This window comes from Veillonella infantium (assembly GCF_002959895.1).
In the GTDB taxonomy this organism is placed as follows: domain Bacteria; phylum Bacillota; class Negativicutes; order Veillonellales; family Veillonellaceae; genus Veillonella; species Veillonella infantium.
Map to the genome: position 1 here is coordinate 1 of NZ_PPDD01000015.1, position 57671 is coordinate 57671.

The following is a 57671-nucleotide window of genomic DNA, read 5'->3' on the forward strand; positions in this document are numbered from 1 at the left end:
CTATCACTAGGAGGTTCTTTCCTTTTCTCTAAGAATTTTTACCGACCCCCAGTTTAACTGGGGGTTTAGTCATGCCTATTCGGCGTACAATCAAAAACCCCTTATCTGAGATTAGATAAGGGGTCATGTTTAGTCCTATTATTTTTTAAGACGGCTAATTACTTCATTAGTAATATTTTCGATTTTGCTGTTAGCATCAGCTGCACGGATTGTGTATGGATCATCCAATACTACATCCATTTTTTTCTCAACACGAATGCTTTCAACTGCATTGTGAATTGCTTGCATCATAGGTTGAGCAATTTTGTTGATTTCTTCGTTTTCTTTTTGAAGCAATGGAGCTACAGATTTATTGAATTCAGCTTCTGCTTGAGTTTGATCTTGAATTTTTTCAATTTCTTGTACTTTTTTCTCAATTTGTGGACGGTATTGAGCGTCTACTTGTTGCATTTTCATATCTAATGCACCATAGCCAGGGTAGCTATTTACTACTTGGCTCATATTTACTAAGCCAATGTTAGCAGCACTTGCCACTGCAGCAGTAGCAGACATAGCACCAACGATAGCTAAGGTAGTTAATTTTTTAGATAATTTCATCTGAAATCCTCCTCGAAATAAAAGTGTCACTATACAATCCAATAGTGTACTATTTTTACTATAACAAATCTCGCTAACTTTCACAAGACTATGTTACATAGCATAATAAAGCCCTATGAAATGCTTATGAAAGTCTATAGAAGTTAAAATAATACCCACACGCATGCCCTGAAGCTAAAATTGCAGTCGCTACGGACATATTCAGAGCACACATGTGGGTATTACGGCTTTCACCTATTATTTATAATTCGGTAACGAATTATTGTTCATCGTTAATATAGATGTATTTATCGGATTTCAATTTAGACACGAGGTCAGGCACCAAACCAATGAGACGATCGAAGCTGCTGCTGTAAGGGTTGCCTTTAATGTTGAACAACTCGATGCGTTCACCTTTAATAACGAGGATAGCGCTTGGTTCCATTTTAGCACCACCGCCACCGCCGCCACATTCGTGGTTTTTGTTCGCAGTGTTGTGGTTTGTACCAGTACCAAAACCAAATGTTACGTCTACGAATGGAACAAGTGTAGTATCGCCGATTTGCACAGCTTCGCCTACTACGGTTTCCACTTTGATCATATTTCTGAATTTCTCGAATAGGACTTCCAAATTCTCTTTTACATTACTGTTCTCCATCACAGTACCTCCGCTTTTTATGAAAGTATCTTTGCTATACATACAATACTTAGGTTTATATACTATGTATTTACCTTTATAAGGTACATACATTATTTGTAGACATCCTATATATTGTCTTAATATAGTTTATTTACTTAGTTGACTTAATATATCCTTACGCTGTTTGACCTTGTTCGGCTTTCAGCTTTTCTAACTGCTTAGCTTCCTTCCGTTTAACCCAGAAGACGCGAGCGCTTTCACCCAATAGGGAACGCATTGGTTTAGATAACAAGAATCTTGTACCATGCCAAGCCATGACCGCTAAAATGATGCGCCCTTTAATATGACCACTACCTTCACCGACCCAATTTACATAATCGAGCTCGATGTTCTCAGCTTGCTCAGGCCAAATACTGTACAGCATAGATGCGATAATTCCCATACGATATGGGTCACCGATACCAAATCGACCTTCTATGGCCACATCGCGTGGTTTAGAGTGGTCATAGCATCGCTTCGAAACAAGGAATAGCTGGTGCCATAATTCTGTATTTTGTACATGTTTCATGAACCAGAATGTAGGAATTTTAGATTTAAATGATGCCACCGGATCATTTGGGTCTGGTTTTTCAAAACGATGTTTAACCGTCGTTTTGAGGTCTTTCACCTTTGTAAATACCTTTTCCTTGATAGAACCGTCACTGTTGAAAGTAACACGGCTCACTGTTTCGTCATCGCTTTTAATATGGGATGTTGGATCTTGCTGAATGGAGTCATACCGATCAGCTCGAGCCTGTGCATCCATATCCTTAGAAGTTTGTTCAGGACGTTCAATGCGTTCATTTGGATTTTCAGATCTACCAGCCCCTGGTGATTCTTCATCACCAAAGGTTGCGTTAGAACGTTGAGAGCTCTTCAAATCTTCAAAGCTAGTGCCACTAGAGCTTGCAGAAGGGCCTTGTCCACCCCCTTGCATCGCCTTAGCAAAGGCTTCAGCTTGTGACATATCATCGTCTTCATCCACAACTTTTTGGTATTCTTCGTCTACACGATTTTCAAGCCATTCTTCATAGTCTTTCACAGGACCAATCTTGAGCATACCCAAAATATATAATTCCTTAAAAAATGGTTTGTCCTGCAAATACGCTAGATGCAGTGAAAATACACGCCACAGCCATTTGACACGCACCTCGCCACGATAGGGCGAGCGTCCGTCAACTTCGATGCTATATGTGATTGGTGTCAGTAGGATAATCAAGATGAGTGCTGCAATGATGGCCACAATAACGAGGGCCACAATAGCCACTGTACTCAACCACATCACCTCCTTAGGTGTACCTATGATTAGTTTTCAATACCTTTTCGAGCCATTACGCCTTGAAGGTAGTAGTGTTTAACCTCTTTCATTTCCGTTACAAGGTCTGCCTCGTCGATTAATTCTTGAGGAGCCCCTCGGCCCGTGAATACGAGTTCCGTTTCTGGATGACGAGCATCGAGCAAAGCCTTTGTTTTATCCCATGTAATGAGTTCAAAGAAGAGCGCCATGTTATATTCATCAAGAACGACAAGATCGTACTCTCCACTGCTGATAGCAGCCAGTGCGCGTTCGTAGCCTTTTTCGATGAGTGCTACATAGTCTTTTGGCGGATTACCAGATTCAAAGACAACGACTTCATCGCCCCATTTAGCGAGTTCATCCTTGCTTTTCATCCCTTCTTTGATGATAAAGAATGGCTTGCCCACGGTTTCTAAGGTTAAATTCTGTAAGGTAGGTAAAATAGTATGTTCACTATATACTTTAGATTTCATAAATTGCAAAAAGAGGACTTTCTTGCCAGCACCGATGGCACGGATAGCTAGACCGATAGCAGCTGTCGTTTTGCCCTTGCCTTCGCCGGTATAAACTTGTACATAGGCCTTCATAGATATACCTCCGTTCATATACTTTTATTTTACAATATATATATGCAAAAATAAAGAAAAAGAACTTGTTATTAGTGCATTTGCACGCATAACAAGTTCTTTTTGTATGACTTATATTGAGTTTTTATGTGTCTAATTGCTAATTGGCAAGAAGATCATAGGATCTGTAGGAGATCCATTGAGGCGTACCTCGTAGTGAACGTGAGCACCTGTACTTTTACCAGTACTGCCCATCAAGGCAATTGTTTGACCTTGTTTTACGCTCATACCTACAGTTACAAGTACAGCACTATTATGGCCATAACGCGTTACAAAGCCGTTACCATGATCAATCTCAACGAGATTTCCGTATCCACCATCTGTATACCCTGCAAAGGTTACAATACCTGCAGCAGTAGCCACAACTGGTGTACCATAATCATCCGCAATATCTACCCCTTCATGGAAGGCACCAATAGCACCTGTTACAGGGTCCACACGACTACCAAATGGAGAGGTAATAACGCCCTTGCTCGGCCAGATACTTGGTGTAGTGTTATTCGTAACACCACCAGAGCCAGCTGAGAAGTTAATGGATTGCATAGCCATAAGGTCTTGCGCTCCACCATCACGAAGGATATTACGCATTGTATAGAAGCTAACTAGCAATTTTTGTGCGTCCTTGTCCATTTTGGACAGACGAGCTGATAATTGTGCCGCTGTTAGCGTCTTTACTTCGCTTTCATCAGCGGCTGGCTGCTTTGGGTCGCTACCGTCCCCGCCACCTTGAGATGGTGTGCCAGATTCAGCGCCCTTCAGCATTTGCTTGTTTTCTTCACTAATTTGATTTAAGTTTTGAATTTTCTTATCTAAAACATCTGTCTTTTGTTGTAACAATTTCAGCTGTTCAGATTGTAATTGTGTCTGTTGACGTAATTGCACCACCTCAGCTTGGCGCACGATGCCCCAAATGCCGAGAACCAATGCGGCGATAATTATGATAGAGCTTACAATAGCTGCTATCTTCGCTTGCTTGGTTGTTAATGTCAATATGCAGTTGTCACCATTTCTTTCAACTTTATTTGAAATAAATGCCGGTACTTTCAATACAAACCTTCCTTATTTAGAAACGATGGCGCTCGTTAACGCTTCCTCATTGGTGCGCTCGCCCAACGCTTCGTTCAAACTCTCTAATTCTTCTTGTGAAAGACTTACGAGACTTTTACCTTTCACAATAGGTTTACTAAAAATACGGGATTCGCTACGACCGTAAATACTGGAGATACAGATACCGTTATTGTTGCCATCAAGTAATGTTAGCGCAAAAGACAAATCATTACCGATATTTTCAAAGGCATTATATTTAACAAAGCCAATTTTTTGTATCGTATTGCTTTGAATATTGCGGATCGCCGCTTGTTCGGTCATCATAGTCTCAAGACCCTTAGCAGCATCGCGAATTTCGCTAACCTCTACAGATAATTTACGTTCTAGGCTCGCACCATTGTCCCCTTGCATAAAGAAATCATATTTCTTTTTAAGGCTCCCTAAGCGAATGTGCAAGATTACACAATACACTAACAACGCTATTACAAGGACGATGGTCGCCATGCCAATCCACGGTTGAATCGATTCGAACATGTATATTCCTTCCTATACAATCATTCAAACTCCAACACTTAATTATACCATTCTTATTGTGAAAGTTAAATGACTGCATGCAATTTAATTTAATATGTGTAATGATAGATTAATTATACCTACCCTTTTATTTCGTCAATAAATGGGCTTATCGCTCGTTCTAGTATACCATGTAGAGCCGCTATGAGTACACCGTAATTTACGATTGGTGTGCCTTGTACAACGGCACATTCAATGCGTCGTAACACCTCGCGGCGTGTGAGCATACAAGCACCACAATGGATGATTAAATCATACTGGGATACATCTTTTGGGAACGCTCCCCCACTAGTGAATTCTAGCTGTAAATCTGTATGACCTTGCTTCTTAAGAAGGTTAGGAATCTTTACAGTACCAATATCATCACATTGGCGGCGATGTGTACAGCCTTCACTGATAAGCACCTTAGAGCCTGGTTTTAAATTCTTAATCGCTTCTACACCAGCTACTAAGTCTTGTAATTTGCCCTTAAAACGGGCCATCAAAATAGAGAATGATGTCAGCGAAATTGTATCAGGTGTCAATTCATCAACGCGATCAAAAGCTTGCGAGTCACAGATAACCATCTTAGGTGGATATTTAAGAGAGTTAATCATAGCAGGTAATTCTTCTGTTTGGCATACTAACGCTAAGCCTTTATAATCCAATATTTCACGAATAGTTTGTACTTGTGGCAAAATAAGGCGGCCCTTTGGTGCTGCACTGTCGATAGGACATACAAGAATTATAGTATCCCCCTCTTCTACTAGGCCTTGTAATAGAGTTTGATCCCCTTCTACATCAAGTGGTGTTAACCCACCCAAGAGATCAAGTAATTCTAAACGTTTAGCTTTAGATGTAAAATCAGCTGAACCAATAACAGTAACTAATTCAGATAATCCCTTATGAGTTTCTACATAAGTAGATGCATCTGTTTTATTTTCTATGTTATTTACTTTATTATTTTCTTTGTCAATTTCTGCATTGATTTCATTTATAAATAATGCAATAGGCACATTATTTTGTTTTAATAGGCCTAACCAATGTATATCATCAGTAGTTGGTTCTTCATCGGTACGAAGCACATAAACAGCGAGATTAATCTTTTTCACAACCTCTTCTGTTTTCTCTATCCGCAATGTACCTAATTCAGTTGTATCGTCTATACCAGCTGTATCGGTAATCACCACAGGTCCTAATGGCAAAATCTCCATGGATTTGCTCACTGGGTCTGTTGTTGTTCCTGCCACCTCCGACACAAGAGATACAGGTTGATCTGTTAACATATTAATCAATGTAGACTTACCAGCGTTACAACGGCCAAAAAAGCCTATATGAGCGCGGTTTGCTTTAGGTGTTTGTTCCATAGTCTATCCTTGTTACTTAACGTTTATATTTATTACAAAATATAGTTAATCATCTTACAACAACATGTATTATGATCTACTAAGTTATCTTACAATATTATTATAACTCAATAAAATACCTTATATACAGTAAAAGCGCAGTCCGTAGACTACGCTTTCACCGTGGATTGTAAATTGTATTTATATTATACAGAATTGTTATCTATTTGTCATTACTAAATTCACATAATTCGATTCGAATTTAAGTATATCAATTATACTCTAAATTCTACGGTTTCAGTATCATCTGTGTTATCTTGACCATCCATAAAGGCAATAAGACGTTCTAATTCTGCTTCAGAGGAGAAGGCAATTTCAATCTTACCTTGAACCTTTTTACTAGCACGGAATTTAATATTTACAGGAGACCCTAAGCTTAGTTTTAAACGGTCCATAAGAGCACGTACCTCTGCAGTACTTTGCGGCTTAGCAGCCTTCGCTTTAGGTGTCTTATTTTGCATAGACTTCACAAGGGCCTCTGCTTGACGAGCACTTAAGTCGCCCTCTTTAATACGTTCAGCAGCTTCAATTTGTTGCGCTGCACTACGCAATGCCAACAATGGACGCGCTTGACCTACTGTTAAGTCACCTTCGATGAGATCTTTTTGTACAGAATCACATAATTTTAACAAACGAACCATATTTGCAATATAAGAACGACTGCGACCTAGGCGAGCAGAAATCATTTCTTGGGTTTGTTTATACGTATCCATTAAACCTTGGTATGCCAAAGCTTCTTCAATTGGATCCAAGCCTTCACGTTGTAGATTTTCAACGAGGGCCACTTCTGTCATCTCTTCTGTATTATATTTTTTTACAATAACTGGTACAGTCTCAAGGCCTGCAATGATAGCAGCACGGTAACGACGTTCACCAGCTACGATTTGATATTTATTCTTTTGTTTACGTACTACAATTGGTTGAAAAATACCAAGATTTTTAATAGATTCAGCTAATGTTACTAAACTATCTTCATCAAAACTTTTACGTGGTTGATCTGCATTAGGAACTAACTCGGAGATTGGTAGTTCATGAATCTCCTTTTCAGGCAATACAGACTCTACCGTATCTACCTTCATTAAATTTCCAAGGCCCTTCCCCAAGCCGGATGATTTACTTTTCTTACTTTTTACTTCTCTAGGCATAACTAACCTCTCTCACCTTACATATGTGACTATATATCAATTTGTAACACCCAATTATTTAATAGCCAAGGTATTAGTCTAGTCATTTTAACTATTTAACTAAACAACTAGCTATCTATTTAACGAAACAATTGGCTATCTATTGAACTATTGAACTATTTATTTATTTTTTGAAGCTTTAATCACTTCTTTAGCTAGTTTAGTATATACGTCTGCCCCTTTAGATTTTGGATCATATACGATAATAGGTTCACCATAACTTGGAGCTTCGCTAAGACGTACATTACGTGGAATAATAGTCTTATATACTTTATTGCCAAAGAATTTTTTCACTTCATCAGCAACTTGAATAGATAAATTTGTACGACCATCAAACATAGTTAACAAAACGCCTTCAATTTCAAGATTTTTATTAGATGTTTGTTGCACAATTGTTATAGTTTTTACTAATTGACTAACCCCTTCTAATGCGTAGAATTCACTTTGAATCGGAATTAGTACGCTATCTGCTGCTGTAAAGGCATTTAATGTTAGCAAGCCAAGGGATGGCGGACAATCAATAATGACAAAATCGTATTCGTCACGTACTGGTGCCAATGCTTTTTTTAACATTGTTTCACGTGAAACAACTGAAACGAGTTCCACTTCTGCTCCAGCTAATTGAATTGTTGCAGGCGCTACAAATAGCTTTTTAAGCATTGTAGGCTGAACAATATCAGCAATAGGTTCACCATCGATAAGAACATCGTGTACACAGAGTTCTAAATCATCTTTTTCAATACCTAAACCAGAGCTAGCATTACCTTGTGGATCTAAATCAACAAGCAATACTTTTTTACCAGCATCAGCCAAACAAGCGCTCAAATTCACGGATGTTGTTGTTTTACCAACACCGCCTTTTTGATTAGTAATAGCTATAACTTTGCCCACTTAATTCACCTCACATGTTCGTTTAAAATATTTCGTTTTAATTATAACATAAAACAACGATAATTACGGTAATTACAAATCAAATTCCATAAAAATTATCTATATTTTTCTACTAACTACATTCTTTAATAATACGCATATTTACATATTAACAAATAATATGATTAAATCTTATTTTTAAACCTCATTTTGTATTTCTAAAAAGCTACTATAAGAATTTTAATTGTTTCACGTGAAACAAATTACCTTTACTTCTTCATAGCAAAATTTTGATTTAAAACATATTTGTAAATGTTTCACGTGAAACATTTATGATTAATAAAAATAAATACTAATAATTTACTCTCTTAACATATAATTTTAATAAAAAAATTTATATTGGAAAAATAATTTTGGTATATAAACATATACCAATCATTCAAATTTACACAAAAAAATTTAAATCCAAAATTTATCTAAAAACAATTAATTAAAAATCAAAATTTGGCCAATGAAAATAATTTAGTCAGAAAAAATAAATCATTTAGAAAAAACAATTCATTACAAAGCATTATTAAGATTACAATTATTAATCAAAATTTACTACTAAAATAAAATTTAATATATTGAGCAAAATTTATAGACAAAGTATTAAGACTGTTTCACGTGAAACAATTTAATATAAATATAAAACAGTAAAATTATTAAGTTAATATAATGAGCTAAAACATTTAGAATATCACTAATAATAACTTTTAAGATTAAAATATATTCTGATATAGCTTTAAGTTATATCAATACACCACTAAATTATATGAGAATACAGGCCCTATATGCTTTGACAGGCTTTCATCATATCTATATACTATTAACTAGATAGTAATTAGATTGATTATCTTTAATATAGTTAAATTGATTATATTACATGATCTAAATATATAAATTATAGTAAGCACACACGCTCTACGGATACGCAGAGCTTTTTATTTTTGAAGAGGAGGCGTTTCCATGCCCATCTATAACGGAATGCTTCCTGCCATCGATAAAGCAGAAGTAAAACGATACGCAGGACTTCGTCACGCTGAGGATTTCCCACAACAATATGTAGACGAAGCATGTAAGGAAATCCAATTATTAGCTACACCTAAAGGTGTATATCAAGAATATGATTATGATGCAGAGACAAAAACAATTTTAAGCAATCCACCGCTTAAAATTGAAGGTTCAATCATCGAAAAACACTTAGAAAAATCTACAAAGGTCTATGTATTAGGCGTAACAGTAGGTGAAGATGTAGAAATTCGCAGTGAACAGCTTTTTAAACAAGGTAATTACACTGTAGGTTTATTGCTTGATGCAGCTGCTACAACAGCAGTAGAGCAGGTAGCTGATCAAGTAAATGAAGTTATTAATACAATCGCTAAAAAACAAGGTTATAAACCAACATGGCGATTTAGTCCTGGTTACGGTAACTGGCCACTAGAAATTCAGCCACAATTAGCTAAAATTATTAAAACAGAGATGATTGGTTTGCAAGTAACGGAGAACTATTTATTGTTTCCACGTAAATCTGTGACAGCTATTATTGGATTAATGCCAGCTGACCAGGATATCAATACAAAGCGTGGTTGTACATCTTGTTCCCAAAAGGATTGTGCATCTCGTAAATTACCAGAAAAGGCATCTGTAACCACTAATAATAAAGGAGAAGAGAGCTGTAGTAAAACGACAGCTGAAGCCTCTGGTATCGCTATGAAAGGCCAACCAACAGAATAATGTTTCACGTGAAACATTTTAAAATTTAGGATGATAAAGGAAGATTTTTATGTATATATTTGACGGTGCTATGGGCACAATGCTTCAAGCTGCAGGCTTGGAAGAGGGCTATTGTCCAGAATTATTTAATCTAGAAAAACCAGAAGTAGTAAAGAATATTCACGCTCAATACCTACAACATGGCAGTGATGTTATTACTACCAACACATTCGGTGCTTGTGGTCTTAAGTTAGAAGATTACGACTTACAAGATCGCGTAAGAGAAATTAATATTGCAGCTGTAAAGGTAGCAAAAGAAGCTATTGCAGAGGTTAAACCATCTGCCCGTGTAGCTGGTTCTATGGGGCCTACAGGTCGTTTCTTACAACCATTAGGCAATATGAGCTTTGATTCTATTTATGACACGTACCGTGAACAAGCAGATGCATTGATTGAAGGTGGCGTAGATTTCATTATCATTGAAACTATCATTGACGTACAAGAAATGCGTGCCGCTTTATTAGCATCTCTTGACGCTCGTGAAGCAGCAGGGAAGACAAAAGAAGATGTACAAATCATCTGTCAGTTTTCTTTCAGTGAAGACGGCCGTACTATTACAGGTACACCGCCAGCAGTTGCAACTACTATTGTAGAATCAATGGGTGCAGATATCATCGGCATTAACTGTTCCCTTGGACCTGAACAAATTACACCACTTATTGAGGAAATCGCTAGCGTTACCAACTTGCCAATTAGCTGTCAACCAAATGCAGGCATGCCTCAATTAATTAACAAACAAACTGTATTCCCACTTACAGCAGAAGAAATGGGTCCATTGATGCTTCCAATCGTAGATGCAGGTGCAAGCTATGTAGGTGGTTGCTGTGGTACAACACCAGCTCATATCCAATCTATTTCCGACGCTGTAAAAGCACATACACCTAAAGAACGTGCTCATATTGAACCTAAAACAATCATTACGAGCCGTACTAAATTGTTAGAATTAGGTCATCATACAAAACCGCTTATCATCGGTGAACGTATCAATCCTACAGGCCGTAAAGTGCTTGCTCAAGAATTACGCGATGGCTCTTTCATCCGTGTAAAACGTGATGCGTTAGACCAAGTAGAAGCAGGTGCCGATATCCTCGACGTAAACATGGGCGTAGCAGGCATGGACCAAACTCCATTGATGGAGCGTGCTATCTTCGAATTATCCATGCTTGTTGAAACTCCATTATCTATCGATACATTGGATCCAGCAGCTATGGAAGTAGCCCTTAAAAACTACCCAGGTCGTGCTCTTATCAACTCTGTAAATGGGGAAGAAGAGTCCATCACACACGTTATGCCATTGGCTAAGCGTTATGGTGCAGCATTGCTTTGCTTGCCAATCTGCAGTGGTGACTTACCTGAAAAAGCAGAGGACCGCGTTGCGTTAGCTGAAAGCATCGTAAATCGCGCTTATGGATATGGTCTTCAACCACATGACCTATTACTTGACCCATTGGTATTAACACTTGCTAGCGGTGAAGATAGTGCACGTCAAACATTGCGTACATTACAGCTATATAAAGAGAAATTTGGCTTCCCAACAGTAATGGGCTTGTCCAACATTTCATTCGGTATGCCACAACGTCCATACTTGAATGGTCAATTCTTAACAATGGCCCTTGCATGCGGTTTGACAACACCAATCATGAACCCATTAAACTATCCAGCTAAAAAAGCTTTTGTATCTAGTACAACATTATTAGGCTGGGATCCAGGTTCTGCTCAATTCATTAAAGAATACGGCTACGAAGACGAAACAAGTGCTCCTGGTAACGCTGCTCCAAAAGGTCCTGAAAAGAAATCCTTCGACAGTAATGATCCACTCGCTAATATCCGTGCTTGCGTAGAGCAAGGGGAAAAAGAGGCGATTATAGATCTTGTAAAAAAAGCATTAGCCGATGGCATTGATCCATTGGATCTTACGAAAAAAGGCTTATCGGAAGCGATGAATGTAGTAGGGGACAAGTTCGGTTCTGGTAAATTATTCTTGCCACAAGTAATGCTTGCTGCCGAAACAATGCAGGCTGCTTTCAACACCATTAAAGAAATTATTCCTGCTAGTGAAAGTTTAGATAAAGGTACGGTCGTTGTAGCAACAGTTAAAGGCGACATCCACGATTTAGGTAAAAATATCGTAGCAGCCTTGCTTGAAAACAATGGTTACAAAATCGTTGACCTTGGTAAAGACGTTGATCCAGAAGACATCGTTCAAGCTATTAAGGACAACAAGGCGGCTCTCGTTGGTATCTGTTCCTTGATGACTACAACAATGCCTCAAATCGACAATACTGTGGCTGCTATCCGCGCTGCAGGCCTTAATACTAAGGTCATGGTTGGTGGTGCCGTAGTATCTCAAGAATACGCAGATCAAGCGGGCGCAGATATCTACGCTAAAGACGGCATCGCTGCAGTTAACCATGCCAACGATTTCTTTGAAACTTTAGAGAAATAATTTGTAATAAAGAGGTACATGATGACATTAAGAGAGAAACATCAACAAGGGAAATTCACCATTACTGTTGAATTAGACCCACCAAAGAGCAGTTCTGCTCAAAAGGTATTTGACCAAGCAGCTCGTTTGAAAGGAAAAGTAGATGCTATTAACATCGCTGACAGCCCTATGTCCAAGATGCGTATGAGCCCAATTTCCTTGTCCTATTTGTTACAACATAATAAAGACATCGAAACTATCTTCCACCTTACATGCCGCGACCGTAACATCATAGGCTTACAATCCGAATTACTAGGCGCTGCAGCACTTGGCGTAAATAACATCTTAACCCTTACTGGTGACAAACCAGATAATGGGGACCACCCATTTGCACAATCCGTATTTGAAGTAGACTGTATGGGCTTGCTCAATATCGCTAAAACATTAAATGCTGGTAAGGACTTGGCAGGTAATGATTTAGATGAGCCTACAAACTTCTACATCGGTGCTACTGGCAATCCTGGTGCGCCAGATTTAGAGATCGAGCGTCAAAAATTGGCTGCTAAAATCCAAAATGGTGCTCACTTCGTACAAACACAACCTATTTACGATTTAGAACAAGCAAAACGCTACATCGATAAAATGTCTGAATTCGATGTGCCTATTATGCTTGGCTTAATTCCACTTAAAAGCTTCAAAATGGCTACATATTTACATGAAAAAGTGCCTGGGATCAATATTACACAAGAAATCCTAGACCGTGTAGAAAAAGGCGGTAAAGAAGCGGGTACAGAAATCGCTATCGAAACCTTGGAACAAATCAAAAAAATCGCTGCAGGCGTACATATTATGCCTTTAAACGATATTGATACAACATTACATATCATTGACCACGTATAGGTCATTGTAAAATTATCATATGATAAGAAAAGAGAAAGAGGATGCAAATCTATGATTTGCATCCTCTTGTTGTTTATATTGTGCTTACAAGCAACTATATGCCCCTTTAAAGATTACACTAACGGTTTATCTTTAATTTCTTTTGGCTTACGTGGGTATTGTTTTGGTGTTTTACCTGTTTTTTTGATGTACAGGATAGCTCGTTTATCATCTAAGGTTGGCAGAGTAACAGTACGAACCTCTTCAATCTTCGCTTTTAGTGTACTGAGGGCTTTATTAGATTCTCCCACTTCTTCTTCGTATATAGCGCCTTTTAAAGCAATTACGTAACCACCTTCTTTAACATAAGGAACAGTCCATTCCAAAAGAATAGGTAAACGTGCCACTGCACGACTCGTAGCAATATCGAAGCTTTCACGGTAATCTTGATGACTAAGATCCTCTGCACGGCCATGCAAGGTCGTACAATTCGTCAATTTTAGCTCATCCATAACGGATTCAAGGAAGGTAAGACGTTTTTTCAAAGAATCAAATAGCGTAACCTTGAGGCTACGGTCATATATAGCCAACGGAATACCTGGGAAACCAGCGCCTGTACCAACATCGATGATAGACATGCCGGATTTAATGATATTTGGGTCATAGCAGGAGAGGGAGTCGATCATGTGCTTAACTACAACCTCTTTCATATCTGTAATACCAGTGAGGTTGAGATATTTATTTGTTTCAATCATGCGCGCATAATACACATAAAAGTCCTTCGCTTGCTCTTCCGTACAAGGCAAACCAAATTGGCTCATTTGCTCCATCATGTATGAAACAAATTCAGACTCCGGTGCTATAGGCACATCGTATTTTTCTTTCATAAGCACTCCTAATAAATTATTCAATATTTATATAAAAGTAAAAGCTATCCACAATTATTCAATACAACTCATGTCATATAGCTCATCATATAAATAAATCTATGTAATTAACAATATATGAGATAGTGAAATAGTATTTCTAATTTCAAATGCTATAAAACTCAAAAATTTAAGCTCTACCGCTTATTTGATCAATTTTATATAGTTTATATACAAAAACTAATAAAATGACCATATAAGCGAAATATTTAAGTATTATTTCTTTATATTATAGCATATTCTCAATGTATTCTCATTTATAAACAAAAACATAGGGTCTTCGTCAAACAAAAGCTATGACCTGCGCAAAACAAAATAGGGTAGGGGTAGGGATAGAGATGTTACACCTGTATTATCATTTAAATAATTAATTGAGAAATCGGTCCATCTTTTTGACCTGTATTTTCAATCTTTTATCAAGTTTTCAGATTCTTCTTCTATTTCAATTTCATCATTCATCTTTTTATCAACCAAATTTCACAATTTATTTCTAATTTATCACCATGAACTTTTCTTCACATATAGATTATTTTGTCTATTCTGAATGTACATCTAATGTATTTCTCTAGTGTACATATTTTAACCATAGAATAATATGTGTTTTATAAATATACATATAAATATACACAGAAATTCCATTATGATATGTATACAAAATTATACCTTGTTAAAATATATATCAAGGTATATACTTTTATTAACAAGGAGGTGATATGTATGACCACAGCAAAGCTATTCGAAAATGGCCGCAGCCAGGCTGTACGATTACCAAAAGAATTTCGGTTTAATGGTGATGAAGTAATCATCAACAAAATTGGAAATGTAGTTTTACTTATGCCAAAAGATGATGAGTGGGCAGGATTTGTAGCTGGTTTATCATTATTTACAGATGATTTTATGTGTAACGGACGGGAAGATATCGATCATCAGGAGCGTGAAGCCTTATGAAGTATATGTTAGATACAAATATATGTATTTATGCCATTAAGCAAGAGCCAGAAGTTGTACTACAAAAAATTTTAAAGCATCGTCCTTCAGATATATGTATATCATCAATTACATATGCTGAGTTAATGCATGGTGTAGAAAAAAGCCAATCAAAAGATAAAAATAGATTAGCTTTAACACTTTTATTATCGCCTATCCAAATTGTTGATTTTGACAGCCACGCTGCTGAGGAATATGGAAAAATAAAAGCAGATTTACAATCACAAGGAAAAATTATTGGTCCTATGGATCTGCTCATTGCAAGCCACGCAAAGTCAAAGGGTCTTACCATTGTTACTAATAATACAAAAGAGTTTGAAAGAGTAAGGCAATTAGAAGTTGAAGATTGGTCCAAACCATTAAGCTAATTAAAACTATAAATAGTTACTAAAAAAGCTAGCTAAATCAAATTAGCTAGCTTTTTTCTATGCAATCACATATTTTATTTGCTTCGATTGTATTGTTCTAGTTGAATCAACAAAACAGATACGTCCGCCGGGGATACGCCAGAGATACGGCTTGCTTGGCCAATGGAGTGAGGGCGGATTTTATTGAGCTTTTGTTGAGCTTCAAGGGAGATGCCCTTAATTTGTGTGTAATCCCATTCTTTTGGAAGAATTTTTTCTTCTAATTTGCGAACCTTGTCGACTTGGTCCATTTGCTTTTTAATATAACCTTCGTACGTAATGGAGATATCAACAGCTTCTTCTATGTCAGGTGTATAGCGTTTCAAACCAAATGCATCGGCTACGATAGCATAAGAAAGTTCGTTACGTTTCACCAAATCGTAGGCGTGAATGCCCGTTCTAATCGGTGCTGTACCTAAGCTTTCAAGTAAGGCTTGTGTTTCCTTAGATGGATTAACAGGTGTATTTCGCAACATATCCATCGCTTCTTCGATAGCAGCTTTCTTAGCTGTAAATTTAGCCCAACGATCGTCTTTTACAAGACCGATAGCACGGCCTTTTTCAGTAAGACGCATATCTGCATTATCTTGACGAAGCAATAGACGATATTCGCTACGGCTTGTCATCATACGGTACGGTTCATTCGTACCTTTTGTTACGAGATCATCGATGAGAACACCGATATAGGCTTCAGAGCGAGCAAGGATAAACGGTTCTTTACCTTCAAGCCATAAAGCAGCATTAATACCAGCCATTAGACCTTGTGCAGCGGCTTCTTCATAGCCAGATGTACCATTTGCTTGACCAGCAGAGTAGAGGCCTTCAATATGTTTCACTTGAAGGGCTGGTGTTAATTGTGTTGGGTTCAAACAATCGTATTCAATGGCATAGGCAGGGCGCATGATTTCTACATTTTCAAGGCCTGGAATGGTGCGAAGGAATGCATATTGTACGTCCATTGGAAGAGACGTACTCATGCCTTGCACGTACATTTCGTTTGTGCTAGTACCTTCTGGTTCTACGAATAATTGATGACGTTCTTTATCGGCAAAGCGCACTACTTTATCTTCGATGGAAGGGCAGTAACGAGGGCCTACGCCTTCAATTTTACCACTGTACATTGGAGCGCGGTGAATATTGCTCGTAATGATTTCATGCGTTTCTTTGTTAGTATAGGTCAACCAACATACGTCTTCATTGCGGTTAATCCATTCATCCATGAAAGAGAAAGAGTGATGATGTGTATCGCCTTCTTGAACCTCCATGTTTTCGAGGTTAAGCGTGCGTTTATCTACGCGAGCTGGCGTACCAGTCTTAAAGCGCATCAACTCAATGCCATTATCTAGCAAGGATTGAGAGAAATGTTCTGCTACACGTTGACCATTTGGACCACCTACATAATCGATATCGCCGATGAGGATTTTACCTTTCAAGTAGGTACCTGTACAAAGAATAACAGCCTTAGCACCATAGAATTCGCCAAGTTCTGTTACAATACCTGTTACCTTGCCATCCTCAACCTTAAGCTCAGTTACCATGATTTGCTTAACATTGAGATTCTCTGTATTTTCAATGGTTTGTTTCATCAAATGTTGGTATTTGATTTTATCAGATTGGCAGCGCAAGGAATGCACTGCAGGGCCTTTACCCATGTTGAGCATACGCATTTGGATAGCCGTAGCGTCAGCGTTGATACCCATTTGACCGCCTAAGGCATCAAGCTCATAAACAAGATGACTTTTACCAGGACCGCCAACGGCAGGATTACATGGCATAAGCGCAATATTATCTAAACTGATGGTCGCCATCAACGTGCGATGACCCATGCGGGCAGCGGCGAGGGCCGCCTCACAACCAGCATGACCACCACCGATGACGATGACATCATAATTATCTACTGTGTACATATCAATTGAATTCCTTATATTTGTTACTTATCTTATTGTGAAAGTTTATTTTACTCAAAACTGCAAGGCAAAATATCCTAGAGTCCGGATCCTCACTGTAAAAGTTTTTAAAGTGATGCTTTGGTTTGACCCAGAGTCCAGTTCCTCACTGTGAATTTTCTTTAGGCTACGTTGTAGCCTAGAAAATTTTACGTTCGGAACAAAGTGATGCTTGGGTTTAGCCCAATGTCCAGGTCGCTCGCTGGGCATTTTTCTTCGAAAAATTGCACGCTCCGACCAAAGTGATGTGTGGCTCCCATCGTCGCTAATGCTCCTCTGTTAGCTCACACCCTACTTTCCTAAGCAGAATCGACTAAATAGTTCATCGATCATGGATTCTCGGATGGTGTCGCCCGTGATGTCCCCAAGTAGTTCCCAGGCGCTGCGCAGGTCGGTAGCGACAAAGTCCACTGGCATGCCCATATCGATGGAGGAGAGGGCTTGTTCAACTTGCGCCTTTGCTTGTTCCATGAGGCTAATGTGGCGCACGTTACTGATCATGGCGCTATTGTCTTGTTTTACACGACCGCCGTAGACGAGTTCTTGTACCCATTTAGAGAGGACTGCAGAGCCTTCGCCTTCTTTGGCACTAATGCGCTCAATAGCTGTAAAAGTCCCGTGTTCTTTAATATTTTCATCTGTAACGACTTGTGCCACATCGGACTTATTGAGGAGTACGATGGTATTCAAACCGCTGACAGAGGTCAAAATTTCGATTTCTTCAGGGGTTAATGGCGTAGATCCATCGATAACACAGAGCACGATGTCTGCTTTGTTAATATAATCGCGAGCCCGTTCCACGCCGAGGGCTTCTACCGTATCTTGAGTATCGCGAATACCTGCCGTATCGATGAGGCGCAGAGAAATGCCTTCTACGGTCATATATTCTTCAATACTGTCCCGTGTTGTCCCCGGAATATCCGTTACAATAGCGCGGTTTTCACGCAATAGAGCATTCATAAGGCTCGATTTACCTGCATTTGGGCGGCCTACAATAACCGTCGTAATACCGTCGCGAATAAGGCGACCTGTGTTCGCTGTGGACAACAAATCGTCCATAGCTTTCAAAATAGGCTCTAGCTGCTCACGAACCTCTTGGCTCGTTACATCCTCGATATCCTCTTCTGGATAGTCGATGGTTACCTCTAAATGAGCAATCATGGCGATGAGCTGTTCACGCACATCTTTTACAAAGGACGAAACTGTGCCGTCTAGCTGCGATACAGCGAGAGAGAGGGAGTCCTCTGTTTTTGCTTCAATAATATCAATGATCGCCTCCGCTTGGGTGAGGTCGATACGTCCATTCATAAAGGCGCGCTTCGTAAATTCGCCGGCCTCTGCCATGCGCACATCGTGATTTACGAGCAGTTTCAAGATTTGTCGAACCGGCACAATACCGCCGTGACACTGAATTTCTACCACGTCTTCTGCGGTGTAAGAATGAGGGCCTTTCATTAATAATACAAGAACCTCGTCGATGGTCTTATTCGTTGCTGGATCCACAATGGTTCCGTATTGTATCGTTCTGTTTTGGCGGTCCATCAAAGGAACGGTGCCAGCGCTCTTGAACAGGCTATTTACAATAGGAAAACTATCCTTACCGCTGACCCGAATAATGCCAACCCCGCCGATGCCGGGCGGCGTCGCAATGGCCGCTATTGTATCATCTATATACATACATATCTCCGTATTTCGATTATCTAGTATTTGCTTTTGTATATGTTCTTCGCCTGTGAAAGTTAAACTAAACTAATCTTTGCATGCGAAGATTAACTTAGGTTAGCTTTCACCATAACCTAAAGAATAAAGGGGGGCAGCCCTCAAGCAACCATGAATTCAGTCACTTGAAAGCTGCACCACTATATTATTTTTTGTACGTAATCACAACGTGACGGAATGGTTCGTCCCCTTCACTGTTAGTAACAACGTTTTTATCCCCTTGAAGGGCAGTGTGAATGATTTTACGTTCAAAAGCATTCATCGGTTCTAAGGAAACCTTTTGACGGTTGCGTTTCACCTTAGAAGCCAAGCGTTTCGCGAGATTTACCAATGTTTCTTCTCGACGAGAACGGTAATTTTCCACATCTACAACGATGTGGCAGTGGCCAGACACATCCTTGTGAGCCACGAGATTTGTTAAGTATTGAATAGCATCCAATGTTTGACCATGTTTACCGATCAAAATACCTAAATCTTCGCCGTGTACTTGGAATGTAATCTTATCTTTAGTCATCATTTTTTCGATAACTACAGTGAGGCCCATTTGTGTAAACATATCATCGAGGAATTGTTTACCTTTTTCAGCAATTTCTTGTTGCTCTTCTTTTGAAAGTTCCTTTTTAGAAGGTTTTTCTACAACATCACCTTCAGAAGTTTCAACTGCTGTATCTTGTACTTCTGTTTCACTTGTTGCTACTGGCTTGGAAGCAACAGCTACAGATTGTTCTTCTACATGAGCTACTTCTTCTTGCGTAGCAGTTTTAGCTACAGATGTGAAGAATAAGCGAACAACTGCTGGTTTACGACCAATGCCCAAGAAGCCATTAGAAGGTTGTTCCAAGACTTTAGTTTCTACCAATTCTTGGCCATCTTCAGCCAATTGAGCTACGCCTTTGGCAATGGCATCTTCAATGGTTTTAGCAGATACATCGATAAATTCCATAGTGTCTCCTATTTCTTAGCTTCTAAGCTTTTGTAAATGAAATGTTGTTGCACAAATTGGAATACATTGGATACGATCCAGTAAATAACTAAGCCAGATGGGAAGTTAAGGGAGATGTAACCAATGAATAAAGGCATAAAGATTGTCATAATCTTTTGTTGTTGCGCAGCAGCACCAGTTGCACCGCTACTAGTTTGCTTGGACATAATCCATGTAGATAATGCACTCAATACTGGCAAAATATACATTGGATCTGGTTCACCAAGACTAGGAAGCCATAAGAATTGTACATAGTTTTGATCGTATGGATAGCCTTGTAAAGCATAGAAGATAGCGATCAAGAATGGCATTTGCACCAATAGAGGCAAACAACCAGCCAATGGGTTAACACCCATTTCTTTGTACAATGCACCCATTTCTGCTTGAAGTTTTGCAGGATCGTTTTTGTATTTATCTTGCAATTCTTTCATGCGAGGCTGTAACTCTTGCATAGCCTTCATGGATTTGATTTGTTTTACAGTAAGTGGTGCCAAAACCGCTTTAATAACGATTGTTAAAAGGATAATAGCCACACCGTAGCTTGGATAGCCTACCATTTGAGTTAATTGGAACGCATAGGTTACCAATGTAGTCATCAATTCAACGATAGGGTGGAATATACTACTTAAGAATTCCATTGTTTCTCCTTTTTCTTACAGTCCGAAACCGTCCTTTGCGCATCCATATATCGTTATGGTATGGTCTAAATTTCATCCATACAGATGCTCAGGTATTTCCAAAACTGTGCTAGATGTTTTTTGTGAAAGTTGCTTTCACAGAACGCATCCAGCCTAATCAAAAATAGATTATGGTACTGGGTCATAGCCACCCTTGTGGAAAGGATGGCAGCGAAGAATGCGTTTTAAACCCATCCAGCTACCTTTCAAAGGACCATATTTTTCGATGGCCTGCAAAGTATATGTGGAACATGTCGGATAATAACGGCAACATCCAGGTTTTAAGGGAGATATGGCAAGCTGATAGAACCTAATTAAAAGTCGTAAAAGCATTGTTATACAGCGTTTCATAGAAATCTCCATATACACAAAAAGGACCAAAGCCTCTAACTTGTGGTCCTATTTATCATTTTGTACCAATAATTTGCTTTTTCGCAAGAGATACAAAATCTCCTTTTCCGCTTTTTCGTAGGTAGCGTTTTTCAGAGGGCCACGTCCAACAATTACGATATGATACCCTTCGCGTATGGAATGTTGATTGAGGCGATATACCTCTTTCATGAGCCGTCTAGCTCGGTTGCGCTCAACAGCACAACCAACCTTTTTGCCTGTTACAAAACCAATGCGAGTAGATTGCTTCGCCACGGGCATACGATAGAGTACACACATACGTCCTACTTCGTATTTTCCGTGCTTATACACAAGGCGATATTCATTATTGTGCGTCAGTCGTCTTGCTTTATCGAGGCAATAATCCATATGCATTGTCCTTAAGTCCTAAGAATAGAAAAACTTGGCAGCAGCGCCAAGTTTTTTCTCCTGCCTAACAGCTATTATATTATGCAGATAAGCGTTTTCTGCCTTTTGCACGTCTTCTTTTTAAAACGAGACGGCCACCGATAGTTTTCATGCGTTCACGGAAACCATGGGTACGTTTTCTCCAAAGAGTATTTGGTTGGTAAGTACGTTTCATTAGTAAAACACCTCCTCGTCATTTGTATTGTTTTACTTATACCATAACAGGGTAATTATAGAGTTAAAACGTAAATTTGTCAATATTTTAGGGCTATTCTGAAAGACTTTTATATAGATTTTACTTAAATCCGATAGAACTTAAAACTGATACTACTTTTATAGGAGCAGGAATAGATGTGGTTTTCTCCCTCCATACGACACGTAAGTCGGTCAAAAATCCACATCTATTCCTGCTCCTAACACATTTTAATGACTACTATAACACCTACTACCAGTATAAAAAGTAGTATCAGTTTTTATAGCAAATCTAAAAGTCTTTCAGAATACGGATCTAAGATTAACAAATTTTACCTTTTAACCGCTGGGGGAGGAGATGAGAATGATGTTACGTTTCCAGGGGGAGGAATATAGGGCTCCTTCATCGCTCCATACGACGCGTAAAGTCGCTCAAAAGGACCCTATATTCCCTCCCTAAGTAAACCCTAAACTCACCTTACACACCACTACACGATGTAAACGTAACATCAATTATTAGCAATACAAGAACTCTCATTCTAATCTTTTTATATAAGACAAATTTACCTTTTGATCTCTAGTTAGAAAGAGGGGAAGAATAGATGTGGTTTTCTCCCTTTTCCCTCTACGCCATATAAAATTACAATTTGTTTTATTAACAGAAGTTTATTGTTTAGTAACGATGATTGGATAGTTTCTAGATTACTTTTCCACAATTATTATTTATTAACATGGTTATCTATTATTGTTAGAAAGGGGATTGATACTAATTTTTAAGCGACTTGCGTCAGAATGGAGCGAGAAAATTAGTATCAATCCCTTCCTAAAAGTAATCTAGAAACAAATGTAAAAATAGATGGATAAAAATTAGATTTATAACTCATCGTTACTTAGTTAAATATAGTTCATATACAAATTGTAATTCAATAAAAGTAGTTTTCAGTCCTCCCCCAAAAGTAATTGATGAACAAAAGATGAGATAATTACTGAGTTATTAACATTTCTCCTTCAGATAATCAAAAGTTATCCACAGAATAAATGACAAACTAGTGATTTTTTGGTACAATCATACTTGAAATTAGGAAAAAGTATATATTTTTATAAGTTTTTGTTGGATAACTTTTAAGGTTATCCACATTTTTTCTCTTTTAACCTGTGTAATCTATAAAGTCAGTTATTATCTGGTTGGAAGAGAATTTTATTTTCACTTATTCACAGGTTGTGTACAGGTTATTCACAGGAATAACAGGTTTTTCCACAGCTTTCACAATAGTTATACACATTATTCCTAAAGTTATACACATTTATCGCAATAGTTATACACAAGAGGCACGTCATGCAATCATTTGATTTGAATAATATATGGGAACATATATTGCAAGAGGCGAAAAAGAACATGCAACATTTGCCTGACGCGTTGTACTTGCGCGTCACGTCATCGTTGATTCCCATGTCTCTCGACAGTCATTCGATCCATATAGGGGTCATGCAAACATTTGTTAAAAACTTAATCGATCAGCAGCCGCAGATTAGCAAGGCTTTACAGGATGCTATTACTACGGTTATCGGTTCCCATCGGGATATGGTGTTATTTGATTTCAATCAAGAGAGTATAGATACTACCTTTGTTGATGAAAGTCTCATCGATGATGCACCTGTAGTGGCTCCACCGATGCCATTACCGCCTGTGGTAGAGGAAAAAGCTCAACAAGATGAGTTCTATAAACCAATCTATCAAGAGCCTGTCTATATCGACCGCGCACCAGCTCCTGTGAATATTCCAGATGAGCCAATGGTAGCGCCTAGTAAAACAGTTGAAACTACAACACCTACATTACAGTCTGATAATGTACCTGTGGATTTATCCTTATCTAACCTTAATCCAGCGTACCGTTTTGACAACTACGTTACAGGCAACGCGAACCGCATTCCATTTGGGGCGGCTCAAAATGTAGCTGAGTTCCCAGGCGGCGACTATAATCCGCTCTTTATTTATGGCCCTTCAGGTCTAGGTAAAACGCATTTGATGCACGCCATCGGCAACGCTATCAAGGAAAATCATCCTCACATGAAGGTTATGTCCATTACGAGCGAAAACTTTATGAACATTTTCGTAGAAACATTGCAGCGTAACCAAGGTAAATTGTTCCGCAACACATTCCGCAACATCGACGTGCTCATGATTGACGATATTCAGTTCCTTGAAAGTCGTGAAAGTACGAAAACTGAGCTATTTAATACGTTCAATGAGTTATTAAATAACAACAAGCAAATCGTCCTCACCTCTGATACGATGCCAAACGATATGGAGCAATTCGAAGACCGTCTTCGTTCTCGTTTCCAAGCTGGCTATATTGCTACCATGGAAAATCCAGATTTAGAAACACGCATTGCCATCTTTAGATCTTTGCTGGAACGAGAATATAAGAAAAATCGCGTTATCCGCATCGATAACGACTCCATCAACTATGTGGCATTACAATTTAGCGAAAATGTCCGCGTGTTGCAAGGGGCTTTCACAAAATTAATCGGTACCGCATCCATCGATCAACGTCTTGAATCTATCGATCTAGAATACACTAAACAAGCCTTGGCTGGCCTCGTTCACACCGAAGAGGTGAACATGGTCACTATTGAAAGTATCCAGAATTTTGTAAGTTCTTATTTCAGTATTAAAAAGCAAGACTTGCTCGGCAAGAAGCGTAAGGCACAGTTCGCATTTCCACGCCAAGTGGCCATGTATCTATGCCGCGATATGATCAATGAAAGTTATCCGCAAATCGCAGCAGCCTTCTCTCGTGACCATACGACAATTCTCCATGCGTACGATAAAATTACGAAGGAAATTGAACGAAACGAAGAAACTAAGAACATGATTTCTGAAATTAAACAGAAATTAACAACCTGTGGATAACTCTGTGGATATATTGTGCGTAACTTTGTGGATATCCTAAAAACTGCACTCTGCTGTGAGTATGTGGATAAGTGGTTACAAACTATCAACATAGTTATACACAACCGAGAAATCACACAGTTAGTAGCGCCAATTCACTTTTACACATATGAACAGGCCCCTACTATTACTACTACTAAAACTAACAAACAATCAAAAAACCAGTAGAAACAGATCTATCGCAGAATATCTATAGAGCATGTACGATAGCAAACATAGAATATTACAAACAAGATAAGTAATTATTAGAGCTTCTACAATATATAGAAATATAGAAATCAAAAAGGAGTTATATATGCATATTACATTCCCAAAAGCAAATCTCCAAAAAGCAATCAACGTATTGCAAAAAGTATCTCAAAATAAAACAAGTTCCAATTTACCAGGTGCTATCTACATGACAACAAAAAATGGTCAAGTAGAATTGCAAGGTAACGACTTTGAACTCGGTATTCGTTTAACCATCGATGGCGACATCAAAGAACCTGGCACATTAGTTGTAGGTTCCCGTTATTTCCAAGAATTAATTCGCAAATTACCTGGCGATACCATCGAACTTTATAAACCAGAGGACGGTAATTCTTTAACAATCACATCTGGTTCTTCCGAATTTAACCTCGTAACATTACATCCAGATGATTTCTCCTTGGTTGAACAAATTCACGACCAAGATCATGTAAACATTGATAGCTTTGCTATGAAAGAACTCATCGATTTAACAAACTATGCAGCTGCTACTGACGAAGATCGTCCTGTATTTACTGGTGCTCTTCTTGAAATTAAAGAAAACGAAGTAACAATGGTTGCCACTGATACACACCGCATGGCTGTTAAGAAAATTACTATCGATGAACCAGCAACTACGCCAATGCGTGCTATCATTCCTACAAAAACGTTGGCTGAAGTATCTCGTTTGTTACCAACAGATAATCCAGCGATGATCAACATCATTTGGAACCGCACACAAATCGTTTTCAACTTTGAATCGATTTACATTATTTCTCGTTTAATTGAAGGCACATACCCTGAATATGAAAAGGTTATTCCTTCCCAATTCGACTCTAGCGCTGTTATTGACCTCCGCGAATTCGCTGGTGCCGTTGACCGCGTATCCTTGTTGGCTAAAGACATCAGCTATAACGTAATTCGTTATGATTGGGCTGAAAGTAATGTAACATTGTCTACTCAAAATACTGAAATCGGTATGGCAAAAGAAGACGTAGCTGTTGAATTTAAAGGCACACCTTTCACAATCTCCTTCAATGGTCGTTATATCTCTGATATCTTGCGCCATAGCACAGGCGACAATATCCACTTGTTCTTAAAACAAAATGGTCCAGTTGTTATTCGCCAAGATAATAATCCGAACTATACATACGTAGTAACACCAGTTCGTACGAATGCATAAAGTAGGGCAGTAGTCAATGGAGGAGCTTGCGACGACAGGGACACTGCATCACTTTGTTCCGAACGTAAAATTTTCTAGGCTACAACGTAGCCTAAAGAAAATTCACAGTGAGGAACTGTACTCTGGTACTAAATAATTAATAATGTTAAAGTCAGTCTATTATTAGTTTATTGATAATACAATCACTACGTTGTATATTTTATTGAATTAATATACAAATCTATATTAGGTAATGATGAGTAAAAGTCATCGTTACCTAATTCCCATATAGTTATAAATTGTCCACTATAGGAGGACGTTATGAAAGCGCAACAGCAGGTACCCATTCATACGGAGTACATTCAAATTGATCAGTTGTTGAAGTTAGAAGGCATCATCGAAACAGGTGGTCAAATTAAATCCTTTATCGAAGAAGGTATCCTTACTTTGAATGGTCAAGTTGTCACAGAGAAACGCAAGAAATGCCGCGTTGGCGATGTGATTTCTTGCGAAGGTCTCGATGTAGATCTCGTAATTACTCAAGAGGAGGCTTAATCGGTGAGAATTGACTCACTGCAATTATTCCAGTTTCGTAATTACAAGGATGTACAGATTCAGTTCAACCCGGAGATTATCGTTTTGCACGGCACCAATGGGGCTGGTAAGACGAATATCCTCGAGTCCATTTATGTGGGTACCATTGGTAAAAGCCATCGGACCAACGATACGTCTGATATGCTCATGTTCAATGCTGAGGAATCAGGCATTGTCGTTAAGTTCGAGAAAAAGGATACGCCACAAAAGGTAAATATTAAGTTATTCCGCCAAGGTCCTAAGGATATTCGTTTAAATGATACTAAAATATCGCAAAAAGAACTGATTGGTACATTAAATACAGTTATCTTCTGTCCTGAAGATTTACAGCTCATCAAGGGGACTCCGTCGGGACGTAGACGTTTTCTCGATATGGAAATCTCTCAGACGAGTGCTACTTATTATCATCAGTTGATGCAGTATAATCGGTTATTACAGCAGCGCAATGCGATCCTTAAAGAATATAGAGGTAAGCAGAACATTCCTCTTGAAGAATGGGATTTGCAATTAGCCGATATGGCGAGTTTTATCGTAAAGAAACGGTTAGAAAGCTTGAAGAAAATTAACCTTCTCATCGATTTGATGAACCGTAAATTGACGGGTGGTCTTGAGAATTTGACCATCGGTTATGAACAGCCTTATATGGACAATGGTTCATTAGAGTATACAAAGGAAGGTTTTTACGAGCGCATTAAAGCAGCATTGCCACAGGATCGTCATCGGATGACCACCAGCGTAGGTCCTCACCGCGATGATCTTAGATTTTTCTCTGATGCGATGGATTTAAAGAAATTTGGATCCCAAGGGCAGCAACGAACAGCTGTATTGTCCTTAAAGTTGAGCGAGCTTGAGTTTATTAAGTCCGAGGTTGGGGAATATCCAGTTCTGCTACTAGATGATGTATTGAGCGAACTTGATGAGTCGAGACGAGCGAATTTATTGCAGTTTATTCATAAACGCATTCAAACATTTATTACTACTACAGACATTCATGATTTTAAAGATTTGAAATCTGTTCAATTTATTTCTTGTGAAGGGGGAAAGGTTCAGTATGGACAGCCTTGATCTTTGTTTAACAAAGGCCTTATCAAAACTGAATTTACTGGAAAAATATAAATTAAATACCCTCGTTCACAAGTGGCGTGATGTAGTGGGCGATGTCATTGCAGACCATACGAAAATTGTGTCTATCAAGCCTCCAGATATGGTTATCAGTGCAGATAATTCCATGTGGATGCAGGAACTACAGATGCAAAAACGACGCATCATCGAGGCCATAAACAAGTATTACCGCCAAGAGGTCATCACAGATATTCGCTTTATTATGAAACGTCAGAGCTATGTGAAAGTAGACACCAATACGTCTATATCTCTTCCTGACAAAATAGGGGAATCTAAAAAGATTAATTTTGCAGACATCGTGCTTTCAAAAGAAGATGTAGACGCCATCGATAAATCGTTAGAACAAACGGATAACGAAGAATTAAAGGCTGCTTTCAGAAAAGTACAAATTACGGCTCGAAAGCGGGAAATCTATTTAGAGCAGCATGGGTATCATCGTTGTAAGCGATGTGGCATGCATATGGAATCTAAAAAAGAAATCTGTCCGACCTGTGAATATGAATTGCATCGAAAACATATTAAGGACATTAAGGCGGTTATTAGAAAGTATCCGTACTTTAAATATAGCGATTGTCAGCAGTTTATACAGTGTACCTTCCCAGATTTTGCAGAAGCCATGCGGGAATCTATATACTTTTACTTAGATAAAATTTATAAAGGGTCCATTAATCGCCGTCACATGTATATGGTGGCTATGCTCATCACTCATAAGAAGCCTGATGAGTTAACAGACCAGCATGTTATTAATTTGTGTAACAAGTATCGATCTAAGTTCCTTGCAGAAGAGGAACAGCGGAAAATTGATTCATTAAATGGGACATTAGAAAAGTAGAGGAGGCATTCCTATGTACGTTCATATTGGGGATACCGTTTCCGTGCCTATTGAATCCATCATTACCATGGTGCACGCCAAGGGCGGAAAGTCCCATAAAAGTCCTATTCATCACTATGAAACACTAGAGTATATCGCCATGGTACCAGAGGAGCAAATCAAGACCTATGTGGTCACTGATGATTGCGTTTACGGATCTGGTATTAGCATTAAGACTTTAATGAGGCGAATTGATGAATTTTATAGTATAATAAAGAGATAAGTTTAATCCTGTACATGTGTTGTACCAAATTTCAATCCAGTACAGTGTAATAGATTGTTAGGAGGAGTTTGTTTCATGCCTGAAGAAAATTATGGCGCTCAGAATATACAGGTTCTTGAGGGTCTTGACGCGGTACGTAAACGCCCTGGTATGTACATTGGTAGTACGTCCATTCGCGGTTTACATCACCTCGTTTATGAAGTAGTAGATAACTCTGTAGACGAAGCGCTCGCAGGTTACGCTACACATATCGAAGTATCCATTAATGAAGATAACAGCATCACTGTTGTCGATGATGGTCGTGGTATTCCTACAGGGATGCATGAATCCGGTATGTCTGCGGTTGAGTTAGTATTAACAAAATTGCATGCTGGCGGTAAATTTGGCGGTGGCGGCTACAAGGTATCTGGTGGTCTTCACGGCGTAGGTATTTCCGTAGTAAATGCGTTGAGTGAATGGACTAAGGTTCAAGTAGCTCAAAACGGCATCATTCAAGAGATTTCCTTTGCTCGTGGTCATAAAACTTCCGAGTTACATGAAATTGGCAAAGCAGAAGGTACTGGTACTACAGTTATCTTCAAACCAGATGCTGAAATCTTTGAAACTACTGTATTCAACTTTGATACATTGAAAATTCGTTTACAAGAATTGGCATTCCTTAATAAAGGTCTTCGCATTACATTGAGCGATTTGCGCCAAGAGGAACCTCGTGTTGAAAGCTTCCACTACGAAGGTGGTTTGAGTTCTTTCATTACCTTCTTGAATGAAAATAAAGAAGTAGTAAACCCAACTGTAATTTACATTGAAAATACAAAAGATGACGTAGTAGTAGACGTAGCATTGCAATATAACGATAGCTACAGCGAAAACTTGTTGTCCTTCGTAAATAACATCAACACTGTTGACGGTGGTACTCACCTTTCTGGTTTCCGTGCTGCCTTGACTCGTACCCTCAATGATTACGGTCGTAAATCTGGATTGATCAAGGAAAATGAGTCCAACCTTTCTGGTGAAGACGTACGTGAAGGTTTGACAGCTGTTGTATCTGTAAAAGTATTGGAACCTCAATTTGAAGGCCAAACAAAAACTAAACTTGGCAATAGCGAAGTTAAAGGTATTACAGATGTTATCGTATCTGAAGGTCTTAGAACATTCTTCGAAGAACATCCTCAAGATGCGAAGAAAATCATCGAAAAAGCAACAATGGCAAGCCGTGCTCGTGAGGCTGCTCGTAAAGCCCGCGACTTAACTCGCCGTAAAAATGCGTTAGAAGTATCTAGCCTTCCTGGTAAATTGGCAGATTGCTCCGAAAAAGATACATCTATGACTGAAATTTATCTAGTCGAAGGTGACTCTGCGGGCGGTTCTGCAAAACAAGGTCGTGACCGTCGTTACCAAGCGATTTTGCCATTGCGTGGTAAGATCCTTAACGTAGAAAAAGCGCGCCTTGATAAGATTTTGGCAAATAACGAAATTCGCTCCATGATTACCGCTTTCGGTACTGGCATTGGAGAAGAATTCGATATTACAAAATCCCGTTATAACAAGATCATCATTATGACAGATGCGGACGTTGACGGCGCTCATATCCGTACCTTGTTATTAACATTCTTCTACCGCTATATGAAACCATTGGTAGAGGAAGGTCATATTTACATTGCTCAGCCACCTTTGTACCAAATCAAGAAGGGTAAATCCCATTGGTATGTATACTCTGATGCAGAGCTTACTGCTAAACTTGATGAAGTAGGCCGTGATGGTATTACAATCCAACGTTACAAAGGTTTAGGTGAAATGAACCCTGAACAATTATGGGAAACTACTATGAACCCTGAAAACCGTACGATTTTACAAGTTAGCTTGGAAGATTCCATCGAAGCTGACAAAATTTTTACAGTTCTTATGGGCGATAAGGTAGAACCTCGTCGTAAATTTATTGAAGATAACGCAAAATACGTGCGTAATCTAGATTTGTAAGAGGTGCACCATGGCTGATAATCAAAATAATAACGTAGAGTTTACGTCTAACAAAGATCAACATCTAAAACGTACCCTGAAAGCACGTCATATGAATATGATCGCTCTCGGCGGTGCTATTGGTACTGGCTTATTCGTTGCTGGTGGTGAAGTAGTAAGTACTGCAGGCCCTGGTGGTGCTCTTGTAGCTTATGGCCTCATTGGCCTTATGGTTTACTTCCTCATGACTTCTCTTGGGGAAATGGCTACTTACTTGCCGATTCCTGGTTCCTTCGGGACTTATGCAAAACGCTATGTAGACCCTGCCTTTGGTTTTGCCTTAGGTTGGAACTACTGGTTTAACTGGGCTATTACATTGGCTGCTGAAGTATTAGCAGGGGCGCTCATCATGAAATATTGGTTCCCTGATGTGCCTGCCATCGTATGGTCTGCTCTGTTCTTGCTCGTTTTATTCGGCTTGAACTATTTATCAACTCGTTCCTTTGGTGAAAGTGAATATGTGTTCTCTAGCATCAAGGTTATTACTGTATTCGTATTCCTCTTCTGTGGCTTTATGCTCATCTTTGGCATTGGCGGCACATCCCCAGGATTTACGAACTGGACAGTAGGGGAAGCGCCATTTGTAGGTGGTTGGGAATCCATCCTCGCTATCTTCATGGTAGCTGGTTTCTCCTTCCAAGGTACTGAGCTTATCGGCGTAGCCGCTGGTGAAGCAGAAGACCCTGAAAAGAACGTGCCAAAAGCTATTAACTCTATCTTCTGGCGTATTCTATTGTTCTATATCGGTGCTTTCACAGTTATCGGTTTCTTGATTCCTTATACTGATCCAAATCTTTTGAATTCTAGTGTAGAGAATGTATCTATTTCTCCATTTACACTTGTATTTGACCGCTTTGGTTTTGCCTTTGCTGCTAGCTTTATCAATGCTATCATCTTAACGGCAGTACTCAGTGCTGGTAACTCTGGTCTATATTCTTCTACGCGCATGCTGTACGCACTCGCTAAAGAAGGTCAAGCACCTCAAATCTTTGCTAAGCTTAATAGCCGTGGCGTTCCAGTGCCAGCGTTAGTCTTAACGACTGCAATCGGTTTATTTGCGTTCCTTACAAGCTTCATCGGCGAAGGTACAGCATATACATGGATTGTTAATATTTCTGGTCTATGTGGCTTTATCGCATGGGTTGGTATCGCTGTGTCTCATTATCGTTTCCGCCGTGCCTTCATTGCACAAGGTAGAGATCTTAAAGAATTACCTTACAAAGCGTGGTTGTTCCCAATTGGTCCAATCTTGGCGTTCATTCTTTGCGTCATCATCATTGCTGGCCAAAACTACTCCGCTTTCACAGGCGATACAATCGACTGGTATGGCGTATCCGTTGCGTACATCGGCTTGCCAATCTTCTTCGCAGTATACTTAGGTTACAAATATATCAAGAAAACAAAACTTGTTCCTTTGAAAGAGGTTAACCTAGACCGCGATTTCGATAAATAATAATTGATTCAATTACTATTTAATTAATAAAATAATAAAATCCTACTTAATGATCTTTCCTGTGAAAGTAAATTAAGTAGGATTTTTTTGTATTTATACTAGTTATAATGTATGATATATATATTGGAATTTTAAAATATTAAAAAATAATTTATGTAATAATAAGTTATAAATGACTATATAAAAGTTACTATTTAAGATTCTTAATAATAAATATAGTAAGAATTAATGTGATTAGTATAGGAGAGAATACTATGAAAAAATTTATTACCTTTATATTAGCAGCTATATCAATATTATCTATCTCTATATTATTTACTGGATGTGGAACACAAACAGTAGATGACATAACAGGTGAATATATTTTAGTTAGAGATGGACAGGAGATAAAAGAAGATAACAAACATTATTATCTTATAGTTTTAGAAAAAGATATAACTAAGCAGAATAAACCAGCTATTAAAGTACGTTTTACTGAACAACGATATAATTCAGATTTAGATAAATACTATTATGTAAATCGTGATTTCTATATGGATCCTAAAACATTACAATCATTTGACTCAGAAAAAAATCATTTTAGTATCAATGATAAAAAGAATATTTTAGTAAATAACGTAGAATATAAAAAAATATCATCTAACATGGTAAATAAAGATGATACAAATTATACAGCTCATAATTTAATTCAAGATTTAGTAAAAATACCAAAATTTAATGAATTACATTATAAACGTGAGCGTATACGAGATGAATTCAGCGGTTATAAAACTGAATTAGAAAAACTAGTTTATTATTAATATCAACAAAATAGCAAAGAATAAAATAATCATATAAAAGAGCTGTTCAGTATATACATAATGAACAGCTCTTTTTTGGTGATTGTATTTCTGTGAAAGCCTTGCTATAATTAATCAAAATATATTGTAGTCAATTAGAGAGGATACAATTATGATTATTACTACAACTATGCATATTGAAAATAAACCTGTACAAGAGTACAAAGGTATCGTATTTGGTGAGGTCGTAGAAGGCCGTAACTTTGTGAAAGACTTTATGTCTGGTATTCGCGACATCGTTGGTGGCCGTAGTGGCAGCTATGAAAACTCCTTAATGAATGCACGCCAAGCAGCCCTTGATGAAATGTCTCAACGGGCTTCTAAATTGGGTGCTAATGCTGTTATCGGCGTATCCTTCCAATACAGCACAGTAGGTGCAGAAAATGGTATGCTCATGGTTACATGCAATGGTACAGCCGTTGTAGTTTAATAAGTAAAAAATAGCAGGGTTAAAGCCTTGCTATTTTTTATATGTTAGTCATGTATAAAAGAAATCCCCTAATCAATGTGTAAGCGAGATAGCTTTCACAAAGAATAGGGGATTTTTATTTAGAAAATAAAGGTACTAATGAATCGTAGCTTTTATAGGGCGATTGTACCTATTTTATTTTATACCAACTTGCATACATAACTGGTAATACGATAAGTGTGAGCACTGTTGCCACTAGTAAGCCGCCGCTAAAGGCGATAGCAAGTGGACTCCAGAATACAGATCCCATGAGCGGAATCATGCCTAAAATTGCTGCGATAGCAGTGAGCATGATAGGGCGGAAACGAAGTGTAGCGGAGTTGATAATCGCTTCACGAGGTTTTTGTCCTTCTGCTTTATGGATTTCGATTTGGTCTAACAAGATAATGGAGTTACGAATGATCATACCCGATAGGGCAATGATGCCAAGAATAGCCATAAAGCCCAATGGCGTTCTCGTAATATTTAGAGCCAATACGACGCCGATTAATCCGAGAGGAGCTGTGAGCAAGGCCATGAACATGAGGGCGATACGCTTTAATTGGAACATGAGGATTGTCATGATCACAAAGAGCATAATCGGCATTGGTGTTAACAGATTTTGTACAGCTGTTACGCTCTTTTCAGCGGCCCCATCAAGTTCAATGGTATATCCTGTAGGCAAGGAATCGCGAATGTCTTGTAAGGATTTATACACTTCTTTAGTTTTCGCATTGCCTAAGACGCCAGCATTTACATTAGCGTGAATGCTGATGGTTGGCATCATGTTGCGATGCCAGATGATACCATCCTCTTGAGTCATGGTGATGGTTGCAATTTGGCTAAGCGGTACGTAGGAACCATTGCCTGTTTGAATTGGTAAGGAGGATAGAGCACTTAAGTTGTGTTGTTCATTATCTCCTAACCGGAATGTAACAGGAATTGTTTGGTTACCTTCGTAGTATTCACCAGATTTTGTACCGGATAATAAACTTTGCAAGTGTAAGGATACGGCATAGCTATCGATACCGAGTAAGCGAGCCTTATTAGGATCGATATGAACATTGGCTACTGGTTCTGTATCTGGCCAGTCAAAGGATATGTTATGCAAATCCTTATCGCCTTGCATCTTATCTTTTACCTTGTTGGCAATTTCTTTTACCACCTTTTGATCAGGTCCAGAAACGCGGAGCATAACTGGATACTTGGATGGTGGACCAATTTGTAAGAATTGCGTATTTACAAGTGCAGATGGGAATTCTTCATTTAAGTATGGAGTCAATTCATTGTATAGTTTATCGCGGTCCTCTAAGGATTTAGTAACGATAACGTACTGCAAGAAATTGTTCCGTTGCAATTCCGGTTCCAAGGTGAGGACGAAACGTGGAGAACCTTGTCCGATGTAGGATGTAAAGGTTGAAATATGTTCGTTACCTTGTAAATATTTGTCGATGATCTTCGCTTGATTTGCGGTGTACTCGATGGATGAACTTTGAGGGAATTGCATAGATACTATGATTTCATTACGCGTTGATGATGGGAAAAATTCCTGTTTAATCAATGGTAGTGAAAGTAGAGATAACACAAAGGCACCTAAGGTTATGAGTAATACCACCTTATGATGGCCTAAGGCCCAATGTAACAGTCTTTCAAATTTATCATAGAATGTAACACTGAGCTTGTGCATGATACGGTCTCGTTTGGTCCATTCAGATTCAGGTTTTGGAGCCTTATTTTCGATGATTTTATAACCGAGAACAGGGCTGACGAGAACAGAGGCGAACCAAGATAGGATGAGCGCCATAAATACAACGATGGATAGAGATTTTGTAAACTCTGCTACCATGCCTTCTGCGAGTGCTAATGGTAAGAAGCCAGCACAGGTAATGAGCGTACCAGATAGCATAGGGAATGCTGTCGATTGATAAGCAAAGGTGGCAGATCTAAAGTGACCCCAACCTTCTTCGAGCTTAACGCTCATCATTTCTACAACGATGATGGCATCGTCTACGAGGAGGCCTAGAGCCAGTATTAATGCACCTAGACTAACCTTGTGCAGATAAATGCCATTTTCATACATCAAAATGAATGTGGTAGACACAACGACTGGAATAGTGAGGGCTACGACCACACCTGTACGCAAGCCAAGAGATGCAAAGCTTACGAGCAATACGATGGCGATGGCTTCAAATAAGGATTGTGAGAAGTCCCCAATGGATTCCTTAACAATATGTGGCTGGTTAGATACTTGATCGAGTTCAAGGCCTGCAGGGATGGTTTTCTTCAACTCTGCTAGCTTTTTATCGATAGCTTCACCAAATTCCACATTGTTAGCCCCAGCATCCATGGAGATGGCAATACCGATAGCTGGCTTGCCTTCATAGTAGAATTGAGGATTACTAGGATCTTGGTAGGTCATGGTTACATCAGCCATATCGCCAAGGCGCAAGGTTTGATTGTTGATGCGAATAGGCATATCTTGTACGGCTTGAGGGCTATCGAATAGACCGTTTACTCGAAGATATACATTATTTGTATCCGTTGTAATCATACCAGCTGGTACCATCATACTTTGCTGTTTGATAGCTGTTAACAGCTGTTGTGTACTGATTTTATAGGATGCTAATTTATCCTTATTAATCGTTACATTAAGGGTTTGTTGTTGAACCCCAATAAGGCTGATTTTTTTAACGTTTGGAACAGATAAAAGCTGACGTTTTAAGTCTTCCGCTTGTTGACGCTTTTCTTCATAGGAGAATTCATCTCCACTAATGGCGTAGATAATACCGTATACATCATCGAATCTATCGTTGATAGTCGGCCCTTGAACGCCTTGTGGGAGAGATTTCCATTCGTCGTTAATCATGTTCCGCGCTTCTTCCCAAGCGGGACGAATTTTATCAGATGGTAGATTTTCTTTCAGATTAATATAAATAACTGATTTGCTTCCATCTGTGAAAGATTTTGTATAATCCACGCCAGGTAGGTCGCGCAGTTTTTCTTCTAATTTGTCCGTTACTTGATCCGACATTTCTTGAGGGGAAGCCCCTGGCCAAGCAACGCCGACAACCATGGTTCGCATCGTAAAGTCTGGGTCTTCCATACGCCCCATGTGGTTGTATGAGAAGATACCAAAGGTGAGGAGCACAGCCATGAAGTAGTAGATAATGGACTTGTGTTTGAGGGCCCATTCGGCTAAGTTAAATTGTTTCATTGACTAACCGCCGTCCCTTCTTGTAATTGTTGAGTGCCTGCGGTGATGACAATGTCGCCCTTAGCTAAACCAGATGTAACGATGACGGAGTTTTTACCGAACTCACCAGTCTTAATAGGAACGAGATGAGCCTTTTTATCTCGAATAATATACACTGCATTATTGCCGTTAGAGTCTTTCACAAGAGCTGTCAATGGAATAGAAATATTGGTGCTATCTGTGGTAGATAGATTTGCATTGACCGTCATGCCTAGTTGTACCTCTTTAGGTGGATTTTGTAATGCAATTTTTACCGTATATGTTCTGGCCACAGGGTCAGGAACCGGTGAAATTTCTCGCACCACACCTTGCACGGTTACATCAGGTAGAGCCCAGAATGTAATATTGGCAGGACTACCTACATGAATCTTGGTCATTTCTTGTTCGGGAAGGGCAATGACTGCTTCTGGGTCGTGACCGGCCGCTAAGGTGCCAACGCTTTGACCGGCTGCTACGACTTGGCCTGCTTCAATATTGAAAGCAGTAATAATACCTGTATCAGGAGCCGTCAAATTAGTATAGCTATTTTGATTGCTACTCAAGTTGAGGCTGGCCTGTGCTTGTTGTAATTGAGCAGCTGTCGCATTCAATTGGTTTTCTGCTTGGTCTAATTGCAACTTACTAATCGCTTGTTGAGCATAGAGATCGCGATATCGTTTAGCATTAGTTTCTGCTAATTCATAGGCCGATTGAGCAGCTTTCACAGCACCCTCAGCATTTTGTACTTGAGCTGATGTATCTGAACCATTGATTTGAGCAATTACTTGGCCTGCTTGTACAGTATCACCGACATTGACAAATTTGTTGATGACGCGACCCCCAATTTGAAAGGCTAAGTTTGTTTCCGTTTTATTATGGATGGTGCCTGCATAGCCAGCACTAGTAGTACCAGATTCTTCACCGATGGTGATGGTGCGCACCTTGAGGCTAGTATCCTCAGATTGCTTTTCAGATCCGCAACCACTGATTATAGCAGTTCCTATTAAAAGGGCTCCTATGGTTGCTATGACTTTTTGATTCATAGAATCTCTCCTTTATACCACACATAAGCCCTATGACACAGAACTACACATGAGTAATCATAGGACGATATATTTTATGAAAGTAACTCTAATTTAGCCATTAGAGTTATTTTAGATAATAGCTCTATTAGATTTTATTATATATTTTATACAATTTAATAATACTATATTTATATGTAAACGGCTAGGGGTATATATAAAAAGTGAGTCCTCCATAGGAGAACTCACTCTTTATAAATCTACAATGCTCATAAATCTACAAGCTAGTAGGTATTAATCTTTTTCTTCTGTTTCTTGTATTACGATAGGTTCTTCATAGGTTACAAGAATTTTGTCGATACGGGTGTTATCCATATCTACCACTTCAAAGGTATAGCCATTCCATTTTGCTTTGTCTAATTCTTTTGGAATGCGACCAAAGAGAACGTTTAATAGACCGCCCATTGTTTTGTACAAGTCTTTTTCTTCGCCTGGTAATTCTTCATCGATGTGGAAGAATTCTTTAAATTCGTCTACGTCGAGAAGGCCATCTACAAGCCAGGAGCCGTCTTCACGTTCGATGATTTTATTTTCTTCTTCCTTGATTTCTTCTTCACCGGAAGGCATGAGACCTACGATTTCTTCCATAATATCATGTAATGTTACAAGACCGCTAAAACCGCCATACTCGTCGAGAACGATCGTTTCATGGACGCCTTCTGTACGGAGTACATTCAACAATTTCATGAGTGTAATGGATTCTGGAATGAGTAATGGTTCTTTCAAACAAGATTCAATAATATCATGAATAGAGCGTTCGCTAGGACGTTGCATAATTTGAACTAATACGTCAGATACGGTAATGAGACCTTTTAATTCATCTAAGGAATCGGTACCTACAGGGATGCGGTAATGGTTGGCATTTTTGAGGACTTCCATAATTTCGTCCTCTGTGCCATTAAGGTCGATCCATTTAAGCTGTGTACGAGGTGTCATGATGTCACCAGCGTTCATATCTGCTAGGTGGAAGATATTTTCCACGAGGATAGGTTCCTCTTCTTCATACGCACCCATGGCAACGCCTTCGGTGAGCATCTTGTTAATTTCAGACTCTGTAACAGGAGCCTCTTCTTTCACAGTCACGCCTAGTAATTTTAAGAGGAATTCTGTGGAAACGCCGAGGAAGCTAACGATAGGTTTCAATGCTACAGACAACCAATAAATCGGTTTTGCTACTACTACGGCGATGCTTTCAGGACTATTTAAAGCCAATCGTTTTGGCACGAGTTCGCCAATAACGAGGGATAAATAGGTGATGATAGCAACGATGAGTAAGGAGCTAATGGATGCTGCATAGGGCTCAATACTTGGAATATTAGCTACTAAAATCTCTTCTAATGGACCAGAGAAGGTCGCACCAGAATATAAACCAGTTAAAATACCAACGAGAGTAATACCAATTTGAATAGTAGAAAACATATTATTTGGATTCTCTGCTAATTCAAAGGCTTTTTTAGCACGCTCATTGCCTGCCTCTGCCATTTCTTCGAGTTTACGTTTTTTAGCATTGACGATGGCCAATTCCGTCATAGAAAATAAGCCGTTTGCTATGATTAATACGACGATAATTATAAAATCTAAGGTCAGATCACTGTCCATGTAAATAGATACTCCTTTTTATATAATTCTGCACATGAGAATATTAAAATATTACTCTTTAGTATACCATATTAGCATCAATAAATGTTTGTATACAATAAAAGCACCCAAAAGGGTGCTTTTATTGTGTCACTACATCTGCAAGTGGCTAGATAGATACTTTCGTCAGTAACTAGCACAGAAAAAGGAGGGCTGCCACCCTCCTCTTTTGTTTTGCATGCATTAAAATGCTTACAAAATATTTATTTCCTTTATCTATTATTATATTACACAATTTACTATTATTTGTAAATAATACTAGATACATATAATATATAAGATATGACTAGTCATTAGCAATAGTATGGCTTATATAAGATAGATAATTATTTTAATAGGAACTACATATGACAAGTGAACAGGAATGGGAACAGGTTTTACAAATAAAGACAGCAGGCCGTGACGATAGTCGGTCTGATACGGAGCATCATCCGTACGAGCCCACAGATTATTGCGTCCTAGAGCGCTTGGCGAACAGCGGTCATATTCGCAAGAAACATACTCTCATCGACTATGGCAGTGGCAAGGGTCGCGTTAGCATTTTTATGGCTTACCAAACGGGCTGTCATTCCATCGGTATCGAATACGATGAACGATTATATGAAAAGGCTTTACTCAATGGTGAAAGCCCAGCAGCGCGGAATCGGGTGAGTTTTGTGCATGGTGATGCGGCGCTCTATGAATTACCAGCTCAAGCAGATCGATGCTTTTTCTTTAATCCCTTTGCGCTCCATACGATTAAGCGCGTTCTAGGAAATATCTTTGATTCCTTATACCATCATCCTCGTGAGATTAAGCTTTTTTTCTACTACGTAAATGACGAGGTAGAAAACTTCTTAAATAACCATGTGCGACTCGAACAGGAAGAACCTATCGATTGTAGCGATCTCTTTGAAGAAAAGGATGCAAAGGAACGAATTTTAGTGTATTCAGTTAACTTTATTTAGTATGTAAGAAACCTCAATGTTGAAGGCTTGTTTTAGGGGCTCTAAATTTGTACGACTAGAACATAATTCAAATTGAGGTTTTATTCTATTTTTAAGAAACTTTCACCTATATTATTAAGGAAAAAGCAGATAAATTCTGATATAATAATATATTAGAGATTATAAAATCGATTTATTTTTTACGGTTCTATACATTGATTCGTATGTGCTAGTTTAGCGGGTAGGGATGAGTGTATTGAATACAGGAGGTATGCATGGAACTCATCGATACAGCGTTGATTGAACGCATTCGCAAGTCCTTAATTAAACGATATGATCGAGATCAACAAATTCAACAAATGATTGAAGAAATTGGTGCCGAAGAGGGACTCAATGAAACTGAATTGGCTATTGTTTACCAAGCTTATTTAGAGGTTAAGGAACGCATATACTATACATCCTCTCTCGTCGATTTGTGGAATCAAATTGAAGAGGTTCAAAAACGGATGTCCATGTTGCATACCTATGATTCTCTTGAAGAGGATTTGTTTGGCAATGTGTTAGGCGACGATAAAGAGAATATCATCATTTCTGATGGATCTTATCTTGGCAAGGGTGCTAGTCATAATAACGATGTATACGCTATGGAACAGGTCCAATTATCGGATATTCCTGTGCAGCATGATTCTACAGTGGGCATGAACCATATTAAATTGAACGAATTGCATTCTATGGGTGGTCTTTTTACAGGATCTGGTGAAAGCTCCCAACATGAGATATCGGACCTTGATGAAGACATTGTAGAGCATATGGATGTAAATCCACTAGATGGCGTGGAAAGCTTAGAAGTCCATCACTTAGATGATGAAAATCCTTTTGATAATGATGATTTGGAAGAAATGTTAGCATCTAAGAATAAAGATAAAGATTCTAAAAAAGAAGATAAATCTCATAAAAAAGATAAGAAATTAGAGGAAGAAGATGTATTGGATGATGACGATATGTCCTCTATTGATCCATATACAGCAGTAAATGCTTTATTATTCGGTAAGTCTGGCTTAGATTCAGATAAAGCCAATAAGAAGATGGAAAAGCTTCTTAAAAAACAATTGAAACGCGTAGATGATGAATGGGCGCGTATCAATGGAACTGACGATACATCTAAAAAATCTAAGGATTATAAAAAATTCAAAGAAGATAAGAAATCTAAGGGAGACAAGAAATCCAAAGAGGATAAAAAGTCTAAAGAGGATAAAAAGGACAAAAAATATAAAAAGTCCAAAGAAGATAAACATTCCAAATCCAAAGAAAAATTAAAGAAAAAGAAAGATAAGACTGAAAAGAAGCTTAAAGTCTTGAACGATAAGTTAAAAACAGTATTTTTGGCGGATACTTTCAAGAAAAAAGATAAGAAGAAAGACAAGAAAAAGGATAAAAAGTCCGAAAAGGATACATCCGAAAAAAAGCAAAAACGATAGTTTCTGTATGGAATAGTAATGCCTCTGAACAGGGGGCCAAGGAGAGTGCTAGTGCTAAGAAATTAGCCGGTACTGGGACTATCGACCGTGGATGCGGTAAATGCAAGCGATGTAAGGGACCTAAGTGTAAGAAATATCCAATATAATTACAGTTAGGTAGTATAGAGTAGTTACGTTATATAAAGAACAGTAGGGGTTAATGATGAACCGATGGCAACGATTATTTGAAGGCATAAAGACAGAGATTAAGGTGTTTATCTTTTTCTCTGCTTTATTGACTGCATTTAGAATCGTATTTCTTGCAGTATTTCAATCACAACTAGCTTCTGTGACGATGGAGAATATTCTTACGTCCTTATGGCTAGGCTTTAGATTGAGTCTCAAGACCGTCGGTTCTTTGTGTTTACTAGGCTTTTTAGGAGGCACATTGGTACATACCTTTGTACCTAAATGGCCGTCCATGCGCATTAAACAGGTTGTATATTCTATTGCCACTGTATTGTTGACCTTCCTATTCTTAGGCCGCATTCCGTTCTACAAAATATTCAATTCCTCTTATAATGCGATGCTCATCAATGGTAAAAATGATGATATAGGTGCCATTGTAAATACGGCGATTAATGAATATAACGCCCTCATGTACATTGTTGGAGCCGTTGTGTTGAGCGCAGCCCTTTGTTATTTCCTCGTTAAATTCTTGGCGTGGGGTACAAAGAAATATAGTGATTACGTTGATACTCAATTAGTTTGTCCTACTTGGTATCCAAAGACTAAGAAAACACAATGGATCACAGGCATTGGATTGACTGTAGTTATCGGTGTATTAGGTCTGTTCTTTAGATTTGGTGGTGCTTTTAACTATACGAATTCCATTAACTGGGAAAGTGCGGCGCGCCTCAGTTCTAATTTATTAAACGAAACTATCCTCGACGATGTGCAGGCTCTTTATCGTGTTAAAAGCATTGCAAAACGCGCGGAGGAGTTAGAGGTTATCAACTTAACCCCTCAAGAATTGAGTGAGAAAATCAGTGCCATTGGTGGAACATTTAATGGTAAGGATTTTGATGGTTCTTTCACAAGAACTATTACGACAGAGCGTTTAGCGGAGCAACCACAGTCCATCAATATCGTTCTCGGTGAATCCTATGGTTTGTGGCCATTCCTCGCTGAATACAATGAACCTGGTGCGTATCTCGTTGAACAAGGTCGTAAATACGCTGCCAGTCCTCAAGCGATGAGCACGCAGCTCGCTCTTGCCCAAGGTACAGGCACTATGCCTGCTATCAATGGTTTACTCACAGGTATGCCTGACACAGGTCTATATCCTAATTACGAAGGTGAAAGTTTCAAACAACCGTATGGCTTAGGAATTGGTTCTGTTATGAAAAAGCTAGGCTATAAAACTGTATTCTGGTACGGTGGCTTTAGTACATGGCAAAATGTGAAGAACTTCGTCTTGTCTCAAGGTTTTGATGAATTCCATGATGCGTCTGAAATGCCAAGTGAAGAAGGCAATGCATGGGGGGTAGCGGATAAGGATATGTTTAAAGCCATTTCCGCTTACATGGATCAACATAGAGGGGAAAAAATCCTCAATGTTATTATGACCACATCTAATCATCCTCCATATAGCGTTAATGTCGCTAAAGAAGGCTATGATGTGAATAAGGTAAAAGGCCATTTGCCTGATACAATTGCAGAAACTGATAAGCAATTGAACGAAATGGGCCATATTTGGTATGCAGATCACGTGATGGGCGAATATATCGCTAGTGAAGAAAAAGCAGATCCATCAGCGCTCTTCGTTATCACTGGGGACCATAGCGAACGATTTACATTTGCCCGCGAAGTAAGTCCTAATGTGGCATCTACGATTCCCATTATCTTCTACGGTCGCGGTATTCATAAAGACTGGCTTGCTCCTAATGCGTTTGGCATGAGCATTCAAATCATTCCAACCTTGGCAGAACTAGCGGGGCGACCTGGTCAAACCTATGAAGCGATGGTGCCAAGCTTGTTTACACAAGAGGAATTTGTCTTTAACCATAGACTATATCTAGATAACAGTGGCAAACTTATAGAACAAGGCACAAATATGCCTAAAGCCTATGGTGATGTGATTAAGAACATGCGCGAACTAGCGGCGTGGCGTATTAAGCATGGGGATAGTATTCAATAATTTTTTATACGATATATATGGTAGATATCATATTTGTATCTACCATATGTATCTACATAGTGAATTAACGGGATTTGTAAGTTAAAGGATGATCTATGAGCACTGTGACGGCTATTATCTTAGCTCGCAACGAAGAAAAACATATTGTAGATTGTATTAAAAGTATTCAATTTGCTGATGAAATATTAGTTATTGATGATGGAAGTACAGATCAAACGGTACCTCTTGCTACTAATTTGGGGGCTAAAGTTATACCACATCCTCTGAATGGAGATTGGTCACAACAACGGAGATTTGGTATATCTCAAGCAAATTCTGAATGGATTCTATTTATAGATTCGGATGAGCGTGTATCTCCTCAATTAGCAAAATCAATCCAAGAATCTATTAAAGGAGAGCCAAAGGCCTATTGGCTACGAAGATATAATTTATTCCATCACAATCCAGCTACGCATGGCGTAGTAAGACCTGATAAGGTTTTGAGATTAATGCCTCGTGAAGGGGCTACAGTGGAGGGGGCAGTCCATGAGACTTTTATTAGTCCTTATCCACAAGCTACATTAGAAGGTAAATTGTATCATTACACTTATGATAACTGGCATCAGTTTTTTGAAAAGTTCAATAAATACACTACAGCAGCGGCCAACAAGTACAAGAATCAAGGGAAATCTTGTAGTTTTTTAGGGGATATTATATTGCGTCCAACATGGGCATTTTTTAAGATATATATTTTGCAAGGTGGCATATTAGATGGAAAAATAGGTTTTCTATTATCTATCTACCATATGATGTACACCATGACGAAATATGTAAAATTATATTATTTAAACAAATCTAATGGGCAATTATAATCAGTAATTTAGTATAGTAGATTACTATGGGGAATTATTGTTCTTGAAGTAGATATGGAAGTATGAATGAGTGAACAATTTTTTCTATCCCTACAACAAAATATAAAACTAATGCTTTGGGCTCCTATATTGAGCACCATCTTTCGAATCATATTCATGATTGTGTATAATCCTTATCCCACATGGAAGGGACGCTGGAAATCTGTATTAGGTTCATTGCGTTATGGCTTTTGGTGGGGCATGGATTTTGATGCTTATGTATTCTTACTACCCTTAGTATTGGTGACGCTCCCTGCATTATTATTTGATGGGTATTACCAAATAGAAGATACTGTACGGTTAGTGGGATTAACTATTTATTCCTGCATACTTTACGCAGCTTTTGCAGGAAAAATGATTTTTTATAAGCATTTCCATGATACGTATAACTATATGGTTCATTATGGAAATCATGCAGAGAAACGTAATTTGATTGATGTATTCTTTAATCAAGATCGAGGAATTCTCGTCATTTTAGGCTTGATTCCTATTACGTTTATATCCTGGTACATGGGAGATTTCTTCTTATCCTTGCCATCTATACCTTATCCAACTATTGAAGGAACTTGGCCTACTGTAGCTTGGAATATAGGTCTTGTGGCTGCCTCCGTTTTGGGGTTTTATTGGTTCCGCTATGGTGGAACCTTATCTCATGATGATAAACCAGAATGGGATACGATTCCTACAGTGGTAAAAGAGGATATATTCTTTGCTCGTGCTACAGTGCCAGATCTATGTGCCTTAGAAACGGTGCTAAAACATCCCCTTCGTGATGAATATACCGCATCTGCTGAGGACATTGATGACGCGATTCACCGTATTGTTCCTAAGGAATATAAAGATTCTTGGCAGGATTTGAATACACCGCTTCATGCATTCAAGCGCGTTGCATCAGGTCCTCGTATTGATAAACCACAACATATATTCTTTATTGTTGGTGAAAGTATCCCACAATGGTCTCTTGATAAACCTTATAAGGAACTTAATATATGTCCTGGTTTATGGGATTTTAAAGATAATCCACATACGGCACAAGTACCTAATTTCTTGCCTGCCGGTAATGTATCTCGTCCATCCATTGTGAGTCTGTTATCTGGTGTCTATGATGCGGGTATGGAAATCAATGAACGGGAAGCCTTCTGGCATGAATCATTGCCGACTTCTTTGGCATCTCAAATGAATCGTTTAGGTTATGATACGATTTATTGGTATGGTGGCAATGCATCGTATGGTAACTTTAATCACTTTGGTAAGGCTCAAGGATTTAATCGCGTAGAAAGTGCTTCCGTTTTTTGTGGTCCCCATGCACCTAAGACTTGGGTAGGCGTTTATGACCATGTATTTTTAGAACATATTGAAGAGAAAATCAAATCTTTAGAACATCCTACATTCCATTTTATTTATACTACATCCAATCATGGTCCATATAAAATGGAGGATTCCTTATTAGATTATGATCCTGAACAGGTGATGCCAAACCTTGGAGATGATCTGAAATCTAACAAGAAACGTAATAAAGAATTGGCTACCTATCGCTATAGTGATAAGGCGATTTTTAACTTTGTGCATGCTATGAAAGAGGCTTTTCCTGATAGTTTATTCGTTGTCACTGGTGACCACTCGAATCTATTTGGGTCTTTGAATAATACATCTTTAATTCAACGGGACTATACCTTACGCGACACATTCTGTACCGTAGGATTATTGCAACATCCTGCTTTCACCAAGAATAGTATTACGGCGCCTATAGGCACGCATATGAGCCTCATGCCTACCATTATTGAAGCCATTGCACCAAAGGGTTTCGAATACTATTCCATCGTACCGTCCTTGTTTGATGAACAACCAGATACATTAGTTACACCGTATCAATGGATTACACCTCATATGATGGGCGATGTTCGTATGGATTATGGTGAAAGTAACATACCGTCCTATAAACCGGTTGAGCCAATTCGCCCTATTAATAATCATGGGGACGATGCGCGAGATTGGACAATGTTGACCATGTGGCTCATTAACCATGAGGACAGCATGAATAAGTCGTAGTATAATTAAATGATAATAGTCTATTGATGTATATGTAATCACTATTTCGTATACATCAATAGATGCTACTATATGTGTATTGATATGTGTATGATAGGAGGAACCTATGTCTATAATCAATGTTGTAGGCGCCAAAATTTGGGGTGGCGGTGAACAATATGTATATGATATTTGTAAGCAATTACAACAACGACATAGGACTGCGTATATCTTAGTGGACCAATCGAATGAAGATATGCAATCTCGGTATGCCCAAGTGGGCCATGTGATGACTGCTAATCTCTATACCTTGAAGGGTTTTCTATCTGTTAATGCCGTGGCTAAACAGATGAAAGAACAGGGGATTAATACGATTGTATGCCACTCTGGTAAATATATCTTATTCTGTATTGCTCTTAAGCAGTTAACAGGTGCTAAATTGGTGTTTATAAAGCATAATCTTGTACCTGGTAAAACCGATATATATCATAGATGGATTAATGCACAAGTAGATGCCTTCGTTTGTGTGTCTAAACTTGTTTATGACGATCTTATGACGCCTGCTATTAAGGATACTAGCAAATACCATGTTGTATATAATGGTATTGATCCGAACCGATTCCAGTCTTTTTCAGATGCTGTTCCCATGAAGTATAAGGTTAGAACCTTTGGATATAGTGCGCGTATAACAGAACGAAAAGGTTTGTATCTGATTTTAAGTGCTCTGGAACAGATTCATCAAAACAATCCCGATGTTCGATTGATTATATCGGGGGCTGGTACAGAGGATCAAATTAAGAAATTAAAAGATTATATACATGCACATCAAATGCATTCTTATGTTGAATTTATAGGCTTTACACGAGATATTGAAGGTTTATATAGATCCATAGATTGCTTACTATTGCCAACGATAACGCGTGAAGCCTTTGGTCTCGTTATTTGTGAGGCTATGTATTGCGGTGTACCAGTCATTACAAGTGGCTCTGGGGCTCAGCGAGAAATCATAGACGATGGTGAATCTGGCTTTATTGTAGATCCGCTGAATGAACACAGCTTACAACAAGCCATGGAACATGTGATGAGTGATGCTGTAGATTTGCCAAATATCATCACAAAGGCACGACAAGTTGTGGAACAGCGATTCATTGTTAATCGTGTGGCAGATGAATTAGTTACGATTATAGATAATTTACACTCCACTAATAAGTAATGATAAGGTTTGGTAGTTTTTCAGTGGATAGGAGTTTGAGATGGGATATTTAGAAACACAATGGCAGCGAGGTCGTAAGATTTACGGCAAACGTAGTTGGAGGGAAACACGACGCACTTTCCTTCATACAATGCGCTCTATCCGCAATAAACGAGAAATAGAGGCACTAGAGAACTATTTTGCAAGCTATACGCCAGATCCAACATTATTAGACCGTCAAGTTGGTCTATTTGAGTTAATGACGCGATATTTCTTGTTTAAAAGCTCAACACCACAGGAACGATTAGAGGCTATTATTAATCATTTTGATTATTTGAAAGATGTGTTTACAGATGAAGCCATTCGCGAAATGTACTCTGTAGATCCAGATAATATTTATGACGATGTAAGTCGTATGAATCGTGGCTTTATCGTATGGGAATCAGAAGACCTTGATATGGTGGCCCGTTTATATTATGGACCGGGTCAACGAAAAGAAGGTTTTTTAACCTTGTTGTTAACCTTGGGTAAACAAGGCGTATATCATGCTAACTTCCGCTTTGGTAAAGGTTTTAATGGGGAACCTGCTATGTGGATTGGCACGATTCAAGGATATAAAGATGGCCTTGATAATGCTAAAACAGTTACTAAAAAGATGTTTGGGTATCGACCAAAAAACTTTATTATGTTCCTATTACGCCATATTGCGGTCCTTTGTAAGGTCGAATCCATTTATGCCGTATCTGATGAAGGCTTCTATGCAAATACCCATTTAGTACGCGGCCATCGCGCTAAGGTAGCTGAGCTAGATCCATTGTGGGAGGAATCTGGTGGTGTTGTATGTAGTGATGACCGTTTCTTCAACATTCCATTAGAGGAATATCGTAAACCTATTGAAGAAATTAAATCACAAAAACGTAGCCAATACAGAAAACGCTATGAATTACTCGATCAATATGAGCAAGAGATTCAAGATCATCTGAAACCATTGTTACGTGTAAAATAGATATCTATAAAATAGATGTTAATATGATGAAAATTAGATTGTAACTATGTAGGTGAAAAGGGGTTAGTATGCAATCTTGGATAATTAAGAATTCTGAAATGGTGCTGACCGTACTCATTTCACTGATGATATGTACGACGCGGTCATCTATGGCACTAGGGAATTTAATATATAGCCTTATTATATTGATGACCTTAGTAACTTGTTGGTATAGACGACATGAAATCTCTGTACCACAGTCCATACGCCAATATGGATGGGCCTATGTAGGCATGTTACTATGCGTATTGCCGTCCGCATTAATCAGCAATGATATAGCGGTGACTACTAAATATTTCTTTAATATTTGGGTTTGGAAGGTATTAGTCATCGTACCAATTCTGTTATTTATTAAAAGTTCTCGCAAATTATACGCTATATTATCAGTATTCTTTGTATATATGGGTATCGATGCTGTATCTGCCTTTGCACAGTATCTATTGGGCTATAATTTAGGTCCAGGAGGTCGTGCAGGTGGTGTCATTCATGGCTCTATGATGGGGCTAGCCATGTTGTTAACATTGGCCTTTCCATTGGCTTTAATTGCCGCTTATGATAAAGCATTTCCTTCATATGTAAGAAAATTAGCTGTATTCTCTTTATTTGGTATGTTATTGGGGATGTGGGGTAATCAAAGCCGTGGTTCTTGGTTATTTAATGGTATTAACGGTGTACTCATAACATTACGTTATTGCTTTGTTAATATTCGCTATATATTGGTACTACTTGTAGCCGTTGTAGGTATAGGATATGCATTTAGTAGTAATCAAGCCTATGTAGCTCGTTTTGAAAGTACTTTTAATATAAGCACAGATGGTTCAAATTTGGGCCGTATTTATGTATGGGAAGCAGATAAGCAAATGATTATGGATCATCCTGTAACAGGTGTTGGTCCTGGATTATGGCAAAAAACATATCGAGAACACTATAAATTAAAACAAGAAACTCAAGATTTAGGCCATTCTCATAATAATCTATTGCAAATAGCCTCTGAATCTGGCATATTAGGCCTCATTGGATTCTTAGGATTTTCATTCTTTATATTCTGTAAATCTTTGATACATTATGTTAAATCAAGAAACCCTTATGATTTATCAATAATGGTAGGCTTTATTAGCTATTTGTTCTTGTTTGGATCTATAGATTATACATGGGGAAATTCATCGGGGATCCGCATGTTTTGGATTGTTATGGGCATCATGATTCAATTGAAAATAAATGAGAATCACAAGATTATTTAGGAAATATTTACGTATTATTTAATTGATTTTTATGTCTGATTTAAATAGACTGAAAATCTCCAAAAAACTACATAAAAGATAGCTAAAATCTATGTTTTTTCATAGTTTTAGATATTTGAATATGATACAATATAAGTAAATATTGGTACATTGTATTCGTATGATAGAGAGGTTGTTTTCTTTAAAATTAATTGAGAAAACAACCTCTTTTTTAAAAATTGGGGTATTAGTATGAATAGTTCTGGATATAACAATAACAATAAGTTGCTTATCAGCAAAATCATAGTGCTGATAGCAGATTATGTTTCTATTGTGTTAGGTACATTAGCAGCCTATCATCTACGTTTAAATTTGCCATTTTTACCGGTAAGTCCACATTTTAAGGTAGATGAAATCTATGTATATGGCGTTATACCTTTCGTATTCTTAGCTATATTGCTTCTAAATAATGCCTATTCTGTAGTATCTCCGTATTGGGATACTATGAAGAACTTATTCCGTAGCATTACCATCGGTGTTGTTGTATCTATTGTGCTCATGTACACAGGACACGTAATCAACGATGTATCTCGTCTCTTTGTTGTATTTGCCTATGTATTCATGTTGCTCTTTATCTTTAGCTCCCGTTTTATTGTAGGTAAGATTCTTTCTAAGGCCGGATACTTAACGATACCAGTTTTATTAGTTGGTGCAGGTAAAACAGCAGAGCTCGTAAAGAAATCCTTAGATCGCATGCCAATTGCTACGTACAAGATTATTGGTTATGTAGATGATAATCCTAAATCCTCTGCCATTCCTAAAGAATATCCATGTTTAGGTGCTTTTTCCGATGTTGAAAGAGTTATTAAAGATACAGGTGTACAAACAGTCCTTATATGTGCACCAGGGCTAGAACCTAAAAAGTTAGTATCATTGGTCAATCAATTGCAATTATTGGTAAAACGCGTAGCCTTTGTGCCTGAGTTATTTGGTTTACCAGCAAGTAATATTACGGCTCGTGGCATGATGGAAGAGCAAGCCGTTGTACTGCGCGTACAAAATAACTTAGCTCGCAAGTCTAACCGTATTATGAAGCGCATCTTTGATATTGTAGCTACCGTATGTGGGGGCCTCTTAATTTTGCCAATCCTCGCCATCGTAGCCATACTGATTTATCTAGATTCTCCAGGTCCTATCGTATTTGGACACAAGCGCGTTGGCCAAGGTGGTAAAGAGTTCCCATGCTATAAATTCCGCTCTATGGTGCCGAATGCACAAGAGGCATTAGAGGTATATTTGAAAGAAAATCCTGCAGCTCGTGAGGAATGGGAACGAGATTTCAAATTAAAAGATGATCCTCGTGTTACAAGAATTGGTAAATTCCTTCGTAAAACGAGTCTTGATGAATTGCCACAATTGTGGAATGTTCTCGTTGGGGATATGAGCCTTGTAGGTCCTCGTCCTATCGTGCGCGATGAAATCGTGAAATACGGTGACTATATCAACGACTTTTACCTTGTACCACCAGGAATTACTGGTGTATGGCAAGTTAGCGGTCGTAGCGATACTACCTATGAAGAGCGTGTATTAATGGACTCTTGGTATGTTCATAACTGGTCCGTGTGGATCGATATTGTATATCTTTTGAAAACTGTGTTGGCTGTCGTTAAATCGAAAGGGGCTTATTAGTCGGTATTATGAGGGATAGTAGTTTTGATATTATGAAGGGGATTGCAATTTTGCTTGTTGTTTTGGGGCATTCTGTTCCAGACCAAGCAAGTGCTAGTGGCATTGCTAGTTATCCTCTATATTTGATACGAACTATAATTTATAGCTTCCATATGCCTGTATTTTTCTTTGTAGCTGGCTATTTTATGCATATACCTTTGAAAGAGGGCTTCCAGAAATTCGTAAAAGATAAAAGTATACGGTTAATGGTTCCTTATTTCACTATTGGTTTATTATATTTTCCTTTCAAATTAGCTTTATCAAAATTTGCAAATCAGCAAATTAATCCACAAGATATATGGAAAATATTAATAGGTATTAATCCGGATGGGGAACTATGGTTCTTATATTGTTTGTTCTTCATTTCAATCTTGATTGCCATATTGGTTAAGCGTGTTAATTTAGGCTTACTAATAGGATCTTTCCTTATTGGAATGCTATCTGATGTATTAAATATCTTTTCTATAGCTATGATATCGGAGATATTGTACTTCCAATTCTTCTTTATCTTGGGATTATATATAAAGAAATATGCGCTATTGGATTATATGAAATCCGCAGGAATAGCTTTTATATCTATGGTGATTTTTGGTGTAGGTAATTATGCATTACTACATGATATTAATGTGTTTAAAATACTTACTCTTGTAACAGCAGTTTCGGGCATTACTATTACATACTATATAGCTAACCAAATCTCATCTAGAATCGGATTATATAAAACACTATTAATCTTTTTAGGCACTGTCTCAATGGATGTTTATATCTTTAGTGATATTGTTAAGATTCCATTCAGAATTGTACTTTGGTCTAAATTAGGATTGTATTATGAAGCTTTTATTGTGTGCTTCCTAGCATCTACAATTCTATCTATCTTGATAGGTTATATATTAAGAAAAAATCATTATTCACGATTGCTATGTCTTGGTATGAAAAAATAAGGATATACATATGAAAAAAAAATTTGATTATTTAGTAGTTGGGGCAGGCCCATTCGGTGCTGTATTTGCCCATGAGGCGCATAAGCGTGGTAAATCTGTACTTGTTATTGATCGTCGTAATCATATAGCAGGTAATTTGTATTGTGAAAACAAAGATGATATTAACATTCACGTGTATGGTGCGCATATTTTCCATACATCCTTAAAGCATGTGTGGGATTATGTGAACCAATTTGCTGAGTTCAATCATTATGTAAATAGTCCTGTAGCGAACTATAAAGGTGAAATGTACAACTTGCCATTTAATATGAATACCTTCTCCAAAATGTGGAATATTCGAACTCCTAAAGAGGCACAGGACATCATTACTAAGCAACGATCTGCTATTACAAGTGAACCTAAGAACTTAGAAGAGCAAGCTATTAGCCTTGTAGGCACAGATATTTACGAAAAGCTCATCAAAGGGTATACGGAAAAACAATGGGGCCGTAAATGTACAGAATTGCCAGCTTTTATTATTAAACGCTTACCAGTTCGTTATACCTACGATAACAATTACTTTAATGACCGTTTCCAAGGTATTCCTATGGGCGGTTATACTAAGATGATTGAACGCATGTTAGAGGATATTGAAGTTCGTTTAGGTGTAGATTTCCTTAAACATCGCGATGAATATGAAGCCTTGTCAGATAAGATTATCTATACAGGTACTATTGATGAGTATTTTGATTACTCTGAAGGTGTATTGGAATATCGTGGTCTTCACTTTGAAACAGAACGTCTTGAAGAGGAAAACCATCAAGGTGTTGCTGTTGTGAACTATACGGAAGGGGACATTCCGTATACTCGTATTATTGAACATAAGCATTTTGAATTTGGTACACAACCTGTTACATATGTAACAAAAGAATATCCAAAAGACTGGAAAATTGGGGAAGAAGCGTATTATCCAGTAAATGATGTAAAGAATTTAGATCTTTACGCAAAATATGTTAAAAAAGCAGAAACGATTTCTAATGTTATCTTTGGTGGTCGTTTAGGGGAATATAAATATTACGATATGGATAAGGTTATTGCTAGCGCTTTGGCATTAGTAGAAAAGGAGTTAGCCTAACCAAGTTTTCATATGCTAAGTAGATAGACTTGAGAGACAACACTCATGTAGGAGAGTACTAGTGAATATTAAGATTTTAGTAGCTACACATAAGCAATATTGGATGCCAGAAGATTCCGTGTACATGCCAATCCATGTAGGTCGAGAAGGCAAGGTTGATATTGGTTATACTGGCGATCATACGGGAGATAATATCTCTTCAAAGAATGCAAATTACTGCGAATTGACAGGTCTGTATTGGGCTTGGAAAAACCTTGATGCGGACTATATCGGTCTCGTCCATTATAGACGTTACTTTACGCGCAAAGAGGTTCGTTCCGTAGAGGATAAAAAGAATCAAATCCTTACAGGAGCGGAATGGGAACAACTACTTTCAGAATATCCTGTAGTCGTAGCAGATAAGCGTAAATATTATATTGAATCTAACCGTTCTCACTATAATAATGCTCACCATAGCGATGGCCTTGATGCGGCAGAGCAAATCATCGCTGAGAAATATCCTGAATATAGCGCTGCTTTCACAAAGGTTTGTAATCGTACTTGGGCGCATATGTTCAACATGTTTGTTATGCGCCGCGACCTATTTGATCAATACTGCGAGTGGATGTTCTCCATCTTGGAAGAAATTGAACATCGCGTCGATATTTCCAATTACGATACATACGAAGCGCGTATTTATGGTTTTGTAAGCGAAATCTTGCTCGACGTATGGATTGAAGCTAATAACATCGACTATAAAGAACAAAATGTATCCTTTATGGAGCCTCAAAATTGGTTGAAAAAGGGTAGTTCCTTTGTGTTGCGTAAATTTGGTTTACAAAGTAAAGGCTAGGTACCATTGTGAATCCAGTACTATCTATCATTGTTGCAGCATATAATGCGGAAACTACAATTAAACAAGTTATAGACAGTGTATATTCACAAAATGTAGACACATCCCTATATGAGTTGATTATTATAAATGACGGTTCTCAGGATAAAACAGGGGAACTGCTTGATACATTGGCTAGCGCCTATCCTGATATGTGTCTTGTGATTCATCATATTCCAAACGGTGGCGTATGTAATGCTCGCAACTATGGCATGTTCATTGCACGCGGCGAATACGTAACATTTATGGACTCCGATGATTACTATGGTGAAAGTATCCTTTCCTCCTTTTTCGAGAAATATAACCAGCATCCACAACTAGATTTTTGGAAATACGGTGCTGTTGAACATTACATTGAGCATGGTGAAAGCCTTCGTGACAAGGTAAACGACGTGGTGGATTTTCTATCTAGTGATGCTACAGATATATTACGAATGGCTCTTGAAATGGAATATATTCCTCTCTTTGGTTATGTGTGGAACGGATTTTATAAACGATCTATCATCGAAGAGCATCATATTCAATTCTCATCGGAATATATTATGGAGGACTTTATGTTCTCCTTTGAATACTTAACCTATGCAAAGTCTATGGGGACTATTCCTCATGTGTATTATCACTATATGCTCGACTTAGATAAGACTAGTCTTTCTAAGAAATGGGAGCCAAAGTACTACGAAATGTATCGCTTGAAGGTTCAAACCATTCATCAATATATGGTTAATGTAGGTATTGATGATGCGCAGTGCTACCAATTGTTGAGTGCGTTATACGTTAAATATATGTATTCTGCACTAGAACGGATGGGCGCAGTTTCTTCGATAGCTGGTAAATATACATGGTTACAGCAGTTATGGCAAGACGATGTATATAAGGCTATGCAACCTCATATGAAGGGTGGTGCCTCTCTCATCGGCGTATTATCTGGATTGCTTAAATATAAATGGAATTTAGGTATTATCGCATGTACAGAGTGCATTTCCTTTGTGCGCCATCGCTTAAAAGGTCTATTTGCAAAGATCAAATCTAATTAGAAAGAAGCACGATTATGATAAACCGAGAATCCCGTAGATTGCGTGTATTACAAGTCGGTATGACACGTAATCTAGGTGGCATAGAAACATATTTGATAGAACAATTTAGACATCTTGATAAAAGTAAAATTGATTATGATTTTGTGAACATCACAGGGGAATACTCTATTTGTTATGAAGATGAAATCTTAGCCTCTGGCAGTAAGATTTTTAAGGTTGTTTCTAGACATAAAAACCCATTGCTCCACTATTGGCAGTGGTTTAATATATTGTTACAAAATAAAGGCGTTTATGATGTAATTGTCTTGAATACGAATAGCTTGGAATACGTGTTTCCTCTAGTATTGGGAAAAATCTTTGGCATACCTGTTCGTGTTATTCATAGCCATAATTCAGGCTTTGAAAACAAGCAAGGCTTGGCTCGTCGTCTCTTGGTGGGAATGAACAAGAAATTATTGGCTTGGAGTGCTAACTTGCGCTTTGCATGCAGTCAATTTGCAGGACAATGGATGTTTAAAGACAATCCATACCATGTTATTTATAATGCCATCGATATTCATAAATACGATGCAGATCCGATAGTTCGGGAAGAAACACGGAATGCTTTAGGATTACACACAGAATTGACCTTATTACATGTAGGTCGTTTTTCGTATCAAAAGAATCATAGTTTCTTACTCGATATATTTAAGGGAGTTCATAGGATTCAGCCCGATTCTGTGTTGTTGCTAGTAGGGGATACTACTGAAGAAAGTGAATTCTTAACGGAAGTCAAACGAAAAATCAAAGCATACGGGTTAGAGAATGTCGTTCGTTTGCTAGGCAGACGAGATGATGTTAATAAGATTATGCAGGCTGCAGATGTACTTGTGATGCCGTCCTTTTTTGAAGGCCTTACTGTTGTTGGTATTGAGGCACAAGCATCGGATTTACCACTGCTTTTATCTGATACAGTAACTAAAGAATTGGGACTTTTACCATCTACTCAATTCATTTCATTAGAAGCAGGTCCTACAGCATGGGCTGAGGCAATAGTAAATAGTAAACAACATAATAGACAGAGTCGTTATGAAGAATTAAAAGCAGCTGGCTATGATATTGGGAACGAAACAGAGCGTGTAGAGAAGTTATTGATAGATGCCTATCATGAGCTAGTGTAATAGTTGGAGAGAAGAAA

The 57671-nt window shown here is 38.3% G+C and carries 50 protein-coding genes (1 of these 50 running past the window's edge); 30 read left to right on the top strand and 20 right to left on the bottom strand.

The features are described 5' to 3' along the window. Positions 1-138: 138 nt before the first annotated feature. From VCHSUH03_RS09140 to VCHSUH03_RS09180, 9 genes are all read right to left on the bottom strand, one after another. On the bottom strand, positions 139-597 hold the full coding sequence (locus VCHSUH03_RS09140) for an OmpH family outer membrane protein (protein ID WP_039968825.1): 459 nt from the start codon (positions 595-597) through the stop codon (positions 139-141). A gap of 259 nt (positions 598-856) precedes the next feature. Beyond that, positions 857-1234 (bottom strand): GerW family sporulation protein, encoded by a 378-nt coding sequence (locus VCHSUH03_RS09145; RefSeq protein ID WP_105094849.1) that lies wholly within the window; start codon positions 1232-1234, stop codon positions 857-859. A 157-nt stretch (positions 1235-1391) separates the two neighbouring features. Beyond that, on the bottom strand, positions 1392-2531 hold the full coding sequence (locus VCHSUH03_RS09150) for a hypothetical protein (RefSeq protein WP_105094850.1): 1140 nt from the start codon (positions 2529-2531) through the stop codon (positions 1392-1394). 29 nt (positions 2532-2560) lie between these two features. Beyond that, positions 2561-3139, bottom strand: a complete 579-nt coding sequence (locus tag VCHSUH03_RS09155; protein ID WP_060924854.1) for a cob(I)yrinic acid a,c-diamide adenosyltransferase — start codon at positions 3137-3139, stop codon at positions 2561-2563. A gap of 132 nt (positions 3140-3271) precedes the next feature. After that, positions 3272-4225, bottom strand: a complete 954-nt coding sequence (locus VCHSUH03_RS09160) for a M23 family metallopeptidase (RefSeq protein WP_105094795.1) — start codon at positions 4223-4225, stop codon at positions 3272-3274. A gap of 12 nt (positions 4226-4237) precedes the next feature. Then, entirely contained in the window at positions 4238-4759 is a 522-nt protein-coding gene (locus tag VCHSUH03_RS09165) for a DUF4446 family protein (protein WP_105086124.1), read from the bottom strand. A gap of 119 nt (positions 4760-4878) precedes the next feature. Beyond that, positions 4879-6144, bottom strand: a complete 1266-nt coding sequence (hydF, locus tag VCHSUH03_RS09170) for a [FeFe] hydrogenase H-cluster maturation GTPase HydF (RefSeq protein WP_105094796.1) — start codon at positions 6142-6144, stop codon at positions 4879-4881. Positions 6145-6398: 254 nt separating this feature from the next. After that, positions 6399-7328, bottom strand: a complete 930-nt coding sequence (locus VCHSUH03_RS09175) for a ParB/RepB/Spo0J family partition protein (RefSeq protein ID WP_105094797.1) — start codon at positions 7326-7328, stop codon at positions 6399-6401. Between the two features lie 159 nt (positions 7329-7487). Then, a complete protein-coding gene (locus tag VCHSUH03_RS09180; RefSeq protein WP_105094798.1) occupies positions 7488-8258 on the bottom strand; it encodes a ParA family protein in 771 nt (256 codons plus the stop codon). A gap of 987 nt (positions 8259-9245) precedes the next feature. Here VCHSUH03_RS09180 and VCHSUH03_RS09185 point away from each other — a divergent pair. From VCHSUH03_RS09185 to VCHSUH03_RS09195, 3 genes are read left to right on the top strand one after another with little or no spacing between them, the layout of a single operon-like run. Further along, entirely contained in the window at positions 9246-10013 is a 768-nt protein-coding gene (locus tag VCHSUH03_RS09185; RefSeq protein WP_105094799.1) for a methionine synthase, read from the top strand. 49 nt (positions 10014-10062) lie between these two features. Continuing rightward, positions 10063-12498, top strand: coding sequence for a homocysteine S-methyltransferase family protein (locus tag VCHSUH03_RS09190; RefSeq protein WP_105094800.1), 2436 nt, complete (start codon positions 10063-10065; stop codon positions 12496-12498). A 21-nt stretch (positions 12499-12519) separates the two neighbouring features. Further along, entirely contained in the window at positions 12520-13377 is an 858-nt protein-coding gene (locus VCHSUH03_RS09195) for a methylenetetrahydrofolate reductase (RefSeq protein WP_105094801.1), read from the top strand. 113 nt (positions 13378-13490) lie between these two features. On the opposite strand, the gene rsmG is transcribed toward VCHSUH03_RS09195, so the two are convergent. Next, positions 13491-14243, bottom strand: a complete 753-nt coding sequence (rsmG, locus tag VCHSUH03_RS09200) for a 16S rRNA (guanine(527)-N(7))-methyltransferase RsmG (protein WP_105094802.1) — start codon at positions 14241-14243, stop codon at positions 13491-13493. A gap of 756 nt (positions 14244-14999) precedes the next feature. On the opposite strand from rsmG, the gene vapB reads away from it, so the two are divergent. Both vapB and vapC read left to right on the top strand, forming a co-directional pair. Beyond that, positions 15000-15230 carry a type II toxin-antitoxin system antitoxin VapB gene (gene vapB / locus VCHSUH03_RS09205; RefSeq protein WP_005384838.1) on the top strand — a complete coding sequence of 77 codons (231 nt, stop codon included), beginning with the start codon at positions 15000-15002 and terminating at the stop codon, positions 15228-15230. Further along, the gene (gene vapC, locus VCHSUH03_RS09210; RefSeq protein ID WP_105086243.1) at positions 15227-15637 is read left to right on the top strand and encodes a type II toxin-antitoxin system tRNA(fMet)-specific endonuclease VapC; all 411 of its coding nucleotides are present in this window, start codon (positions 15227-15229) and stop codon (positions 15635-15637) included. Before vapB ends, vapC begins: the two co-directional genes overlap by 4 nt. Before the next feature lie 74 nt (positions 15638-15711). Here the strand turns inward: vapC and mnmG are convergent, their stop codons facing one another. The 7 genes from mnmG to rpmH all read right to left on the bottom strand — a co-directional run bounded on the left by mnmG (position 15712) and on the right by rpmH (position 21973). Continuing rightward, positions 15712-17583 carry a tRNA uridine-5-carboxymethylaminomethyl(34) synthesis enzyme MnmG gene (gene mnmG / locus VCHSUH03_RS09215; protein WP_105094803.1) on the bottom strand — a complete coding sequence of 624 codons (1872 nt, stop codon included), beginning with the start codon at positions 17581-17583 and terminating at the stop codon, positions 15712-15714. A gap of 330 nt (positions 17584-17913) precedes the next feature. Further along, a complete protein-coding gene (mnmE, locus tag VCHSUH03_RS09220; protein ID WP_105094804.1) occupies positions 17914-19299 on the bottom strand; it encodes a tRNA uridine-5-carboxymethylaminomethyl(34) synthesis GTPase MnmE in 1386 nt (461 codons plus the stop codon). Positions 19300-19486: 187 nt separating this feature from the next. Further along, entirely contained in the window at positions 19487-20284 is a 798-nt protein-coding gene (gene jag, locus VCHSUH03_RS09225) for an RNA-binding cell elongation regulator Jag/EloR (RefSeq protein ID WP_105094805.1), read from the bottom strand. An 8-nt stretch (positions 20285-20292) separates the two neighbouring features. After that, complete coding sequence (locus VCHSUH03_RS09230) at positions 20293-20961, bottom strand: YidC/Oxa1 family membrane protein insertase (protein WP_024066050.1); 669 nt, start codon at positions 20959-20961, stop codon at positions 20293-20295. A gap of 168 nt (positions 20962-21129) precedes the next feature. Next, positions 21130-21351, bottom strand: a complete 222-nt coding sequence (yidD, locus tag VCHSUH03_RS09235) for a membrane protein insertion efficiency factor YidD (RefSeq protein ID WP_012865047.1) — start codon at positions 21349-21351, stop codon at positions 21130-21132. A 48-nt stretch (positions 21352-21399) separates the two neighbouring features. Continuing rightward, complete coding sequence (gene rnpA, locus VCHSUH03_RS09240; RefSeq protein WP_105094806.1) at positions 21400-21759, bottom strand: ribonuclease P protein component; 360 nt, start codon at positions 21757-21759, stop codon at positions 21400-21402. Positions 21760-21838: 79 nt separating this feature from the next. Next, positions 21839-21973 carry a 50S ribosomal protein L34 gene (gene rpmH / locus VCHSUH03_RS09245; RefSeq protein WP_004692946.1) on the bottom strand — a complete coding sequence of 45 codons (135 nt, stop codon included), beginning with the start codon at positions 21971-21973 and terminating at the stop codon, positions 21839-21841. A 1353-nt stretch (positions 21974-23326) separates the two neighbouring features. On the opposite strand from rpmH, the gene dnaA reads away from it, so the two are divergent. From dnaA to VCHSUH03_RS09295, 10 genes are all read left to right on the top strand, one after another. After that, a complete protein-coding gene (gene dnaA, locus VCHSUH03_RS09250) occupies positions 23327-24904 on the top strand; it encodes a chromosomal replication initiator protein DnaA (RefSeq protein ID WP_105094807.1) in 1578 nt (525 codons plus the stop codon). A 334-nt stretch (positions 24905-25238) separates the two neighbouring features. Next, complete coding sequence (gene dnaN, locus VCHSUH03_RS09255; RefSeq protein ID WP_105094808.1) at positions 25239-26351, top strand: DNA polymerase III subunit beta; 1113 nt, start codon at positions 25239-25241, stop codon at positions 26349-26351. Positions 26352-26651: 300 nt separating this feature from the next. Then, on the top strand, positions 26652-26885 hold the full coding sequence (locus VCHSUH03_RS09260) for an RNA-binding S4 domain-containing protein (protein WP_105094809.1): 234 nt from the start codon (positions 26652-26654) through the stop codon (positions 26883-26885). A gap of 3 nt (positions 26886-26888) precedes the next feature. Further along, positions 26889-27989: a DNA replication/repair protein RecF gene (gene recF, locus VCHSUH03_RS09265; RefSeq protein WP_105094810.1), complete on the top strand. Its 1101-nt coding sequence runs from the start codon at positions 26889-26891 to the stop codon at positions 27987-27989. Next, positions 27976-28878 carry a DciA family protein gene (locus VCHSUH03_RS09270; protein ID WP_105094811.1) on the top strand — a complete coding sequence of 301 codons (903 nt, stop codon included), beginning with the start codon at positions 27976-27978 and terminating at the stop codon, positions 28876-28878. The genes recF and VCHSUH03_RS09270 overlap by 14 nt, the downstream gene beginning before the upstream one ends. A 13-nt stretch (positions 28879-28891) precedes the next feature. Further along, complete coding sequence (locus VCHSUH03_RS09275; protein ID WP_105086251.1) at positions 28892-29140, top strand: DUF370 domain-containing protein; 249 nt, start codon at positions 28892-28894, stop codon at positions 29138-29140. Positions 29141-29215: 75 nt separating this feature from the next. Next, complete coding sequence (gene gyrB, locus VCHSUH03_RS09280) at positions 29216-31117, top strand: DNA topoisomerase (ATP-hydrolyzing) subunit B (RefSeq protein WP_105094812.1); 1902 nt, start codon at positions 29216-29218, stop codon at positions 31115-31117. Positions 31118-31127: 10 nt separating this feature from the next. Beyond that, positions 31128-32609 carry an amino acid permease gene (locus tag VCHSUH03_RS09285; protein ID WP_105094813.1) on the top strand — a complete coding sequence of 494 codons (1482 nt, stop codon included), beginning with the start codon at positions 31128-31130 and terminating at the stop codon, positions 32607-32609. Positions 32610-32863: 254 nt separating this feature from the next. Further along, positions 32864-33409, top strand: a complete 546-nt coding sequence (locus VCHSUH03_RS09290) for a hypothetical protein (protein WP_105094814.1) — start codon at positions 32864-32866, stop codon at positions 33407-33409. Positions 33410-33560: 151 nt separating this feature from the next. Continuing rightward, entirely contained in the window at positions 33561-33878 is a 318-nt protein-coding gene (locus VCHSUH03_RS09295) for a YbjQ family protein (protein WP_105094815.1), read from the top strand. Between the two features lie 169 nt (positions 33879-34047). Here the strand turns inward: VCHSUH03_RS09295 and VCHSUH03_RS09300 are convergent, their stop codons facing one another. The 3 genes from VCHSUH03_RS09300 to VCHSUH03_RS09310 all read right to left on the bottom strand — a co-directional run bounded on the left by VCHSUH03_RS09300 (position 34048) and on the right by VCHSUH03_RS09310 (position 39809). After that, a complete protein-coding gene (locus tag VCHSUH03_RS09300; protein WP_105094816.1) occupies positions 34048-37110 on the bottom strand; it encodes an efflux RND transporter permease subunit in 3063 nt (1020 codons plus the stop codon). After that, entirely contained in the window at positions 37107-38171 is a 1065-nt protein-coding gene (locus VCHSUH03_RS09305; RefSeq protein WP_105094817.1) for an efflux RND transporter periplasmic adaptor subunit, read from the bottom strand. Before VCHSUH03_RS09305 ends, VCHSUH03_RS09300 begins: the two co-directional genes overlap by 4 nt. 273 nt (positions 38172-38444) lie before the next feature. Beyond that, positions 38445-39809: a hemolysin family protein gene (locus VCHSUH03_RS09310; protein WP_105094818.1), complete on the bottom strand. Its 1365-nt coding sequence runs from the start codon at positions 39807-39809 to the stop codon at positions 38445-38447. 386 nt (positions 39810-40195) lie between these two features. Between VCHSUH03_RS09310 and VCHSUH03_RS09315 the strand changes: the two genes are divergently transcribed. From VCHSUH03_RS09315 to VCHSUH03_RS09390, 15 genes are all read left to right on the top strand, one after another. After that, positions 40196-40795, top strand: coding sequence for a class I SAM-dependent methyltransferase (locus tag VCHSUH03_RS09315; RefSeq protein ID WP_105094819.1), 600 nt, complete (start codon positions 40196-40198; stop codon positions 40793-40795). Between the two features lie 254 nt (positions 40796-41049). Further along, complete coding sequence (locus VCHSUH03_RS09320; protein WP_133159305.1) at positions 41050-42252, top strand: transcriptional regulator; 1203 nt, start codon at positions 41050-41052, stop codon at positions 42250-42252. A gap of 199 nt (positions 42253-42451) precedes the next feature. Next, positions 42452-44431 (top strand): LTA synthase family protein, encoded by a 1980-nt coding sequence (locus VCHSUH03_RS09330; protein WP_105094820.1) that lies wholly within the window; start codon positions 42452-42454, stop codon positions 44429-44431. Between the two features lie 95 nt (positions 44432-44526). Then, positions 44527-45282: a glycosyltransferase family 2 protein gene (locus VCHSUH03_RS09335; RefSeq protein ID WP_105094821.1), complete on the top strand. Its 756-nt coding sequence runs from the start codon at positions 44527-44529 to the stop codon at positions 45280-45282. Between the two features lie 66 nt (positions 45283-45348). Further along, positions 45349-47370 (top strand): LTA synthase family protein, encoded by a 2022-nt coding sequence (locus tag VCHSUH03_RS09340; RefSeq protein WP_105094822.1) that lies wholly within the window; start codon positions 45349-45351, stop codon positions 47368-47370. A 106-nt stretch (positions 47371-47476) separates the two neighbouring features. Next, the gene (locus VCHSUH03_RS09345; RefSeq protein WP_105094823.1) at positions 47477-48562 is read left to right on the top strand and encodes a glycosyltransferase family 4 protein; all 1086 of its coding nucleotides are present in this window, start codon (positions 47477-47479) and stop codon (positions 48560-48562) included. A 40-nt stretch (positions 48563-48602) separates the two neighbouring features. After that, on the top strand, positions 48603-49547 hold the full coding sequence (locus VCHSUH03_RS09350; RefSeq protein ID WP_105094824.1) for a VirK/YbjX family protein: 945 nt from the start codon (positions 48603-48605) through the stop codon (positions 49545-49547). Positions 49548-49615: 68 nt separating this feature from the next. Next, positions 49616-50827, top strand: coding sequence for an O-antigen ligase family protein (locus tag VCHSUH03_RS09355; RefSeq protein WP_105094825.1), 1212 nt, complete (start codon positions 49616-49618; stop codon positions 50825-50827). 231 nt (positions 50828-51058) lie between these two features. After that, positions 51059-52495: an undecaprenyl-phosphate galactose phosphotransferase WbaP gene (gene wbaP, locus VCHSUH03_RS09360; RefSeq protein WP_105094826.1), complete on the top strand. Its 1437-nt coding sequence runs from the start codon at positions 51059-51061 to the stop codon at positions 52493-52495. A 32-nt stretch (positions 52496-52527) separates the two neighbouring features. Then, entirely contained in the window at positions 52528-53475 is a 948-nt protein-coding gene (locus VCHSUH03_RS09365; RefSeq protein ID WP_241567177.1) for an acyltransferase family protein, read from the top strand. A gap of 10 nt (positions 53476-53485) precedes the next feature. Then, on the top strand, positions 53486-54589 hold the full coding sequence (glf, locus tag VCHSUH03_RS09370) for a UDP-galactopyranose mutase (protein ID WP_105094828.1): 1104 nt from the start codon (positions 53486-53488) through the stop codon (positions 54587-54589). 61 nt (positions 54590-54650) lie between these two features. After that, positions 54651-55421, top strand: a complete 771-nt coding sequence (locus VCHSUH03_RS09375; RefSeq protein WP_105094829.1) for a DUF4422 domain-containing protein — start codon at positions 54651-54653, stop codon at positions 55419-55421. 8 nt (positions 55422-55429) lie between these two features. Further along, on the top strand, positions 55430-56494 hold the full coding sequence (locus VCHSUH03_RS09380; protein WP_157939975.1) for a glycosyltransferase family 2 protein: 1065 nt from the start codon (positions 55430-55432) through the stop codon (positions 56492-56494). Positions 56495-56508: 14 nt separating this feature from the next. Next, positions 56509-57654, top strand: coding sequence for a glycosyltransferase (locus VCHSUH03_RS09385; protein ID WP_105094831.1), 1146 nt, complete (start codon positions 56509-56511; stop codon positions 57652-57654). A 16-nt stretch (positions 57655-57670) separates the two neighbouring features. Next, position 57671, top strand: a 1-nt sliver of a protein-coding gene (locus VCHSUH03_RS09390; protein ID WP_105094832.1) for a hypothetical protein. 1892 nt of this gene lie beyond the right edge of the window; just 1 of its 1893 coding nucleotides falls inside the window; its start codon straddles the right edge of the window (only 1 of its three bases is visible, at position 57671); its stop codon lies off the right edge, out of view.

What these genes read in the sequence shown, in the direction of transcription:
- VCHSUH03_RS09140 (WP_039968825.1), bottom strand. Translation starts at nt 597, where the DNA reads ATGAAATTATCTAAAAAATTAACTACCTTAGCTATCGTTGGTGCTATG.
- VCHSUH03_RS09145 (WP_105094849.1), bottom strand. Translation starts at nt 1,234, where the DNA reads ATGGAGAACAGTAATGTAAAAGAGAATTTGGAAGTCCTATTCGAGAAA.
- VCHSUH03_RS09155 (WP_060924854.1), bottom strand. Translation starts at nt 3,139, where the DNA reads ATGAAGGCCTATGTACAAGTTTATACCGGCGAAGGCAAGGGCAAAACG.
- VCHSUH03_RS09165 (WP_105086124.1), bottom strand. Translation starts at nt 4,759, where the DNA reads ATGTTCGAATCGATTCAACCGTGGATTGGCATGGCGACCATCGTCCTT.
- hydF (WP_105094796.1), bottom strand. Translation starts at nt 6,144, where the DNA reads ATGGAACAAACACCTAAAGCAAACCGCGCTCATATAGGCTTTTTTGGC.
- VCHSUH03_RS09175 (WP_105094797.1), bottom strand. Translation starts at nt 7,328, where the DNA reads ATGCCTAGAGAAGTAAAAAGTAAGAAAAGTAAATCATCCGGCTTGGGG.
- VCHSUH03_RS09185 (WP_105094799.1), top strand. Translation starts at nt 9,246, where the DNA reads ATGCCCATCTATAACGGAATGCTTCCTGCCATCGATAAAGCAGAAGTA.
- VCHSUH03_RS09190 (WP_105094800.1), top strand. Translation starts at nt 10,063, where the DNA reads ATGTATATATTTGACGGTGCTATGGGCACAATGCTTCAAGCTGCAGGC.
- VCHSUH03_RS09195 (WP_105094801.1), top strand. Translation starts at nt 12,520, where the DNA reads ATGACATTAAGAGAGAAACATCAACAAGGGAAATTCACCATTACTGTT.
- rsmG (WP_105094802.1), bottom strand. Translation starts at nt 14,243, where the DNA reads ATGAAAGAAAAATACGATGTGCCTATAGCACCGGAGTCTGAATTTGTT.
- vapB (WP_005384838.1), top strand. Translation starts at nt 15,000, where the DNA reads ATGACCACAGCAAAGCTATTCGAAAATGGCCGCAGCCAGGCTGTACGA.
- vapC (WP_105086243.1), top strand. Translation starts at nt 15,227, where the DNA reads ATGAAGTATATGTTAGATACAAATATATGTATTTATGCCATTAAGCAA.
- mnmG (WP_105094803.1), bottom strand. Translation starts at nt 17,583, where the DNA reads ATGTACACAGTAGATAATTATGATGTCATCGTCATCGGTGGTGGTCAT.
- mnmE (WP_105094804.1), bottom strand. Translation starts at nt 19,299, where the DNA reads ATGTATATAGATGATACAATAGCGGCCATTGCGACGCCGCCCGGCATC.
- jag (WP_105094805.1), bottom strand. Translation starts at nt 20,284, where the DNA reads ATGGAATTTATCGATGTATCTGCTAAAACCATTGAAGATGCCATTGCC.
- VCHSUH03_RS09230 (WP_024066050.1), bottom strand. Translation starts at nt 20,961, where the DNA reads ATGGAATTCTTAAGTAGTATATTCCACCCTATCGTTGAATTGATGACT.
- yidD (WP_012865047.1), bottom strand. Translation starts at nt 21,351, where the DNA reads ATGAAACGCTGTATAACAATGCTTTTACGACTTTTAATTAGGTTCTAT.
- rnpA (WP_105094806.1), bottom strand. Translation starts at nt 21,759, where the DNA reads ATGGATTATTGCCTCGATAAAGCAAGACGACTGACGCACAATAATGAA.
- rpmH (WP_004692946.1), bottom strand. Translation starts at nt 21,973, where the DNA reads ATGAAACGTACTTACCAACCAAATACTCTTTGGAGAAAACGTACCCAT.
- dnaA (WP_105094807.1), top strand. Translation starts at nt 23,327, where the DNA reads ATGCAATCATTTGATTTGAATAATATATGGGAACATATATTGCAAGAG.
- dnaN (WP_105094808.1), top strand. Translation starts at nt 25,239, where the DNA reads ATGCATATTACATTCCCAAAAGCAAATCTCCAAAAAGCAATCAACGTA.
- VCHSUH03_RS09260 (WP_105094809.1), top strand. Translation starts at nt 26,652, where the DNA reads ATGAAAGCGCAACAGCAGGTACCCATTCATACGGAGTACATTCAAATT.
- VCHSUH03_RS09270 (WP_105094811.1), top strand. Translation starts at nt 27,976, where the DNA reads ATGGACAGCCTTGATCTTTGTTTAACAAAGGCCTTATCAAAACTGAAT.
- VCHSUH03_RS09275 (WP_105086251.1), top strand. Translation starts at nt 28,892, where the DNA reads ATGTACGTTCATATTGGGGATACCGTTTCCGTGCCTATTGAATCCATC.
- gyrB (WP_105094812.1), top strand. Translation starts at nt 29,216, where the DNA reads ATGCCTGAAGAAAATTATGGCGCTCAGAATATACAGGTTCTTGAGGGT.
- VCHSUH03_RS09285 (WP_105094813.1), top strand. Translation starts at nt 31,128, where the DNA reads ATGGCTGATAATCAAAATAATAACGTAGAGTTTACGTCTAACAAAGAT.
- VCHSUH03_RS09290 (WP_105094814.1), top strand. Translation starts at nt 32,864, where the DNA reads ATGAAAAAATTTATTACCTTTATATTAGCAGCTATATCAATATTATCT.
- VCHSUH03_RS09295 (WP_105094815.1), top strand. Translation starts at nt 33,561, where the DNA reads ATGATTATTACTACAACTATGCATATTGAAAATAAACCTGTACAAGAG.
- VCHSUH03_RS09300 (WP_105094816.1), bottom strand. Translation starts at nt 37,110, where the DNA reads ATGAAACAATTTAACTTAGCCGAATGGGCCCTCAAACACAAGTCCATT.
- VCHSUH03_RS09305 (WP_105094817.1), bottom strand. Translation starts at nt 38,171, where the DNA reads ATGAATCAAAAAGTCATAGCAACCATAGGAGCCCTTTTAATAGGAACT.
- VCHSUH03_RS09310 (WP_105094818.1), bottom strand. Translation starts at nt 39,809, where the DNA reads ATGGACAGTGATCTGACCTTAGATTTTATAATTATCGTCGTATTAATC.
- VCHSUH03_RS09315 (WP_105094819.1), top strand. Translation starts at nt 40,196, where the DNA reads ATGACAAGTGAACAGGAATGGGAACAGGTTTTACAAATAAAGACAGCA.
- VCHSUH03_RS09320 (WP_133159305.1), top strand. Translation starts at nt 41,050, where the DNA reads ATGGAACTCATCGATACAGCGTTGATTGAACGCATTCGCAAGTCCTTA.
- VCHSUH03_RS09330 (WP_105094820.1), top strand. Translation starts at nt 42,452, where the DNA reads ATGATGAACCGATGGCAACGATTATTTGAAGGCATAAAGACAGAGATT.
- VCHSUH03_RS09335 (WP_105094821.1), top strand. Translation starts at nt 44,527, where the DNA reads ATGAGCACTGTGACGGCTATTATCTTAGCTCGCAACGAAGAAAAACAT.
- VCHSUH03_RS09340 (WP_105094822.1), top strand. Translation starts at nt 45,349, where the DNA reads ATGAGTGAACAATTTTTTCTATCCCTACAACAAAATATAAAACTAATG.
- VCHSUH03_RS09345 (WP_105094823.1), top strand. Translation starts at nt 47,477, where the DNA reads ATGTCTATAATCAATGTTGTAGGCGCCAAAATTTGGGGTGGCGGTGAA.
- VCHSUH03_RS09350 (WP_105094824.1), top strand. Translation starts at nt 48,603, where the DNA reads ATGGGATATTTAGAAACACAATGGCAGCGAGGTCGTAAGATTTACGGC.
- VCHSUH03_RS09355 (WP_105094825.1), top strand. Translation starts at nt 49,616, where the DNA reads ATGCAATCTTGGATAATTAAGAATTCTGAAATGGTGCTGACCGTACTC.
- wbaP (WP_105094826.1), top strand. Translation starts at nt 51,059, where the DNA reads ATGAATAGTTCTGGATATAACAATAACAATAAGTTGCTTATCAGCAAA.
- VCHSUH03_RS09365 (WP_241567177.1), top strand. Translation starts at nt 52,528, where the DNA reads ATGAAGGGGATTGCAATTTTGCTTGTTGTTTTGGGGCATTCTGTTCCA.
- glf (WP_105094828.1), top strand. Translation starts at nt 53,486, where the DNA reads ATGAAAAAAAAATTTGATTATTTAGTAGTTGGGGCAGGCCCATTCGGT.
- VCHSUH03_RS09385 (WP_105094831.1), top strand. Translation starts at nt 56,509, where the DNA reads ATGATAAACCGAGAATCCCGTAGATTGCGTGTATTACAAGTCGGTATG.